General features: G+C 59.9%; 42 protein-coding genes and 2 pseudogenes (2 of these 44 cut by a window edge). 25 read left to right on the top strand and 19 right to left on the bottom strand.

Annotation, left to right across the window (positions count from 1 at the left end; genetic code table 11):
* Positions 1-1,040, bottom strand: partial view of a retention module-containing protein gene (locus KGA81_RS17680; RefSeq protein WP_317850797.1) — the 5' portion only. It extends 8,398 nt beyond the left edge of the window; 1,040 of the gene's 9,438 nt are visible here — the first part of the coding sequence; it begins with the start codon at positions 1,038-1,040; its stop codon lies beyond the left edge, outside the window.
* Positions 1,041-1,628: 588 nt separating this feature from the next.
* Here KGA81_RS17680 and KGA81_RS17690 point away from each other — a divergent pair.
* The 3 genes from KGA81_RS17690 to KGA81_RS17700 all read left to right on the top strand — a co-directional run bounded on the left by KGA81_RS17690 (position 1,629) and on the right by KGA81_RS17700 (position 6,657).
* A complete protein-coding gene (locus KGA81_RS17690; protein WP_223547460.1) occupies positions 1,629-2,993 on the top strand; it encodes a TolC family outer membrane protein in 1,365 nt (454 codons plus the stop codon).
* Positions 2,994-3,132: 139 nt separating this feature from the next.
* Positions 3,133-5,292 (top strand): type I secretion system permease/ATPase, encoded by a 2,160-nt coding sequence (locus tag KGA81_RS17695; RefSeq protein WP_223547461.1) that lies wholly within the window; start codon positions 3,133-3,135, stop codon positions 5,290-5,292.
* A gap of 9 nt (positions 5,293-5,301) precedes the next feature.
* Complete coding sequence (locus KGA81_RS17700; RefSeq protein WP_218432386.1) at positions 5,302-6,657, top strand: HlyD family type I secretion periplasmic adaptor subunit; 1,356 nt, start codon at positions 5,302-5,304, stop codon at positions 6,655-6,657.
* 145 nt (positions 6,658-6,802) lie between these two features.
* Here the strand turns inward: KGA81_RS17700 and KGA81_RS17705 are convergent, their stop codons facing one another.
* Positions 6,803-7,399, bottom strand: a complete 597-nt coding sequence (locus tag KGA81_RS17705) for a tRNA-uridine aminocarboxypropyltransferase (RefSeq protein WP_223547462.1) — start codon at positions 7,397-7,399, stop codon at positions 6,803-6,805.
* Positions 7,400-7,404: 5 nt separating this feature from the next.
* On the bottom strand, positions 7,405-8,298 hold the full coding sequence (locus tag KGA81_RS17710) for a LysR family transcriptional regulator (RefSeq protein WP_007972518.1): 894 nt from the start codon (positions 8,296-8,298) through the stop codon (positions 7,405-7,407).
* 348 nt (positions 8,299-8,646) lie between these two features.
* Between KGA81_RS17710 and speB the strand changes: the two genes are divergently transcribed.
* The 6 genes from speB (at position 8,647) to KGA81_RS17740 (ending at position 14,342) form a co-directional block, all read left to right on the top strand.
* Positions 8,647-9,597 (top strand): agmatinase, encoded by a 951-nt coding sequence (gene speB, locus KGA81_RS17715; RefSeq protein ID WP_223547463.1) that lies wholly within the window; start codon positions 8,647-8,649, stop codon positions 9,595-9,597.
* Positions 9,598-9,606: 9 nt separating this feature from the next.
* Positions 9,607-10,029, top strand: a complete 423-nt coding sequence (locus KGA81_RS17720) for a YybH family protein (RefSeq protein WP_223547464.1) — start codon at positions 9,607-9,609, stop codon at positions 10,027-10,029.
* 55 nt (positions 10,030-10,084) lie between these two features.
* A complete protein-coding gene (locus tag KGA81_RS17725; protein WP_223547465.1) occupies positions 10,085-11,596 on the top strand; it encodes a purine-cytosine permease family protein in 1,512 nt (503 codons plus the stop codon).
* A 231-nt stretch (positions 11,597-11,827) separates the two neighbouring features.
* On the top strand, positions 11,828-13,207 hold the full coding sequence (locus tag KGA81_RS17730) for a sodium:solute symporter (protein WP_223547466.1): 1,380 nt from the start codon (positions 11,828-11,830) through the stop codon (positions 13,205-13,207).
* A gap of 85 nt (positions 13,208-13,292) precedes the next feature.
* Positions 13,293-14,018: an MBL fold metallo-hydrolase gene (locus KGA81_RS17735; RefSeq protein WP_223547467.1), complete on the top strand. Its 726-nt coding sequence runs from the start codon at positions 13,293-13,295 to the stop codon at positions 14,016-14,018.
* A gap of 72 nt (positions 14,019-14,090) precedes the next feature.
* Positions 14,091-14,342, top strand: a complete 252-nt coding sequence (locus KGA81_RS17740) for an acyl carrier protein (RefSeq protein ID WP_223547468.1) — start codon at positions 14,091-14,093, stop codon at positions 14,340-14,342.
* A 185-nt stretch (positions 14,343-14,527) separates the two neighbouring features.
* On the opposite strand, the gene KGA81_RS30015 is transcribed toward KGA81_RS17740, so the two are convergent.
* Both KGA81_RS30015 and ptrR read right to left on the bottom strand, forming a co-directional pair.
* Positions 14,528-14,656, bottom strand: a complete 129-nt coding sequence (locus KGA81_RS30015) for a PA1414 family protein (RefSeq protein WP_007972508.1) — start codon at positions 14,654-14,656, stop codon at positions 14,528-14,530.
* A 135-nt stretch (positions 14,657-14,791) separates the two neighbouring features.
* A complete protein-coding gene (gene ptrR / locus KGA81_RS17745; RefSeq protein ID WP_223547469.1) occupies positions 14,792-15,685 on the bottom strand; it encodes a putrescine utilization regulator PtrR in 894 nt (297 codons plus the stop codon).
* Between the two features lie 104 nt (positions 15,686-15,789).
* Between ptrR and KGA81_RS17750 the strand changes: the two genes are divergently transcribed.
* Positions 15,790-16,971, top strand: a complete 1,182-nt coding sequence (locus tag KGA81_RS17750) for an MFS transporter (RefSeq protein ID WP_223547470.1) — start codon at positions 15,790-15,792, stop codon at positions 16,969-16,971.
* Here KGA81_RS17750 and KGA81_RS17755 read toward each other — a convergent pair.
* Positions 16,916-17,848, bottom strand: coding sequence for a DMT family transporter (locus tag KGA81_RS17755; RefSeq protein ID WP_223547471.1), 933 nt, complete (start codon positions 17,846-17,848; stop codon positions 16,916-16,918). The two genes, KGA81_RS17750 and KGA81_RS17755, sit on opposite strands and share 56 nt — an antisense overlap.
* A gap of 37 nt (positions 17,849-17,885) precedes the next feature.
* Positions 17,886-18,722, bottom strand: coding sequence for a S1 RNA-binding domain-containing protein (locus KGA81_RS17760; protein ID WP_218432361.1), 837 nt, complete (start codon positions 18,720-18,722; stop codon positions 17,886-17,888).
* 351 nt (positions 18,723-19,073) lie between these two features.
* Here KGA81_RS17760 and KGA81_RS17765 point away from each other — a divergent pair, with 351 nt between their 5' ends.
* The 5 genes from KGA81_RS17765 (at position 19,074) to KGA81_RS17785 (ending at position 22,630) form a co-directional block, all read left to right on the top strand.
* On the top strand, positions 19,074-19,262 hold the full coding sequence (locus tag KGA81_RS17765) for a hypothetical protein (protein WP_015096330.1): 189 nt from the start codon (positions 19,074-19,076) through the stop codon (positions 19,260-19,262).
* Between the two features lie 206 nt (positions 19,263-19,468).
* Complete coding sequence (locus tag KGA81_RS17770) at positions 19,469-20,191, top strand: TorF family putative porin (RefSeq protein WP_223547472.1); 723 nt, start codon at positions 19,469-19,471, stop codon at positions 20,189-20,191.
* 73 nt (positions 20,192-20,264) lie between these two features.
* Positions 20,265-21,140 carry a DUF6279 family lipoprotein gene (locus KGA81_RS17775; RefSeq protein ID WP_223547473.1) on the top strand — a complete coding sequence of 292 codons (876 nt, stop codon included), beginning with the start codon at positions 20,265-20,267 and terminating at the stop codon, positions 21,138-21,140.
* A 155-nt stretch (positions 21,141-21,295) separates the two neighbouring features.
* Entirely contained in the window at positions 21,296-22,030 is a 735-nt protein-coding gene (locus KGA81_RS17780; protein WP_223547474.1) for a DUF899 domain-containing protein, read from the top strand.
* Positions 22,031-22,159: 129 nt separating this feature from the next.
* Positions 22,160-22,630, top strand: a complete 471-nt coding sequence (locus tag KGA81_RS17785) for a GyrI-like domain-containing protein (protein WP_223547475.1) — start codon at positions 22,160-22,162, stop codon at positions 22,628-22,630.
* Between the two features lie 128 nt (positions 22,631-22,758).
* Here KGA81_RS17785 and KGA81_RS30235 read toward each other — a convergent pair.
* A pseudogene (locus tag KGA81_RS30235) lies at positions 22,759-23,091 on the bottom strand (hypothetical protein); the annotation flags it as partial.
* Positions 23,092-23,181: 90 nt separating this feature from the next.
* On the opposite strand from KGA81_RS30235, the gene KGA81_RS17795 reads away from it, so the two are divergent.
* On the top strand, positions 23,182-23,529 hold the full coding sequence (locus tag KGA81_RS17795; RefSeq protein ID WP_223547521.1) for a helix-turn-helix domain-containing protein: 348 nt from the start codon (positions 23,182-23,184) through the stop codon (positions 23,527-23,529).
* Positions 23,530-23,845: 316 nt separating this feature from the next.
* Here KGA81_RS17795 and KGA81_RS17800 read toward each other — a convergent pair whose 3' ends face one another.
* From KGA81_RS17800 to KGA81_RS17810, 3 genes are read right to left on the bottom strand one after another with little or no spacing between them, the layout of a single operon-like run.
* The gene (locus tag KGA81_RS17800; protein WP_223547477.1) at positions 23,846-24,073 is read right to left on the bottom strand and encodes a DUF4926 domain-containing protein; all 228 of its coding nucleotides are present in this window, start codon (positions 24,071-24,073) and stop codon (positions 23,846-23,848) included.
* Positions 24,074-24,084: 11 nt separating this feature from the next.
* Entirely contained in the window at positions 24,085-37,101 is a 13,017-nt protein-coding gene (locus tag KGA81_RS17805; protein ID WP_223547478.1) for a DUF6883 domain-containing protein, read from the bottom strand.
* Between the two features lie 24 nt (positions 37,102-37,125).
* Complete coding sequence (locus KGA81_RS17810) at positions 37,126-38,832, bottom strand: ShlB/FhaC/HecB family hemolysin secretion/activation protein (RefSeq protein WP_223547479.1); 1,707 nt, start codon at positions 38,830-38,832, stop codon at positions 37,126-37,128.
* A gap of 293 nt (positions 38,833-39,125) precedes the next feature.
* On the opposite strand from KGA81_RS17810, the pseudogene KGA81_RS17815 reads away from it, so the two are divergent.
* Positions 39,126-39,398 (top strand): annotated as a pseudogene (locus tag KGA81_RS17815) (hypothetical protein).
* A 67-nt stretch (positions 39,399-39,465) separates the two neighbouring features.
* Here KGA81_RS17815 and KGA81_RS17820 read toward each other — a convergent pair.
* Positions 39,466-40,806 carry a DEAD/DEAH box helicase gene (locus KGA81_RS17820; protein WP_007972492.1) on the bottom strand — a complete coding sequence of 447 codons (1,341 nt, stop codon included), beginning with the start codon at positions 40,804-40,806 and terminating at the stop codon, positions 39,466-39,468.
* Between the two features lie 192 nt (positions 40,807-40,998).
* On the opposite strand from KGA81_RS17820, the gene KGA81_RS17825 reads away from it, so the two are divergent.
* Positions 40,999-42,297 carry a mechanosensitive ion channel family protein gene (locus KGA81_RS17825; RefSeq protein WP_223547480.1) on the top strand — a complete coding sequence of 433 codons (1,299 nt, stop codon included), beginning with the start codon at positions 40,999-41,001 and terminating at the stop codon, positions 42,295-42,297.
* Positions 42,298-42,444: 147 nt separating this feature from the next.
* On the opposite strand, the gene KGA81_RS17830 is transcribed toward KGA81_RS17825, so the two are convergent.
* Entirely contained in the window at positions 42,445-43,089 is a 645-nt protein-coding gene (locus KGA81_RS17830; RefSeq protein WP_108218556.1) for a hydrolase, read from the bottom strand.
* A 158-nt stretch (positions 43,090-43,247) separates the two neighbouring features.
* On the opposite strand from KGA81_RS17830, the gene KGA81_RS17835 reads away from it, so the two are divergent.
* Positions 43,248-44,135, top strand: coding sequence for a LysR family transcriptional regulator (locus KGA81_RS17835; protein WP_223547481.1), 888 nt, complete (start codon positions 43,248-43,250; stop codon positions 44,133-44,135).
* A gap of 101 nt (positions 44,136-44,236) precedes the next feature.
* On the opposite strand, the gene KGA81_RS17840 is transcribed toward KGA81_RS17835, so the two are convergent.
* The 3 genes from KGA81_RS17840 to KGA81_RS17850 form a co-directional block, all read right to left on the bottom strand.
* Positions 44,237-45,115, bottom strand: coding sequence for a carboxylate/amino acid/amine transporter (locus tag KGA81_RS17840; protein ID WP_223547482.1), 879 nt, complete (start codon positions 45,113-45,115; stop codon positions 44,237-44,239).
* Between the two features lie 282 nt (positions 45,116-45,397).
* Positions 45,398-45,997, bottom strand: coding sequence for an FMN-dependent NADH-azoreductase (locus KGA81_RS17845; RefSeq protein WP_108218553.1), 600 nt, complete (start codon positions 45,995-45,997; stop codon positions 45,398-45,400).
* 232 nt (positions 45,998-46,229) lie between these two features.
* On the bottom strand, positions 46,230-46,544 hold the full coding sequence (locus tag KGA81_RS17850) for a 3-phosphoglycerate kinase (RefSeq protein WP_223547483.1): 315 nt from the start codon (positions 46,542-46,544) through the stop codon (positions 46,230-46,232).
* 49 nt (positions 46,545-46,593) lie between these two features.
* Here KGA81_RS17850 and KGA81_RS17855 point away from each other — a divergent pair, with 49 nt between their 5' ends.
* The 5 genes from KGA81_RS17855 (at position 46,594) to aqpZ (ending at position 51,831) form a co-directional block, all read left to right on the top strand.
* The gene (locus tag KGA81_RS17855; RefSeq protein ID WP_223547484.1) at positions 46,594-47,517 is read left to right on the top strand and encodes a LysR family transcriptional regulator; all 924 of its coding nucleotides are present in this window, start codon (positions 46,594-46,596) and stop codon (positions 47,515-47,517) included.
* A 14-nt stretch (positions 47,518-47,531) separates the two neighbouring features.
* Positions 47,532-48,335, top strand: coding sequence for an alpha/beta fold hydrolase (locus tag KGA81_RS17860; RefSeq protein ID WP_223547485.1), 804 nt, complete (start codon positions 47,532-47,534; stop codon positions 48,333-48,335).
* 3 nt (positions 48,336-48,338) lie between these two features.
* Complete coding sequence (locus tag KGA81_RS17865) at positions 48,339-48,896, top strand: peptidylprolyl isomerase (protein WP_223547486.1); 558 nt, start codon at positions 48,339-48,341, stop codon at positions 48,894-48,896.
* Positions 48,897-48,989: 93 nt separating this feature from the next.
* Entirely contained in the window at positions 48,990-50,822 is a 1,833-nt protein-coding gene (locus tag KGA81_RS17870) for an ABC transporter ATP-binding protein (RefSeq protein WP_223547487.1), read from the top strand.
* Between the two features lie 310 nt (positions 50,823-51,132).
* Positions 51,133-51,831, top strand: a complete 699-nt coding sequence (aqpZ, locus tag KGA81_RS17875) for an aquaporin Z (RefSeq protein WP_223547488.1) — start codon at positions 51,133-51,135, stop codon at positions 51,829-51,831.
* 11 nt (positions 51,832-51,842) lie between these two features.
* Here aqpZ and KGA81_RS17880 read toward each other — a convergent pair whose 3' ends face one another.
* Positions 51,843-52,967, bottom strand: coding sequence for a GNAT family N-acetyltransferase (locus KGA81_RS17880; protein ID WP_223547489.1), 1,125 nt, complete (start codon positions 52,965-52,967; stop codon positions 51,843-51,845).
* Positions 52,968-53,247: 280 nt separating this feature from the next.
* Here KGA81_RS17880 and KGA81_RS17885 point away from each other — a divergent pair, with 280 nt between their 5' ends.
* The gene (locus KGA81_RS17885; RefSeq protein ID WP_223547490.1) at positions 53,248-54,579 is read left to right on the top strand and encodes a putative porin; all 1,332 of its coding nucleotides are present in this window, start codon (positions 53,248-53,250) and stop codon (positions 54,577-54,579) included.
* Between the two features lie 226 nt (positions 54,580-54,805).
* Here the strand turns inward: KGA81_RS17885 and KGA81_RS17890 are convergent, their stop codons facing one another.
* Positions 54,806-55,927, bottom strand: a complete 1,122-nt coding sequence (locus tag KGA81_RS17890) for a beta-ketoacyl-ACP synthase III (RefSeq protein WP_223547491.1) — start codon at positions 55,925-55,927, stop codon at positions 54,806-54,808.
* Positions 55,928-56,256: 329 nt separating this feature from the next.
* Positions 56,257-57,671: the 3' portion of an ATP-dependent RNA helicase HrpA gene (gene hrpA / locus KGA81_RS17895; protein WP_223547492.1), read on the bottom strand. 2,497 nt of this gene lie beyond the right edge of the window; the window shows 1,415 of its 3,912 coding nt (coding positions 2,498-3,912); its start codon lies off the right edge, out of view; the stop codon is at positions 56,257-56,259.

A 57,671-nucleotide genomic window follows, 5' to 3' on the forward strand; every position in this document is an offset into this window, starting at 1 on the left:
TGGGTTTCCGAAGCGGTGCCATTACTGTCATCGACTGCTTTGGGCACGTCGTCGATGATGCTGATATCCAGCGTACCGGTAATGCTGTCGCCATTGCTGTCGCTGGCCACCACGGTGACGTGTTCGGCAAGACTATTGGCACCCTCGCCGCTTGCGTGGGATTCGGCACGGTTGAGGGTGTAGCTGTAGCTCACCACCCCGGTCGCCGCGTTGAACCCGGTGATGGTCAGCGTGCTGCCCAGCGGGGAGGTGATCGATTGCGGAAAGCCGGCCGCCACACCACCGCTGATCAAGTTGATCGCGCCGATGCTGAGGCTGTTCAACCCGTCTGGCGCATTGATGGTGAAGGTGCCGCTTCGCGTCAGCGAGTCTGCGTTCCTCGCCGAACCGTCGGCCAGGTTGGCTTCATTGACGGTCCGCTCGCCGTTCTGCTCCGACAGGTCGTCGGAGGTGACCGGACTGTTCGGCACTTGCACAACCACCGGCGGCACCACAGGAACATCGTCCGCTACAACGTTATTGTCCGGATTGGCGTTCAGGCGTTCTTCGGGAAGTTCAGGGATGCCATTGAAACCGAAAGTGGGGAAGCCGATGATCGGATCGACGCGCCCGCCCACTTCTTCGAGCAGGACGAAACCATGACCACCGCCCTGGATGCCACCCGGTACACCGGTAGTCGTGGCAGGCCCGACAGCGGTGGCTTCAGCGGTCTGGGTCGGGTCGTCGCCGACCGCAATGGCTTTTTGCAGCTGTTCGACATCCGTCAGTTGCGCTTGGCTCGGCGTTACCGCCTCGGACGAGTCCACATGGGGAATCTGATTGGCGAGCAACTGCGCCGTCATCTGCATGCTGCTGCCGCGCCCGAGGGTCAGTTCCTGGCCATTTTGCAGGTGCACCGCCACCGCGCCTTCGGCGCCGGTGCTCAGTTGGTCGCCGGCGAACAACCGGTCCCCTTCGACCAAAGCACGCCGGGTGCCGTCGCTCGCAACCGCGAACACCTGACCGATGACCTTACTGACGATACCGATGAGCGTAGCCATGTGCACTTCCTCCGCTGCCAACCGCTGTCGGCAGCTTGTTTGTGCGAAGAACGTGCTCACGGCTCAAGCGGGTTGTCTGGCGGATCGTGTTCCAGGTACCGGTTTACGTGAGTAAGCCGTGGCCCCGGCAACGATCTCGCCCAGCCAGTCGCTCACGGCGCTGTTTACGATTTTGGGGAAATCCCTCTGCAATCAATGGCATCGGATCCCTGTGCGCAACAACGTTGCCTGTGAGCAATGCGTAACGATCTTGAATCACTCGAGTGACAAAAAACCGTCGCCACTAGATCGTTCGCTTCCCTCCCCTCCAGCACTTCTCCGCTCTATGTCGATAAGTGGATTGGAACTTTCCTTAAACCCCGTAGAGCGCCCAAGAGCTCATAAAACAAAGGCTTTCGAATTGAACAATGTGCTGGATTTTGCAGGGCGCATAAGTTTTTTTTTGCATAGCCGTTATGAAAAAAATTTCTTAGCTACGCTTCAGAATGTTCTTAGCTCTTTTGTTAAGGATGTGAAACAACTTCAACTATAAATGTCGTCAAATAATTGGCGACTGATAAGCACCATCAGGATTCAGGGAGATGCAACATGCGCCTATTAACCCCCCTCTGCAGCGCGGTTCTCTGGGCCATGGCCTGCTCGTCCCAGGTTCAGGCCATGACGCTGACCGAGGCAATCCAGAGCACCATCGCGACCCACCCGGAGCTGGCGTCACGGGTGGACAGCCGTCTGTCGGCGGATGAGGACGTGAAGGTCGCCAAAGGGGGCTTTTATCCATCGGTTGATTTGAACGCCGCCTACGGGCGCGCATACAGCGATAACACCAATACCCGGGCGCTCACCCCCAGCGGGCACAATACTGAAACCTTGAACTACACCCAGTCGGAACTGCGCCTGCGACAAATGCTCTTCGACGGGTTCAACACTGCCAATGAAGTCCAGCGCACCCAGGGTGTGGTCAACTCGCGAGCCTATTATGCCCAAGGCACGGCTCAGGACCTGGCCCTGCGCACCACCGAGGTTTACCTCGAAGTGCTCAAGCGTCGCGAACTGGTGACACTGGCCAAGAACAACCTGCAAGCGCACTTGCGGGTCAACGACCAGATCGGCCTGCGCACCCAGCGCGGCGTGGGCAGCAACGCCGATGCCGACCAGTCCGCGGCTCGCCGGGCACTGGCAGAAAACAACCTCGACACCGCCGAAGTCGATCTGGCTGACGCCGAGTCGAACTTCTATGCCGTTGTGGGGCGCATGCCCGATGAACTCGAAACCCCGCCGTCGATTCGCGGCGAAGTCCCCACCTCCTTGCCCGAAGCCCAGCAGAGCATGGTGGAAAACAATCCTTACCTGAAATCCGCCCAGGCCGACGTGCAATCGGCCGAAAGCCAGTACGAAGTCGCCAAGTCGCCGTTCTACCCGCGCCTCGACGCCGAGGCTGCCGTGGGCGCGAACAACAATGTGCAGGGTGATGAAGGCCACGACAATGAATGGCGGGTCGGTGTGATCATGAACTACAACCTGTTCCGCGGCGGCAGCGACAAGGCGCGCCTGGCCTCCGACTCGCACAAGATCAACCAGGCCATGGACATCCGTAACAATGCCCTGCGCCAGCTCAACGAGAACATTCACCTGGCCTGGAACGCCATGGTCAATGCCAAGAAACAAACCCCGACCGCCCGTGAATACGCCGACACCAGCAAACGCGTACGCATCGCCTACCAGGATCAGTTCGGCCTGGGTCAACGGACCCTGCTGGACCTGCTCGACAGTGAAAACGAACTCTACAATGCCAACCGTCGTTACACCGAAGTGCGCTACACCGAAGAGTTTTCGATGTACCGGGTCCTGGCGAACATGGGCCAGTTGTTGAGCAAACAACGGGTCGTACTGCCCGCCGACGCGATCGCCCAGACCGAAGTGAAAAACGAAGCTCGTCTGCCTGAAATGAAATAACTGCAGGAGCTGCCGCAGGCTGCGATCTTTTGACTTTGCTGTTGAGCAATCAAGATCAAAAGATCGCAGCCTGCGGCAGCTCCTACAGTGAGATATGCAGATATCTGTCAATTGCCGCAGAGCAACGGGAGCAATCAATGTGACCAGCATGGAACCCGACAACACCGGTGTCGATCCACGCCTGAGCTTCGATGACCCGCTTCTGGACGGTCTGTTGATCCTGTGCAAACTCCACGGCGCGACGGTCAGTCGCGCCAGCCTGAGTGCCGGGCTCCCCATGGCACACCAACGCCTGAGCCTGGACCTGCTGCCCCGTGCAGCGGCCCGGGCCGGTTTACAGGCGCGCTTGCTGCGCCGTGACCTCAACGACATTTCCCCACTCAACTTGCCGGTGCTGTTGTTGCTGAACAACGGCCGCACGGCCGTCCTGCGCCGTTATGGGGATGACGGCAAGGTGCTGATCCTGCCCAGCGAAGCCGACGGCGGCGAACAATGGCTCAGCCTTGAGGAACTGGCCGAACACTACAGTGGCCAGGCATTGTTTGCCCGGCCACGCCACGAACTCGAAGACCTGCGCTCACCGCTGGTGCCTCGGGTGCAGGCCTGGTTTCGCGATACGCTGAAGCTGTCGAAATGGCTGTACAGCGATGCGATCCTGGCGAGTTTCCTGATAAACCTGCTGGGATTGATGGTGCCGCTGTTCGTGATGCAGACCTACGACCGCGTGGTACCGAACCAGGCCACCTCGACCTTGTGGGTGCTGGCGATCGGTCTGCTGATCGGCACCGCATTCGAGCTGGTACTGCGGGTCGTGCGCGCGCACTTGCTGGATTCCGCCGGCAAGAAAACCGATGTGATCCTCTCGGCCACCCTGTTCGAGCGCATCACCGGCATGGCGATGAAAGCGCGGCCGGCGACCATCGGTGGCTTCGCCCAAAGCATTCATGACTTCCAGGGCCTGCGGGAGTTTCTCACCGCTGTGACCCTCACCAGCCTGATCGACCTGCCCTTCTGCCTGCTGATGCTGCTGGTGATCGGCCTGCTCGGTGGCTGGCTGGTGGTGATCCCGATCCTGGCGTTTCCCATCACAATCATTTTCGCCATGGTGATCCAGGTACGCCTGCGCGACACCGTACAGAAAAGCCTCAGCCTCGGCGCCGAACGCCAGGCCCTGTTGATCGAAACCCTCAGCGGCCTGGAAACCCTCAAGGCCTGCAGCGCCGAAAGCGAACGCCAGCACAAATGGGAAAGCACCCACGGCGCCCTCACCCGCCTCGACAGCCACGCGCGCAACCTCTCGGCCCTGGCCACCAACGGCACGCTGTTCATCCAGCAACTGTCCGGCATGGCAACTATCGTCGCCGGGGTCTACAGCATCATCGCCGGCAACCTCAGCGTCGGCGCCCTGGTGGCCAGCTACATGTTGGGCAGTCGGGTACTGGCGCCACTTGGGCAGATCGCCGGCCTGATCACCCGCTACCAGCAAGCGCAATTGACCATGAAAAGCACCGACGCGCTGATGGGCCTGCCCCAGGAACGCGACGCCAGACAACGGCCGCTGGAGCGCACTCAACTGCAAGGCGCGCTGGATGTCGTCGGCGTGACCTTCCACTACAACGGCCAGAGCTCTCCCGCCCTGGCCAATGTCAGCTTCAGTGTGAAACCCGGCGAGCGCATCGGCATCATCGGCCGCAGCGGCTCAGGCAAAAGCACCCTGGCGCGACTGGTGATGGGCTTCTATGAGCCGGATGAAGGCCAGTTACTGCTCGATGGCCTGGACCTGCGACAACTGGACGTCGCCGACCTGCGCCATCAAATCGGTTACGTCGCCCACGACCTGCCGCTGCTGGCCGGCAGCCTGCGCGACAACCTGACCCTCGGCGCGCGCTACATCAGTGACTCACGCATGCTCGAAGTAGCGGAAATGACCGGGGTCACTGAACTGGCCCGGCAACACCCTCAAGGCTTCGACCGGCCCGTGGGCGAACGTGGGCAACTGCTGTCCGGCGGCCAGCGCCAGGCCGTATTGATGGCCAGGGCCATGTTGCTCGACCCGCCGATCATGCTGCTCGACGAACCCACCAGCGCCATGGACAACAGCAGTGAAGACGTCCTGCGGCAAAAACTTCACGACTGGGTCCAGGGCAAAACCGTCCTGCTGGTGACCCACCGCACCTCGATGCTGAGCCTGGTGGACCGGTTGGTGGTGCTGGACAGCGGCCGGATCGTCGCCGACGGTCCGAAAGAAGCGGTCATCGATGCACTGCGCAAGGGCCGTGTCGGCTCTGCGGCCGTCTAGGAGTCGCCCATGTCTGCCGATCAGGGATCCCGTGGCTACTTCGACAGTTTCAACAAAAGTGCCGAAACCGAGTTCATGCCGGAAACCGCCGGCGCGTCGTTGCAGGACTCGCCACGCGGGTCGCGGATCACCGTGTGGCTGGCGGCTGCGCTGGTGATTAGCGCACTGGTCTGGGCCAGATTTGCCGTGTTGCAGGAAGTGACCATGGGCGAAGGCAAGGCGATTCCGTCGAGCAAAGTCCAAGTGATCCAGAATCTGGAGGGCGGCATCGTCACTGAGATTTTCGTCCGTGAAGGACAAATGGTGAACAAGGGCGACACCCTGCTGCGTCTGGATGACACCCGCTACCTGTCGAACAAGGGCGAAAGCGAAGCCGATCGCTATGCCTTGACCGCACAAGTCGAACGGCTTTCGGCCGAAGCCGAAGGCCGGCCGTTCAAACTGTCAGAAGAAGTGATCGCCAAGGCTCCGCAAGTGGCTGAAGACGAACGCTCGCTGTACGAGCAGCGGCAACGCCGACTGGCCAGCGAACAGCGCACCCTGACCGAGCAACTTCGGCAAAAAACCCAGGAACTGGCCGAGTTTCGCTCGAAACAGGGTCAATTCAGTTCAAGCCTGGCGTTGTTGCAGCAAGAGATGAACATGTCCACACCGCTGGTGGGCACGGGTGCGGTGTCACCGGTGGAAATCCTGCGCCTCAAACGTAGCGCGGTGGAGATTCGCGGCTCGCTGAACGCCACCACCCTGGCCATTCCCCGCGCGGAATCGGCGATCAACGAGATCAAAAGCAAGATCGATGAGTCAGAACAAACCTTCCGTTCCGAAGCCGCCAAAGAACTGAACGAGAAACGCACCGACCTGTCGAAAATCACCGCATCGAGCATCGCCATCGACGACCGCGTGACCCGCACCACCGTGGTCTCCCCGGTTCACGGCATCATCAAGGTGTTGAAGGTCAACACCATCGGCGGAGTGGTCCAGCCGGGCAGCGACATGGTGGAAATCGTGCCGCTGGAAGACAACCTGCTGATCGAAGCCAAGGTCCGCCCGCAGGACGTTGCATTCCTGCATCCGGGCCAGAAAGCCATGGTCAAGTTCAGTGCCTACGACTACACCATTTACGGCGGCCTGAGCGCCAAGCTGGAGTTGATCGGTGCCGACACCATCACCGACGACAAGGGCAACAGCTTCTATCTGATTCAGGTGCGCACCGACAAAAACCATCTGGGCGGAGATGTGAAACCGCTGCTGATCATCCCGGGGATGGTGGCGACGGTGGACATCATTACCGGGGAAAAAACGGTGCTGGATTACTTGCTTAAACCTGTGTTGAAAGCGCGGACCGAGGCGATGCGGGAGCGGTAGGCAATCTCCAGAATCTGTGGCGAGTGATCTGCCGCCATCGCGAGCAAGCTCGCTCCCACAGTGTCCGTGTCGAACACAAAATCTGCTAACACCACAAAACCTGTGGGAGCGAGCTTGCTCGCGATGAGGCCAGCAAGACCACCGATCATTTTTCAGAATGATTACGTTGGTAAACCTCCTCCCCCATCGCCGCAATCTGCCCCTCGATCAACGCTTCAAACGGCTTCAACAACGGCGCAAACGAAGTCGGCGCTTCGAGGGTTTCCAGCGCCTGCACAATCGCCTCCACCGTCGACAACGCTCCCGGCCCCGGCGCCTTGCGCAGCCGATAGCGGGACACACCGCCTTCGACCAGCGTCACCCTCGGCAACGCCGCCAACAGTGGATTGAGGTGCAGCAGCTTGCGCGCCTTGCGCCAGGTGCCGTCCGGCACCACCAGCAACAACGGTTCGTCTGTCGCGGCACAGGCCTGCATCGGCTGCGCATCGTCACCGGGAAACAACAACCGCGCCTGATACCCCGGCCGGTTCAACAACGTCGGCAAGTCCTCGAACACTTCCCCCACGATCAACTCGGCATTGTTCAAGCCCAACGCCGCCAACCGCGCCGTATTCAGCGCATGGTTCACTTCGCTCGGATGCTGCAACAACAGCACCCGGGTGCGGCTATCGAGGCTGGGAATCAACGGGCACAGACAATGAGTTTGTGGGCGCTGGCAGCGCGGACATTGAATTCTGGACATCGTCTTTACGCCTGATTCAGTTGTGCTTTGAGCAGATCACGGAATGTCTGGATCAACGGCTCGCGGCTACGCCCCCGCCGCACGATCATCGAGAACGGCGCCTGATAACCGAAGGTCGCCGGCAGCAGCACCCGCAAGTCCCCCTTGTCGGCCCAGGCCTGGGCGTAGTGCTCCGGCAGGTAGCCGATGTAGGCGCCGGACAGCACCAGAATCAACTGGGCTTCCATGCTTTCCACGGTCGCGGCGCTGTGTTTGAAGCCGTGACGCGCCAGTTCGGCCTGGCTCCAGTAGCCACGGCCGACCATGCGCTGCTGGGTAATGACTTGTTCGGGAATGCGCCGCTCGTTGAACAGTGGATGCCGCGTGCTGCAATACAACCAGTGTTGTTCACGGTACAGCGGCATGTACACCAGGCCGCTCATGCGCGTGGAAAACGCACCGATAGCCAGATCGAGACGATTGTCCTGCACGCCGAGCTGCAGCTCATAAGGACTCATGACCGACAGGTGCAAGTGCACGGCCGGATGCTCCTGGCTGTAGGCGCCGATGGCTTCGGCGAACGGCAGGGCCTTGTCGCTGACAGTGGAGTCGATCACCCCGAGGTTCAAGGTACCGCGCAACTCACCCTTGAGGGCGGCGGCGTACTGCTCGAAACCTTCGAGTTCGCCCAATAGGCGCAGGGTTTCCTGGTGGAACAGTTCGCCCTTGCTGGTCAGGCTGAAACCGCCGCGGCCGCGATGGCAAAGCACCAGGCCAAGGGCCGCTTCGAGCTGGCTCATGTAGGTGCTGATGGCCGACGTCGAGAGATTGAGCTCCTGCTGGGCGTTGGCGAAGCCCTGATGGCGCACCACGCTGACGAAGATGCGCAATAGTTTCAGGTCGGGTAAAGCGTTGGCCATGAAAGGCTCCGATAACGGGGTGACACGCAGTGCTCGATTCAATGCAAATCCTTGTGGGACCGAGCTTGCTCGCGATGAGGGAGTGACAGTCAACATCAACATTGACTGACCCGCCGCTATCGCGAGCAAGCTCGCTCCCACAGGTAACGCACAATTCGACCCATCGCAGGATCGTGGGAGAAGTCTATCCCCGCCTCCGCCATTAGTTTAGAAAAATCTGAACTAAGTATTTGCCCGTAGCGATTCTTCCCCGCCACTACATTTCGCAGAATCGGCCCACAAGGTTCGTCCGTACTCCCGTGAACGGCGCAAACCAATAAATAAAACAACGACGATGAGGCCCTACCCGTGGACAAGATTCTTCACCAACCACTGGGCGGCAACGAAATGCCGCGCTTCGGCGGCATCGCCACCATGATGCGACTCCCCCATTTGAATACCGCTGCCGGCCTGGACGCTGCCTTCGTAGGTGTGCCCCTGGACATCGGTACCTCGCTGCGCCCTGGCACCCGTTTCGGGCCTCGCGATATCCGCACCGAATCGGTGATGATCCGTCCTTACAACATGGCCACCGGTGCTGCGCCGTTCGACTCACTGTCAGTTGCCGACATCGGCGATGTGGCGATCAACACCTTCAACCTGCTGGACGCCGTACGCATCATCGAAGAAGCCTACAACGACATCCTCGAACACAACGTGATCCCCCTGACCCTGGGTGGCGACCACACCATCACCCTGCCGATCCTGCGTGCCATCCATAAGAAGCACGGCAAGGTCGGTCTGGTGCACATCGACGCTCACGCCGATGTGAACGACCACATGTTCGGCGAGAAAATCGCCCACGGCACCACCTTCCGTCGCGCCGTTGAAGAAGGCCTGCTGGATCCGGACCGTGTCGTGCAGATTGGCCTGCGCGCCCAGGGCTACACCGCTGACGACTTCAACTGGAGCCGCAACCAGGGCTTCCGTGTGGTTCAGGCCGAAGAGTGCTGGCACAAATCGCTGGAGCCCTTGATGGCTGAAGTCCGCGAGAAAGTCGGCGGCGGTCCTGTTTACCTCAGCTTCGACATCGACGGCATCGACCCGGCCTGGGCACCAGGTACCGGCACTCCGGAAATCGGTGGTCTGACGACCATTCAGGCGATCGAGATCGTTCGTGGCTGCCAAGGCCTCGACCTGGTCGGTTGCGATCTGGTAGAAGTCTCGCCCGCTTATGACACCACCGGTAACACCTCGCTGCTGGCCGCCAACCTGCTGTACGAAATGCTCTGCGTACTGCCTGGCGTAGTCCACCGCTGAGGATCGGTCATGAATGAACGTGATCAGGTTCTGAAAGCCGCCGCCGATCTGGTGTCCGCTTTTGCCCGTAACGATCGCGAAGCCTACTTCGACGCGTTCAGTGCCGATGCCAGCTTCGTCTTCTACACCCTCGAACAGCCCCTGCTGTCGCGCGACGCCTATCAGGCGATGTGGGACAGCTGGCGCGCCGAGGATGGCTTCGAGGTGCTTTCGTGCACCTCAAGCAACGCTTACGTCAGCCTGCAGGGCGACGTGGCGATTTTCATCCATGACGTAGCCACCGAGTTGCGCATGCAAGGGGAGCAACACTTCAGCCAGGAGCGCGAGACGATTGTTTTCAAGAAACAAGCGTCTGGCCAAGAACAACAAGGCCTATGGCTGGCCTGCCACGAACATTTGTCCGCGATGCCGGAAGGGCTGCCACCCCCTTAGCCAACACAGGTGACGCTCACGCACGATGAGCGCGCCTTTATGATCGGAGCTGATCATGAATAACAACAACAACGACCAAAGCCTTACGCAAATTGAAACCCACGGGGTCGAGCAGATCCCGGACAACGAACGCACCGCAGGCCCGACGGACTTGTTCCGGATGATCTTCGGTGGTTCCAACACCTTCGCCACCGCCGTCCTCGGCAGCTTCCCCGTACTGTTCGGCCTGTCTTTCCAGGCGGGCGTCTGGGCGATTGTGCTGGGCGTGTTGCTGGGTTCGCTGATCCTCGCACCAATGGGCCTGTTCGGCCCGATCAACGGCACGAACAACGCCGTCTCCTCCGGTGCGCACTTCGGCGTGCACGGGCGGATCGTCGGTTCGTTCCTGTCGCTGTTGACCGCCATCGCCTTCTTCTCGCTCTCGGTGTGGAGTTCGGGCGATGCGCTGATCGGTGGCGCCAAACGCCTGATCGGCCTGCCGGAAACCGACCTGACCCTGGGCCTGGCCTACGGCCTGTTCGCGATCCTGGTACTGACCGTGTGCATCTATGGCTTCCGCTTCCTGCTGTGGGTCAACAAGATCGCGGTGTGGAGTGCCAGCCTGCTGTTCCTGCTGGGTATCTTCGCCTTCGCCGGTCCCTTCGATGCGAACTACGCCGGCACCGTCAACATGGGCCAGCCCGGTTTCTGGGCTGCCTTCATCGGTGCTGCACTGGTGGCCATGAGCAACCCGATTTCCTTCGGTGCGTTCCTCGGCGACTGGTCGCGCTACATTCCGCGTGACACTTCCAAGCGTCGCATCATGGCGGCGGTGGTGATTTCGCAGATCGCGACGTTCATCCCGTTCCTGTTCGGCCTGACTACCGCCACCATCGTAGCGGTCAAGGCACCGGACTACATCGCGGCCAACAACTATGTCGGCGGCCTGCTGGCGGTGTCGCCGAGCTGGTTCTTCCTGCCTGTGTGCCTGATCGCGGTGATTGGTGGCATGTCCACTGGTACCACCTCGCTCTACGGCACCGGCCTGGACATGTCCAGCGTGTTTCCGCGGGTACTGTCGCGGGTCAAGGCCACGCTGCTGATCGGTGTGATGTCGATTGCCTTCATCTTCATCGGGCGCTTCGCGGCCAACCTGGTGCAGAGCGTGTCGACCTTCGCGGTGCTGATCATCACCTGCACCACCCCGTGGATGGTGATCATGATCATTGGCCTGCTGGTGCGTCGCGGCTTCTACTGCCCGGATGACCTGCAAGTGTTCACCCGCGGCGAGAAAGGTGGCCGCTACTGGTTCACCCACGGCTGGAACTGGCGTGGCCTGGGCGCCTGGATCCCGAGCGCGGCCGTCGGCCTGTGCTTCGTGAACCTGCCGGGGCAGTTTGTCGGGCCGCTGGGCGAAATGGCCGGTGGTATCGACATCAGCCTGCCAGTGACCCTGGGCCTGGCCTCGGTGGTGTACCTGGCGCTGCTGAGCCTGTTCCCGGAGGCGAGCGCAGTGTTCGGTCCGAACGACCCTCGCAGCCAGAGCACGGATTCGCTCGCTAAACCGGCGATGCGTCAAGCCGCCTGATTTTTTGAAGACAGGGCCATGAGGTGACCTCTGTGGCGAGGGAGCTTGCTCCCGCTCGACTGCGAAGCAGTCGCAAAACAGGCTAATGGAATTCTCCTGAAGAAACGCCTTTGCAGGGTTTGGGGCTGCTTCGCAGCCCAGCGGGAGCAAGCTCCCTCGCCACAAAGACCACCCCATAGCCATAACGCAACTTTGTTTCACCATAAAAAAGACAATCGGAGACACGCAACAATGGCTTTGGATTTATTCGTCGTACTCATCTACGCCGCCGCAATGCTGCTTCTCGGCTACTACGGCATGCGCAAGGCCAAGACCCACGAGGACTACCTGGTCGCCGGTCGTAACCTAGGCCCGAGCCTGTACATGGGCACCATGGCTGCCACCGTCCTGGGCGGCGCGTCCACCGTGGGCACCGTGCGTCTGGGCTACGTGCATGGCATCTCCGGTTTCTGGCTCTGCGCCGCACTGGGTTGCGGGATCATCGCGCTGAACCTGTTCCTCGCCAAACCATTGCTCAAACTGAAAGTGTTCACCGTCACCCAGGTGCTGGAAAAACGCTATAACCCAATGGCCCGCACCGCCAGCGCGACTATCATGCTGGCCTACGCACTGATGATCGGCGTGGTTTCAATCCTGGCCATTGGCACTGTGTTGCAAGTACTGTTCGACCTGCCATTCTGGGTCTCTGTACTGGTGGGTGGCGGTATCGTCGTCATCTACTCGACCATCGGCGGCATGTGGTCGCTGACCCTGACCGATATTGTGCAGTTCGGTATCCAGACCGTCGGCCTGATGTTCCTGCTGCTGCCGATCTGCCTGTACCGCGTGGGTGGTTGGGATCAACTGGTTGCCCAACTGCCGGCTGCGAGTTTCAGCTTCACCAGCATTGGCTGGGACACCATCATCACCTACTTCATGATCTACTTCTTCGGCATCCTGATCGGCCAGGACATCTGGCAACGGGTATTCACCGCGCGCAGCGAAAAAGTTGCCAAGTACGCCGGTACTTCGGCCGGTATCTACTGCATCATCTACGGTCTGGTTTGCGCACTGATCGGTATGGCTGCACACGTGCTGATCCCGGACCTGGACAATGTCAACAATGCCTTCGCCGCTATCGTCAAAGTCTCGCTGCCGGACGGCATCCGTGGCCTGGTGATCGCTGCGGCCCTGGCGGCCATGATGTCCACCGCCAGCGCCGGCTTGCTGGCTGCGTCCACCACCTTGACCGAAGACCTGCTGCCAAAGCTGCGCGGTGGCAAAGAGTCGAACATTGCTACCAACCGCTTGTTTACCCTGCTGACCGGCATTGTCGTGCTGGGCATCGCATTGGTGGTCAATGACGTCATCAGCGCGCTGACCCTGGCCTACAACCTGCTCGTAGGCGGCATGCTGATCCCGCTGATGGGTGCGATCTTCTGGAAACGCGCCACCACGGCCGGTGCAATCGCCGCCATGGCATTGGGTTTCATTACCGCCCTGATATTCATGTTCAAGGACGGAATGGATGCCAACTCGCCGATCTACTTCAGCCTCGGCGTCAGCCTGGTGAGCTTCGTGCTGGTCAGCCTGCTGTCCCGTCGCCCGGTGACAGCGGCCAGCGCGACCTAAACTGAAAACAATGGAATGACTTTTTCTTCGACGAGTGTGGCGTCGGTTGCCACACTCGTTTTTTTTCATCTGGAGAAAACATTTTATGAAGATTGTCCCTCGCGACCAGTGGTTCGAAGTGAAACATCTCAGTGACGGCATCCGTCTAATCCACGAGCCGTACATCCGCCCCTTCTACCGCTGCAACCTCTGGCACATCCAGGGTCGTGACAAAGACCTGCTGCTGGACAGCGGCTCGGGCCTGGTCAGCCTGCGCGAGCAATTGCCGTGGATCACCGAGCGGCCGCTGGTGGCGGTGGCCAGCCATTGCCATTTCGATCACATCGCCGGTCATCACGAATTCACCGAGCGCCTGGTGCATCCGGCCGAGGCGGACATTCTGGCCGCGCCGGATGGCGACAACGACCTGAGTAAAGCCTTTGTCGGCGACGACATGTTCGAAGCGCACCCCGATTGCCCGCTGTGCTACGCCGAATACCGGGTCAAAGCGGCACCGGCCACGGGGTTTGTCGAAGATGGAGATGTGCTGGACCTGGGCAATCGAGTGTTGCAGGTCGTGCACACACCGGGGCACTCGCCGGGTGGCATCTGCCTGTACGAAGCCGCCACCGAGACTTTGTTCAGCGGCGACATCATCTACGACGGCCCGCTGGTCGAAGACGCCTACCACTCCAACCTCGATGATTACGCCCGCAGCCTGCAACGCTTGCACACGCTGCCGATCCGTACGGTGCATGGCGGACATTTCGGCAGTTTTTCCGGGGAACATTTGCGCAACATGATTGACCAATGGCAGTGCTCACACGGCTAAAGCCTGCTGTACTCAACGGCAGGAACTGCTCCGGCACAGAGAACAAAACCGCCTCCTCCGCGAAGAACGCTCATGAAAAAAACTGCCGTTCGTGCTGTCGTGCACCGCTACATCAGCCGCCTGCTGGAAGGCCGGGATGACTTCGACGACAACGCCTGCCTGGCGCAGTTGGGATTGGATAAAGAAGATATCGAAGAGCTGATCTTCCATCTGGAAGATGAACTGGGTGTAACGGCGTTTACCGTGGAGGAAGACCAGATGCTCAAGACCGCCAGGACGGCGAATGACTTGAGCCGGTTTTTGCTGGAGATTGGGCGGTATTGAGGCTGATCGCCAGATGCGCCCCTAACAACGACGCTACCTATGTGGCGAGGGAGCTTGCTCCCGCTCGAGTGCGCAGTACTCGTAAAAACCTGCAACCATACACCTTGGGGCCGCTTCGCAGCCCAGCGGGAGCAAGCTCCCTCGCCACAGCAAGCCCCTCATCACTACAACTGCCTGGTCTACTGTTACCGGCGACGCTGCTGGCGTCGGCGCTGTTCGTCGTCAGTACGAACAGGCACAGGTTGCAAAGGCGGTTCGATCAAACCGAGAGCCACGCCCAGATCATGCAGCCAGTTTTGAATTTTCTCTTTCATGGTGCCCCCTTCAGGGTAGTGCTGAGCGGCCAAAATTCTGTAGCCCCTTCGCACAGATAATAGTCCTAAGTCCTACACAATGCTCGCGCAAAGTCGCAACGATCTGTTACTGAATCCATCACAATCAGCCTGTGTTCAGGCAATTTCCTGCGCGTGCACCGGTGCCGGCGGAAAAACCACCTGTTGCTGCTCGATCCAGGCATTCAGGTTGGTCCCGACCATGCCCTTGCGCCACATCAGCCAAGTGGTAGCACTGGCGAACGGCTCGGCCAACGGATGCACCGCCACACTCTCACGGCCCGGCAGGCTGGCGAGCATCGCCTGCGACATCAGCGCCACACCGGAACCGGCAATCACACACGCCAGCATCCCCGGATAGGACTCGATCTCCATCGCCCGGCCCATGGCCGCGTGGTCATGGGCAAACCAGGCCTCCAGGCGCATGCGGTAGGAGCAGCCCTGGCGAAAGGTGAACACCGAACGACCTTGCACATCCAGTGCGCTGCGCACGGGCGGATGATCGGCCTCGCTGATCAGCACCAGGCGCTCGTCGCACAAGGGCACCCCGTCGAGCCCGGCCAGCTCCATGGGGCCATCCACCAGTGCCGCATCGAGTCGGCCGGTGAGCAGGCCTTCGAGCAATTCACCGCTGGGTCCGGATTGCACTTGCAGGTTCACGGCCGGATACAGGCGGTGGTAGCGCGCCAATAGCCGCGGAAGATGAATCGCCGCCGTGCTGTACATGGTGCCGAGCACAAAGTCGCCCGCCGGTTGCCCGCCCTGCACGGCCGCGCTGGCTTCGTCGCGCAAGGCAAACAGCCTGGCGGTGTAGTCCAGCAGTACTTTTCCCGCAGGCGACAACTGCAAGCGCTGACGCTCGCGCAGGAACAGTTCGACACCCAGTTGCTCTTCCAGCTGCTTGAGCCGGGTCGACAGGTTCGACGGCACTCGATGCAGCCGTTCGGCGGCTCGGGTGATGGACCCTTCTTGCGCCACCGCCTGGAAGATGCGCAATTGGCTGAACTCCACGACACTCTCCAAAAAAGAACAAGTTGCTCACTATTATTCATTTTTAAAGAAAGTCAATCAGTCCTAGCCTGACGGTCATCGATCCTCTGAACGGAATCCAGACCATGTCTCCCTTGATTCGCTTATCCGCCAGTTTCGTTGCCCTGATGATGGCCATGGGCATCGGCCGTTTTGCCCTGACCCCGCAACTGCCGCACCTGCTCAGCGAAGGTCAGATCGACCTGACCGCCGCCGGACTGATCGCCGCCGCCAATTACCTCGGTTATTTCATCGGCGCGGTGGACGCCATGTTCTCCCGGCGTCCCGCGCAAGTTCGCCGGCGCTTGCTCGGCGGATTGTGGCTCTGCGTACTGCTGACCCTGGCGTCGTTCTGGGCCAATGGTTTCTGGTCGCACCTGGTGCTGCGCTTCGGCACCGGTGTGGCCAGTGCCTGGGTGCTGGTGATGATCACTGCCCTGAGCCAGCCGCTCGCGGCAGCGGCCGGGCGTCCTCGGCTTGGCGCCCTGGTCTTCGCCGGACCGGGCCTGGGTATTTTCCTGACAGGTTTACTGGCCTTGGGCTCGAATCTGCTGGGCCAGACGTCCGCTACCTTGTGGCTGGTGTACGCCGCCGCAGGGCTGGCGATGTTGCTGGGGATCCTGCCGTTCCTGCCACAACCGGGTATCACCGCGACGACAGCGCCCAGCATCAGCACGCCGGGTAATCAAGGTATCGCTCGCCTGGGCTGGATCTATGGCCTGTACGGATTGGGTTACATCATTCCGGCGACCTTTCTGTCGCAGATGGCCAATGCGCAATTCCATGGCCAATGGCAGGCCGACCTGTTCTGGCCATGCTTTGGTTTGGCGGCGGCAACCGGCGTGGTGCTGGTGAGTCTGCGGCGGCAAAAACCCGGTACCACGGGTCACTGGTTGATGGCGACGTTATGGCTGCAAGCTGCTGGCGTGTTCGCCTGCCTGCTGGGTAACGGGCCCGGCCTGGCGTTGGGTGTGATCCTGTGCGGCACGCCCTTCCTGGCTTGCATGCAACTGGTGATGCAACGCTCCCGGGAATTGGCGCCCCATGCTACCCAGCGCAATGCCGGCCTGCTGACGGCCTGCTTCGCCGTGGGCCAACTGAGCGGGCCATTGCTGGCGGCGCTGAGCAGTCATTTCAGTGGCGGTTTGCAGCCGGCACTGGTGGTCGCCGGCTGCGGTCTGTTGATCGGCGGCGGTCTGTTACTTACGCCGGTCATTGCTGACCGAGGGCTTTGCGCAAACGACGGCGCAGCCACTGCTCGGCGCTGACAAAGGTAATACCCGCCAACACCAGCACTGCACCGATGACGAAGTTCAGGCTCAGCGCCTCGCCCAGCAGCACCACACCGAACGTGACGCCGAACAACGGCGTCATGAACGAAAACACCGCGAGGTTCGCCGCCAGGTACCGGCGTAGCAGCCAGAACCAGATCAGGTAACTGAAGAACGACACGACTACGCCCTGAAACAGCACACTGGATACCGCCACAGTGGTCAGGCTGACATGGGTGATCTGGCCGCTGAGCAGCGCAATCAACAACAAGCCGAAGAAACCGACAATCAACTGATAGAACAGCGTCAGGGTCACCGGCGCTTCCGACAGGCGCGAGGCGCGAACCACCACCGTGGTCGCGCCCCAGGCCGCGCCCGCCAGCACACCCAGGGCATCGCCCATCAACATGCGGTAATCAAGGTTGTCCCAGGACACCCCGCCGGCAAACGCGAAGGCAATCCCGATAAAAGCCAGGACAATCCCCAGCCATTGCAACGGGCGCAAACGCTCACTGGGCAGCAACCAGTGCACACCCAATGCGGTGAAAATCGGCGCGGTGTAGAGGAACACCGACATGTGCGCTGCCGTTGTCAGTTGCAGGCCTTCGGAAATGAAGAAGAACTCCAGGCCGAACAAGGCACCGGCCAGCAGGCCGCCGCGCCATGTCGTTCCCACCTGGTTCCAGCCGCCCTTCCAGCAGATCAGCAACCCGACCAGCAACGCCGACATACCGGAACGTCCGGCCGCCTGCATCACCGGCGCGATATCGGCCGCCGCCCACTTGATCATCACTTGTTGAACGCCCCAGACCAGGCACAACCCGAGCATCACTTGCAGGGCAAACCCGTCGACGCTACGCCGGGTAGCGCTCACCAGAACACCTCGAAGACACAATCCATGACAATTGGAATCAACTGAGCTCGATGCGATCGGCATGAATGACAATCTGGCCATTCTTGTACAACGCACCAATGGCCTTCTTGAAGTTGCCCTTGCTGACCCCAAAAAGACTGCTGATCAACGCTGGATCGCTCTTGTCGCTGACCGCCAGGCTGCCGTTGTTTTCACGCAACCTGGCGAGGATCTTCGAGTTCAGGCTGGTGGCCGCTTCCTGGCCGACCGGCTGCAGGCTCAGGCTGATCTTGCCGTCGGCACGAACTTCCTTGATGAAGCCCTTTTCTTCTTTACCGGCGCGCATGAACTTGAAGATTTCGTTCTTGTGGATCAGGCCCCAATGCTTGTTGTTGATGATGGCCTTGAAACCCATATCCGTCGCTTCGGCCACCAGCAGATCCACTTCCTGACCCGCGGTGTAGTTGGCCGGGGTCTTGTCCAGGTAGCGATCCAGGCGCGCGGTCGCGGTGATGCGACGGGTGTGCTTGTCGAGATAGACGTGCACCACCACATACTCGCCCGCTGTCATCTGACGCTTCTCTTCGGAGAACGGCAGCAACAGGTCTTTGGGCAGCCCCCAGTCCAGGAATACGCCGATGCTGTTGACTTCAACAACTTTCAAACTGGCGAATTCACCGACTTGAACTTTCGGCTTTTCAGTAGTTGCGATGAGTTTGTCATCGCTGTCCAAATAGATAAAAACGTTGAGCCAGTCTTCATCTTCGCTAGGAATATCTTTTGGAATATAACGATTAGGCAGAAGGATTTCGCCATCCGCACCACCGTCCAGATATAAACCGAAGTTAGTGTGTTTAACCACTTGCAAACTGTTGTAACGCCCGACTAAAGCCATGTCCAATACCCTCATTGCGTGGGCGGCATTCTACCCGGTTTTAGCCGCCGCGTTCGGCACCCGGCCCGGTGGTACGAGAAATTCCTCTGAAGGCCTTGATTTTCCGGGGTTTGCATCGAGCACCTGGCCGCTCGTCAGACCGATCCGCGTATTTACACCGCGCTCAGGCCAGTGCATCGCAGTATTTTTCCAGGCAATGTTCTTAGTTAAAACAGCGGCTTAGACGCTTATTTCGAATACTGGCCGATACCTGACTACCCCGACTTCACGATTATGGCGAGGGGATATTTGCCAAGCAATTATCAGGTAATTCCTGTACGATGCCTGGCCAAGTTAATTTTCTACAGGTTAATGGCCGCCATGCGCGTAAAAGCATCCACCAGCAAAGCAAAGCCAGCTCCAGCCGTCGAAACCAGCGAGTCGATCAACAGCCAGATCGCGGCGTTCCTCAAGTCCGGCGGTGAAATCCAGCAAATTGCCAAAGGCGTCAGCGGCCAGACGTTCGGCCCGTCCAAGCAGATCACACTGGGCAAAAAGTAATCCCCTCGCGTCACCTGGTCCCAAAGCGCTTTGAGCTTCGAAGCGCTTGGACTGGAACCCTCGATACTCCCGCGCCACTCCTTCAAAACCGCTGTAAATCGACGAACGGCCTTCATTGCCGATCATTCGCCGGTATCCTTGCACACGTCTGGATCAAGCGTTTCAGCAGGCTCACCCGCCTGTCCTCGCTGTTCATGGAGTGACGCATGTTCAAACCTTTCTACCTATCGGCATTGCTCGGCAGCCTGCTGGCATGCTCCGTAGCACACGCACAAATCTTTCAGCGTGAGCTGGGGGGCTTCGACCTCAAGCTCGGTACCACCCCCACCCGCAGTATGGCCCAGGGCCTGGTCAAGCCTTCGGCCGTCGGCTCGTTCCACGGTGGCCTGGACCTGAGCCACGACAGCGGTTTCTATATGGGCCAATGGTCGCCCAGCATGGGCATCAGCCCGGAAAAAGACCTCGAGGTCGATTCCTACATGGGTTTTAAACAACCCTTCGACCAAACCCTCGGCTACGAAGTGGGCCTGATCCGCTACAGCTACCCCGAAGTCACGACCCCTGACAGCCAGGAACTGTTCGGCGGCCTGACCTTGCTTGGCAGCCGTTTCGGCATCGCCTTCAGCAATGACCCGGACAAACAGAACAACACCCTGTTCGCTGACTTGAGCGGCAATCAACCGTTCGGTATCGGCATCAGCCTGAAATACACCACCCACCAATTCAATACGCCAGTGGCGGTGGATGGCGGTTATGTAGGCAGCTTTACCGATTGGTCGCTGAAATTGTCCCGCCCGTTCATGGGCATCGACCTCGACCTGATCTACAGTGACTCCAACCTGAACGGCAGCGGTTGCTCGGCCTATGCCGGACACAACAACCAGTGCGACGGACTGGTGACGCTCAAGGCCGAACACGCGTTCTATTGATCGAACTGCCGGGCTCCTCCCTGGTTCACATGAGAATCAGCCCCCGAAGACTGGCTTTCGCAAGGATTCGTCCATGTCCCGCTGGTTCAAACACATCGCCGTAGTACTGACCATCGCCATCGCCCTTGCCCTCGGCGCGTGCAGCCGCGTGGGCCTGGCCTACCGCAACCTCGATGTGATCATTCCGTGGACGCTCAGCGACTACCTGGACATGAACGGCGAGCAAAAAAGCTGGCTGAACGAACGCCTGAAGGAACACCTGAGCTGGCACTGCTCCACCCAACTGCCCGGCTACCTCGACTGGCTGGACCGCCTGCAAACCATGATCGCCACCAACCAGGTCACCGATGCCGCCTTGCAGGCTCGCGCCCACGAAGCCGAACAGGCGATCGCCGAGACCGCCCGGGAAATCACCCCGTCGGCCGTCGAGTTGCTGCAAGGGCTGGATGACAAACAAGTCACCGAAATGAACGATGCCTTCGCCAAGGACCAGCGCAAACACCAGGAGGAATACCTCAAGCCCTCCCTCTCCCAGCAGATCGAGGAGCGTGGCGAACGCATGGAAAAGCGCCTGAATGACTGGCTCGGGCCGTTGAGCATTTCACAGCAACAGCGAGTCGCCACCTGGTCCAACGCCTTGGGCGACCAGAACACCCAGTGGATTGCCAACCGCATCCATTGGCAGAAGCAGTTCAGCGCAGCCGTTGCGCAACGCCAGAGTCCACAATTCCCACAACGGATCGAGACACTTCTGGTCAATCGCGAGAGTTTGTGGACACCCGCGTATCGTCAGGCCTTTGCCAACACCGAAGCCCAGGCGCGCTCGCTATTCGTGGATCTGATGGCTGAAAGCACGCCGAACCAGCGTGAGCGCTTGCTGAAGAAAATCGAGCGGGTGAGGAAGGATTTCAGCGACTTGAAGTGCTTAAAAACGCTGAAACAAAGTTAAGCCCCACACAATTCCCCTGTGGGCGATCCTATGGTTGAGGTGAAGCCTTCAGCCGGGCTTCTGCTGACGACTGACCGGCGGTATGTCGAATTCCACGCAAACCAAACGACCAGGTTGTGTAAGTCACCTCTCCGCCCCACACAGGAGAAAACATCATGAACATTCAGAATCATCCCGTCGTGTCGCGGGAAGAATGGCTCGTCGCACGCAAACAGCACCTTGCCCACGAAAAGGCCTTTACCAAGGAAAGGGACAGACTCAGTGCCGAACGCCGCGCCCTGCCCTGGGTGAAAATCGACAAGGACTACCGCTTCCAGGGGCCCAACAACGAACTGAAACTGGCGGACCTGTTTGGCGGACGCAGTCAATTGGTCATCTACCACTTCATGTTTGGCAAAGGCTGGGACGAAGGCTGCTCTGGCTGCTCGTTCCTGTCTGACCACATCGATGGTGCCAACCAACACCTGCCGCACCATGACATCGCCGTCGTGGCGGTTTCCCACGCACCATTCGCTGAATTCCAGGCGTTCAAGCGGCGCATGGGCTGGAAGTTCGACTGGGTGTCGTCAGCAGGTTCTGATTTCAACTACGACTTCGGCGTCAGTGCCCGAGCCGAAGACGTCGCCGCCGGAACCGCTACGTACAACTACGAAAAAAACGACGGATCCGAGGAAGAACTCCCCGGCCTCAGCGTGTTTTATCGCAATGACGCCGGGGAAATTTTCCATACCTACTCCACCTATGCCCGGGGCCTGGACATGCTGGTCGGCGCCTACAACTACCTTGACCTGACGCCAAAGGGCCGCAACGAAGTCGAGATCATGGAGTGGGTGCGGCATCATGACAAATATGAGGAACAGGAGAAGTCGAGCTGCTGTCATGGTGGTTAGCCCCAGACACCGAGACGCGGCCTTCGCGGGCAAGCCACGCTCCCACAAAACCTGTGGGAGCGTGGCTTGCCCGCGAAGAGGCCCGACCATTCAACTCAAAGTCCCCAGATTAGAAACAAGGCCAAGACAATGAACGTCACCCTCAAAACCCTGCCCCCGGCCCGCGTCGCCTACTTGCGCTACACCGGCCCCTACGGCCCGGAAATCGGCACCTTCTGGCGCGAAACCGTTGCCCCGTGGATGATCGAAAACAACCTGCTCAACCGCGCGCGCTACGGCATCGGCCACGACGATCCCAGCACCACCCCTGCGCAGTATTGCCGCTACGACGCCTGCGTCGAGGTGCCCGACGACTTCGAACCCGAATACCCGTTCGCCGTCACCACCCTCCCCGGCGGCCGCTACGCCGTCGCCCACTTCAAAGGACCGGCCAGTGAAATCCCGGCGGCCTGGGGTGCGTTGTGCAGACAGTGGATGCCAGAAAGCGGGTTGGCCTACGACCAGCGTCCGGGTTTCGAGAGGTACCCGGTGGAGGCTTCCTACGATGAAAATACCGGCGTGATGGAAATGGACATGTGCATCGCCATAAAAGACCAATAATCCCCAAAACCCTGTGGGAGTGAGCTTGCTCGCGATGGCGGACTAACATCCGCTGCGTAGGTCGACTGAAACACCGACATCGTCGGTTCGCTGTCCTGTGTCGCCAGCAACTCAAGGTCACCGTTGACCGCAGCAAGGGTGAAGCCCAGCGCCAGGTTGAGCTCCTGTTTACTGGCGATGGCGTTGTTCATCAGGTACTTGAACATGGCCTCGTCCGAGGTCAGGCCGTCGAGAAAACGTTGACCGGTACGGGCGACCACCGCTTGCTGAATCAGGCGTTGTTCATACAGGCCATCGCCGAGGCGTTTGGCGCTGTCGTCAGGATCGTAGCCGAGGTTGCCCAGCAGGTAGTCCGAGCTCATGAACTGCTTGAGGTCGGTGAGCACCGGGTTGGTTTCGATCAGGTATTTGTGAGCGTTGCTCGGCGCCTTGATGTCCGTTAGGCCGGTAACACGGGTGACGGGGCGGTTGTCGGAAATAGCGGATTTATTTATTGGTCATCACACAAACCAAACAAATAAATCCATCCCCTTTCCTCAGAAAAACGTGGTCTGTCCCCGTTTCCCCCCCGCAAAGCCGCCGATCTCACCCAGCAAACTCTGGCTGACACCGCGTCAGTGCACGTTAATCAAATTCGGCGTTATGAAGCGGGGACGGCGCAACCAACCTTAGAAGCCCTAATTAGGCTTGCTCAGGCGCTGCACGTCAGTTTGGATGATTTGGTATTTGCAGAAGGGGAACGCGGACCGTCCGACGATTTGCGCCTGCGTTTCGAGGCCGTCAGCCATATGCCCGAAGCCGAGAAATCGGTTATCAAGGCACTGCTCGATGGCATGATTCTCAAGTACCAGGCATCGCGGATTATGGGAACAAGCAGTAATAACCAAGCGAGCAGCTAAGAAGAAAGGCTAAAGCAGATAAAACAACACCGGCGCGGCGCCGGTGCTGGGGGTGAGTAGTGCTCAAACAAACTCTGTCTTGCAATCTGACAGAGGGATCGAGCAGCCATCAGAATAATGAATTGATCACCTTCGATTCGGGCCAGGAGCAAACCGAGGCCTTCTGCACCGGCTTCGATATCTTTTCTCCAGCCTTCAAGATCGCCGTGATAGGAATACGCGTGAAAAATAGGCCCCGAGGGCGGGAAAACTTTGCACGCTCTTTCATTAGCCCGCCGAGGCGGGGCGGACTCGATACCCAGCACGACCTGGCTTCTTAGCTCTGCGCGGGACGCGCCTGGATTTCTGCGTCAGTAGCAAATCGCAATTGCTCCGGTAGTAGCGCGAGCTGTCCAATAGTTCGCCCCAAGGCATCGCAAAACTCAACCTCATACGCTACAACAGGTTCGGTATAAACATCAACCACGGCCCCAATCATCCCCGCACACAATCCTTCGTCTGGCACGTCTTGCATTAATGCAACCACATCAAAAAGTGAAAACATCATCACACTCCTCACTTCACATATGCAGTTGCAAGTCTAGGTACGGTTGCCCCAGGATCAAGCACCCAACCGGTTCTGACCATAACGGTATTCCCGTTTGGCCCCGTGATCGGCATGTCCACTGTGAACCGTTGCCCGAACTGGTCTACTTTTCCCATTACCGCTGGATTGGTCAACACGCCTTGCTGAATTCCCCCAATTAGCTGATCAGCGTTGGACTGGTTGTAACCTAGTGCTGATTCAAAGACCCTTGCCTTATCTCCACCTACCGGATGCTGTGGATTCAATGCATAGGATGTCAGCTTGTTAGGATCAATTACTGCCTCCCCAGCATTGGGAAGTGCGCCGTCGACAGCTTTTACCATACCCCCTTTTGCACCAACAGCCTTCCCAGCAAGAATAGCACCCGCCATCGCCTCAGCGAGGGTAGCGCCCCATTTGGCTTGCTCCGACGACAGTCCTTGCCCCTCTAGACCGAGTGCCGTATCTGCATGTATCAACTGCCCCATCGCAGCAATATTCTGCATATTGTAGCGGTTCAGATCCGCTTTGAACTCAAACGGAATCGAGTCGTTGGCATACAACGCTTCGATTTTTTTCTGGGTTTCCACACGCTCGGCAGCCAGATACCCGTAGGTTTGCAAGCAATTTGCTGGGCTTGAAGAGCATGCCGCCGCAAGTGCATCGTCGTTAGCAACGCTTAGCTGGCGGTATTTTTCCTGCACTTCATCACAGTTGCCTTTAGCCTTACAGGCACTTGTCTCCCGCTCGAAGTTGTCCAGTTCTTTGTGATTGAGGTAGTTGTACTGCGTGGCATTTTCCGCCACCCATTTCCCGGTGTTAAGGTCGTCGATGTCGGCATCCTTCTGCGTAGCCGCTGCCAACATCCCCACCAACTGCGAACTCATGCTCAGCAGATTTTGGTCGCCGTCAACCCACGTGTTGAGCTGATCGACCATCGCCTCGTTGGCACCCGCGGCCAACGCTCCGGTCCTGAAATCACCGCCACTGACTTGGGCCAACAAACCACCGACCATGGCGTGGATCGCGATTTTTTGCAGGCTGCCGTCGGCATACAGGTCCTTGGTGTAGCCACCCACGGCGTTGAAGCTGGCCGCTGCCAGGGTATTGAACAACGTGCTTTGCAAAGCATCGCCCAAGTCGCCACCTTGGCCCATGATCTTGCTCAGCGCCGTCGACGTGCCATTTTGTAAACCCTGCTTGGCCGCGAACTGCCCGATACCTTTCCATTTACTCAGGTTGGTGGTGATCTTGCCGGTATTGATATCTGTGGTGGTGCCAGTCAAGTCGTCGAAGTAGCCGGCAGTCAAACCTGCTGTGATACCTGCGATGGCATATCCCTTGAGGGCGTCACGGGACGTCACGTCTTGGATGACGGCACCGAGATTGCCCTTGTTATTGATCAGACTGATCGAAGCAGTGGTCGCTGCCCCGGTGGCAATGGCCGCGCCACCAGCTGCCACTGCACCGGTTCCTCCCAATGCCCCCATAGCTGCCGGACCGACAAACGCCGCCATGACGATGGCGATGGCCAATTGAGCACCGACACCCAAGCCTGAGCTGCTGTATTTGAAGGAGTCATGCAGCTCCTTGACCAGTTGCCAGTTGACGTCGCCACGGGCTTCGGCGTCTTTCAACCACGCCAGATTGGGATCGGCCTGCACCATGGCGTCGATGGTCTGACTCACGGACTTCTGGTCGATCTGCTTGAGATCGATCTTCAAGCCATCGGCAGCCTTGATCGCCAATTCGCCCTGGTGTACCAGCGTGCTCTGGCGCAGCGTTTCGTCGGTCTGGCCCTTGCCTGACGCTGAGTTCCAGGCCAGATCGCCTTTGCTCTTCTCGTGGCTCTCCTGGTGCAGGTCCTTGACCGCCTCGAACGTGATGCCGCCACCGCTCTCGAGGGTCAGGTCGTTACCGCTGTTGAGCTTGGCGCCCTGATAACGTTGATCACCGCCGCTGATCAGCGTCAGATCCCCACCGGTCTTGATTTCGCTGCCGATGTTTTTCACATCGGTGACTTCGTCGCGTTTCGTCTGACTGCCGCCGCCGAAGCTGTCCTTTTTCTTCATGTCGTACAGCGAATAATCGCTGTCCTGTGCCGCCAGCAACTCAAGATTGCCGCCGGCCACCAGGTAGGCTTCGTCACCGGCGCTGACCCGGCTGGAGAGCAGGGTCAGGTCCTGGCCGGCGCTCAGGGCGACGTTGCCGCCGGCGCTGAGGCTGGTACCGACCTGGCTGACGTGGTCTTGCTGCGTCGTGACTTTTTTGCTTTTGCTGTAGCTATGCTCCTCGTCCGCTGCCGCGGCCAAGGTGAGGTTGTCCGTGGCGGCCAGGGCGATGTCGCGTTTGGCGGTGATCTGACTGGCGATGACGCTGATGTCACGCCCCGCGTTGACCGAGAGGTCACGACCGGCGCTGACGGAGCCACTCATCTGGGTGATGTTTTGGTTGAGAAAGCTGCTGCCGCTCGCAAGCTTGTTTTCGGCCTGCGCGGACACCAGGTTCACATCCCGACCGGCGTTGATCGTAGTGTCGCGTCCGCTCTGGAGCACCCCGCCGATGTTGTTGACGTCACGACCAGCCTTGATGGTCAGGTCGTTGGCCGCTTCGATGCGGGCGGCGCTGTCGGCGTAGTCTTTGCTGGTGCTGAAATCACCGTTGCGAGCTTGCGCGGTGGTCACGCTGCGCTCGTTGATCAGGTCACCGTTGACGGCAGTCAGGGTGACGTCACGGCCCGCGATGATGCCGCCGGCCTTATTGACGAGGTTGTTTCCCGCCAGCAGGTCCAGGCGATTGCCGGCTTCGACCAAGCCGCTGTTGACCAGGTCGTTGCCGGCCATGGCGGCCAGATTGTTGCCAGCACGCAGAGTACCGGCGTTGTTCAGATCCTGGCCGGCGATCAGGGTCACGTCGCTGCCCTGGATCAGCGCCCCGTTGGGTGCCAGGCGGTTGTTGGCGTGGGCCAGGTACAGCACCGGCACCAGCACGTCCTCGCCGTTGACCTGCATGGTTTCCATCCAGACGATGTCGTGGGTGAGTGCTGCAACCTGTTCGGCGGTGAGGGATACGCCAAGCGACAGATTCAACGCGTCCTTGCTGGCGATGGCGTTGTTCATCAGGTACTTGAACATGGCCTCGTCCGAGGTCAGGCCGTCGAGAAAACGTTGACCGGTACGGGCGACCACCGCTTGCTGAATCAGGCGTTGTTCATACAGACCATCGCCGAGGCGTTTGGCGCTGTCGTCAGGATCGTAGCCGAGGTTGCCCAGCAGGTAGTCCGAGCTCATGAACTGCTTGAGGTCGGTGAGCACCGGGTTGGTTTCGATCAGGTATTTTGGCGGCTTGGACTGACCGCTGCTGCTGGGCAGGCCTTGCACTCGGGTGACGGTTTGGCTGGCTGCCGGAGTGAGTTGCGCAATGGCAGGCGATGTCTGGCCGGGCAGCGGAGCGACGACACTCGGCTGACTGGCGAGGTTCGCGCCGGTTACAACGTTGACCACGGTGGCTGCGGGCGCATCGGCGCTGTGCCCCGGCACGACGACGCTGCCGGCACCGCCATCGCTCGGCGCCGTGACATTGATCGACGATGCGTTGCTGAAAACGCCAGCACCTTGACGGGCATCCGCAACCACCTGACGGCTGGCGGCCGAGGTCTGCGTGATATCGCTCAGCTGGATATCGCGCACCTGAGCATTCGGTACGGTCTGGTCGCGTTGAGCCAAGGCGACACTGGCACCACCAAAGGTCCAGCTTTGTGGCGCAGCGTTAGCCTGAGTTGCCTGGGCAGCGCTGCCGCCCTGCTCGCTCAGGCGGAACAGGCCGTTTTGGCCGGTGGGCAGGTTGAAGCCCGGTAGTGTCAGGGGATTGACCTGCTGTTGGGCCAGGTTGGGTGGTAGTTGGCCGTTGAGATTGACGATGGTTGGGGCGGGCTGCCCATTGAGCTGGGTCGAGCCGACGCGTGATACACCGGAACCGATGACCACCCCTTCGCGGATCACACTGTTGGTGAGATTTTGCGACGCGGTGATACTGACTGCGCCGCCTGCCTGCACTACAGCGTTGGCATAAGTTGACGGACTGTTGTAGGTGACGGTGTTCTCAAAGAAGGTGGCGTTCTGGATTGCAGCCGGTGCAGCAGTCCGGACACCATCGCCGTAATGAGGAAGCGCAAAGTCGTACCATAGGGATCCAGCAGGCACGGTGATATATACCGAACCAAACCTAATGTAGGTTTCCAGGTTTTTGCCGCCAGGGTGAGGTGCCACCTGTATTACGGATTCGGCACCGGAACTGTTCCAGAAATGGAGATTAGGCCTTGAGAAAGTCGGGTTGCTGCCGCCGACGTATCCCAATGATCCCGGATCGTAGGAAGGATCATTGGCAGCGTTGTAAGCCATGATCGAATTCCATAGATTCAAATCGGAAGTCTGTTGCCCTGCAGTAAGAGCAATAGATCGCCGCACGTTATAGTCGCCTACAGAAGCCCCTTGATTCGTAAAGGTCTGCAGGTTGAACGTGAGGTTATTTCCTGCGCTGAGGGTCGACGCCTGATTGAGGAACACCCCGCCGCTTGCCAGAAAGTTACGCCCAGCCGTCATACTGGCCGAGGCCGAATCCTGGACAATTTGCGACTGGTAGTTTTCCACCCAGACCGCGTAACTGTTCAAGCCCAACGGGGCAAGAGGATCGAGCGAAGAACAGGTGTAGCACTGCACGCCTATCTCGCCAGAGACCAACCCGCCTGTGGTCTGGAATACGTCCTTGCGGTTCTCGATGGAGTTGGACGCCAGGCTCAGGTCGCCACCGCTCTCGATGGTCGCCGACACGTTGGAGATCGAAGCACTCAACCCATTGTTGTCGTCCTTGGCGATGCTGACGTTGCCGAGGCCATAGACATCCGCGTAGCGGTTGGTGAAGTTATCAGTGCGCAGCGCCATGTCGCCGCCGCTGAAGATCAGACCATTCTGGTTGAGGATGGTGGGGGCGTTGACGCGCAGGTTGGCGCCACTGCCCAGGGTGCCCTGGTTGTTCAGGTAGGCGGCATTGACGGTCAGTGCCCCGGCTGAAGTGAGGCGTCCGAGGTTGGTCAGGCTGCCACTGCTACCGACGGTCCCACTGGCGCCAGCCGTGATACTCGCCACAGAGGTAAGGTCGATCTGCGCAGCACTCAGACCAAGATTGCCGACACTGCTCACGCTGCCATTACCGCTATAAACACCGCCCAGGTTGAGGGCAAGGCTGCCACCGCTGGCAATCAACCCATCGTTGTACCAGTTGCCACCGCTGCCCGTGAAACTGTCGGAGGCCAGGAGTTGGCCGCCGGCGGTTTGGTTGAAGTTGTTGACGTTGACGTTCAGTCGCCCGGCCTGAATGACGCTGCTGTTAGTCCAGGTGTCCGCGTTTAGAGTCAGGCCGCCACGGGTGATCACACTGCCGCCGGCGTTGACGACGTTGGCCATGGACAGGCCAAAAGTGCCGGTGCCGACATGCAACAGCGTGCCGCCAGTGTTAAGGAAGCTGCCGGCGGCAAGGGTCAGGTCACTATTGGCGCTTTCGACGGTGCCATTACGGTTATCGAACAAGCCACCGATGTTGAATTGGGTAGCGCCCCCGGTGCCGAGGGCACGTAGTTGGCCCGTCTGGTTGTCGATACTCGCGGCGGTGATCGCCAGGGTACTGTCGCTTTCGATGACACCCAGGCGGTTGTTCAGAGCACCGCTCAGGGTCAGGTCGATCTGGCTGCCGGCGATCTGGCCGTCATTGCTGCCGCTGTTGTCGAAGTTATTGCCAGTGACGCTGACTCGACCCGTTGCATAGAGGCCGCCATTGCGGTTGTCGAAGTCAGCGGTATGGATGATTGCATCGCCGGCTTGCGCGGCGATACGCCCACCGTAGTTGTCGATGCCGGCCAGCGCGGTCAGGTCCAGACGCTGGGCCTGGGTGACGCCGCCCTGGTTGTTGTTGCTTGGGTCGTAGCCGTTTTTCAGCACGCCGGTGAGGTGGGCGCTGAACGTGCCTTGCAGGCTGGCCAACACGCCGCCACGGTTGTCGAGATTGCCTGCGATGACGGTCAGGTCGCTGCCTTGGGCAATGATGCGACCGCTATGGTTGTCGATGTCACCGGCGACAGTGAGGCTCAACGCACCCTGGCTTTGCAGCACGCCATGACTGTTGGCCAGACTCGCGGCTTGCAGTTGCACGCCACCATTGTTGCTGTAGATCAAGCCATCGGCGTTGTTCTGCACGGCGCCCGTTGCCGTGAGCAATAGTTGACCGTTGGCGGCCACGGTGCCGCGATCGCTGTTGTCCAGGCCACCGGTGAGCAGGGTCAGCAGAGACTGGCTCGCCAGTTGCCCGCCCCGGTTGTTGATCTGGCTCGCACCTTGAATCAGTAGCGGGCCGGCACTGGCGAGTTTGCCGTTGGTGTTGGTCAAGACGCCGAGCAGATCGAGGCTGACCGTGCCATTGCCGACCAGGCTGCCCGCAGTGTTGTCCAGGGCGGTGCCAGTGAAGCTCAAGCTCTGTTGCGCGTTGATCGCACCCGCCGCGTTACCGAGGGTCATGGCTTGCATGACAAGAGCTGCACCGCTGTCGACCAAACCATCTTGGGCGTTGTTCAGCAGGCCGCTGACCGTCAAAGTCTGGGCACCACCGCTGGAGAGGACGCCGCCGTTGCTGTTGTCCAGGTTCGCTGCATTGACGTTGAGGTTTTTCAGGCTGACGAGTGCACCGGCATCGCTGTTGAGCAAGTCACCACTCAAGGTTACGCCGAGGTTGCCACTGCGGCTGGAAAGTGTGCCGTTGTTGCGGTTATCGAGGCTACCAGCATGGACATCCAGACCCTGCCAACCGGAGATCAGGCCGTTCTGGTTGAGCAGGCCGCCGGTGGCATCGAGGCCCAGCAGGTTACTGCTGATCAGTTTGCCGCTGCTGTTGTCGAAGGTGCGCCCAGCCAGAGTAAAGCTCTGGGTGCTGGAAATTTCGCCACCGCGGTTGTTCAGATCGCGCAGGCGGCTGATGGCCAGCGGCCCTTTGGCAGTGATCAAACCGTTGTTGTTGCTCAGGTCTCCACCGCCCAGGTCAAGCGTGATACCGGCATCGCCCAGCAAGCGACCGCCGTTCTGGGTCAATGCACCAAGATTCAGGCCGATAGCGCCTTTGGCCGACACTTCGCCGCCATTGCTGGAGTCCAGGTTGTTGGCAGTCAGGCTCAATCCGCCCTGGCTGTTGATCAAGCCATAGGCGCTATTGTCCAGGGCCGCCGCGTTGACCGTCAGCGCCGTGCCGCCGAGCAATTGGCCACCCTGGTTGTTGAGGTCGGCGGAAGCGACATTGAGCGTCTGCGCCGCGTTGATCAGACCGTTACTCTGGTTGCTCAGCAAACCATTGACGTTAAGCGCGAGGTTGCCTCGGCTGGTCAGGAGGCCGCCGCGGTTGTCCAGCGTGCCGGCGCGCGCATCAACATTGGCGCCGGCAATCATGCCGTTGACGTTGCTCAGCGCTTGATTGACGCGCAGGGTCAGGCCCAGGTTGCTCAGCAGTTTGCCGCCGCTGTTGTCGAAGGTTTGCGACGCCAGGGTAAAGGCTTGGGCGCTGGAGATTTCTCCGCTCTGGTTAGCGACGCCGTTGAGGTTTTTCAGCAGCAGAAGCGGCGCATTGATCAGACCGTTCTGGTTGTTCAACTGGCCGTTGTTCAAGTCGAGGGTCAAGGCACTGTTGCTGAACAAGGTACCGTTTTGCTGGTCCAGCCCTGTGGCGCTGACGGTCAGTGCATCGCTACTGCCGATGCTGCCGCCTGCCTGGTTGGTCAGTTGTGCGACGCTCAGGTCGAGGCGACCGGCGCTACTGACGCGGCCACTCTGGCTGTTGTCGAAGGCACCGGTTTGAATCGTGAGGGGGCCTTTGCCGCTGATCGTGCCTTGCTGCCGGTTATCGAGGCTGGCGCTGTGCAAGTCGAGGTCGGCATCGCTGACCAACTGCCCGCCCTGATTGCTGATTGCCCCCACACTGCTGACGCTCAGAGTGCCGGCGCTGGACAGGCTGCCCGCTGTGTTGATCAGCGTGCCTGCGCGAACACCGAGTGTGCCTTCGCTGCTGAACAGACCGAGGCTGTTGTCCAGCGTAGCGCCGAGGTCAACGTCGATGCTCTGCTGGCTGAGCAAGGATCCGCTGGTGTTATCCAGCCCGGTGCCGGTCACGCTTAATCCGGTCTTGCCAGAGAGCAGGCCTTTATTGCGGTTGACGATTTGATCGACTGTCAGCAACAGGGTGTTCTGGGCAAGAATTTGTCCATTGTCACTGTTGTCCAGTTGCTGGCCGACCAGGGTCAGGTTGCCCTTGGTGGAGAGTTCGCCACCACGGTTGTCGACATTGCCAACCTTGATATCCAGTGTGCCTGTCGCACCGACGAAACCGTTCAGGCGGTTGTCCAGGCGATCGCCGGTCAGGCTCAGATTACCTTGGGCGATCAACTGCCCGCCCTGTTGCTGCAAGCTGCCAACGGTGGCAGCGACATCTTGTTTGCCAGCGATCTGGCCGAGGCTGTTGTCCACTGTAGTTGCGCTGAGCAGCAGATTGCCGTCGGCGATCAAGGTGCCGTTGTGGTTGGTGAAGCTGTTGTCAACGGCCAGACTCAGGCCATCACGGCTGCTGATCAAACCGCCGTTGTTGTCCAGACTGGCGCTGTGGGCGTTCAGCGCGGCAGCGGAAATGATGCCGTTGATGTTGCTCATCGCCTGCGCCAGTCGCAACGTCAGCGCTTGATTACTGAGCAGCTTGCCGCCGTTGTTGTCGAGTGTTTGAGCGTCAACAGTAAAGGCTTGGGCGCTGGAAATTTCGCCGTTCTGGTTGGCGACAGCGTTGAGATTTTTCAGCAGCAACGCACCGGGGGCATTGATCAAGCCACCCTGGTTGTTCAACTGGCCGTGGTTCAAATCGAGGCTCAATGCGGTGTTGCTGAACAGCTCACCGCCCTGCTGGTCGAGGCCCGTGACTGTTGCAGTCAGCGCCATGGCACTGGCAATCCGGCCATGGTCCTGGTTGATCACTTGAGCAGCGTTCAGGTCCAGGGTGTTGACACTGGTCAGGCGACCACCGTGGCTGTTGTCGAACGCGCCGGTGCTGACGCGGGTTGCGCTTTTGCCGGACAGCACGCCGCTGTTTCGGTTATCGAGGCTGCCACTGTGGAGGGTCAGACCGGCGTCGGTGGTGATCGAACCACCCTGGTTGCTCAATCCCCCGGTGGTGGTGACGCTCAACGCACCGGCGCTGGACAGACTGCCCGCGCCGTTATTCAGGCTGGCGGCATTGACCGTCAAAGCAGCTTCGCTGCTGAGCAGGCCTGCGCTGTTGTCCAGATCGCCTGTAAGGTCGAGGCTAAGGTCGTTCTGGCTGGCCAGCGTGCCGCCGGCGTTGTTCAGGCTAGCGCCGGTGAGGCTGAGCGTGTCGCCGAACAGTAGACCCTTGTTCTGGTTGATCAGTTTGGCGACGCTCAGGCCCAGTGCGGTGCCCGCCAGCACCTTGCCGCCGTCGCTGTTGTTCAGTTGCTGGCCATTGATGCCAACCTCGACCTGGCTGGAGATTTCGCCCGCGCGGTTGTCGATGTCATCGACATTGAGTTTCAGCGCCTTTGTCGCCCCGACCAAACCACCCTGGCGGTTATCCAGTTTGGTGCCCGTCAGCGTCAGCGTGCCTTGGGCGACCAGTTCGCCGCCCTGCTGGGTCAACGCGTCGATGCTGGCGTTCAGGTCGCTCTGACTGGCGATGCGACCGGCGTTGTTGAGCACGACGCCTGCTTGCAACTGCACGAGGCCCACAGCGCTTAGCAAGCCGCCCTGATTATCCAGACGCTGGCCGGTGAAACCTATACCGGCCTTGCTGCTGAGCAGACCTTGCTGGCGGTTATCCAGTTGATCGATGTAGAGCTGCACGCCCTTGTCGGCACGAATGACACCGCCGCGATTGTCCGACGAGCCGTTGCGCAAGGTCAGCAGATCTTTGCCCGAGATGCGACCACCGCGGTTATCCAGGCTCAGGCTTTGCAGGTTCATCAGGCCCTTGGCCTGCACGCTGCCGCCGCTCTGGTTGTTCAGCAAGCCGCCGAGGCCGAGGTCGAGGTTACCGTCAGTCACCAGGCTACCCGCCTGACTGTTATCCAGACTTGCGGCGCTGACGCTTAGCCCTTGCCCGGCCCCCAACGTACCGGCCTGGTTATCCACGGCGCCGCTGATCATCAGGCTCAGGCGCTGATCGGCCAGCACCTGGCCACCTGCGTTGCCCAGGCTCATGGCAACGAGGGTGGTGTTGCCGGCGCTGGACAGTTCACCGCTCTGATTGAGCAGCGCGCCAGCCAGTTGCAGGCTCAGGTCGGCATCGCTGCTGATGCTGCCGTTGCTGTTGTCGAGCCGAGCGGCGCGTGCCTCCACACTCGCGGCCGAAATCAAGCCTCTGACGTTGGTCAACGCCTGATTGAGGCGCACGGTCAAACCCTGGTCGCTGAGCAGCTTGCCGTCCGTGTTGTCGAGGCTTTGCGCCGTCAGGCTGAACGCCTTGGCACTGGAAATTTCACCGCCCTGGTTGGCGACGACATTGAGGTTTTTCAGCAGCAGTTGACCCGGTGCCGTCAGCAACCCACCCTGGTTGTTCAACTGGCCATTGCTCAAGTCCAGGGTGACATCGGTGCTGCTGAACAATTGCCCGCCCGCGTGCTGATCGAGGCCGGTGACGGTGGCGGTCAATGCCATGGCGCTGGCGATGCGGCCAGCCACACTGTTGTCCACTTGGCCGGCCGTGAGGCTGAGCGCACCGGTGCTGGTCAGGCTCCCGCCTTGCTGGTTGGTGAACGCGCCAGTTTGGAGGACCACGCCGTTACCGGCGATGCGACCTTGCTGGCTGTTATCAAGACTGCCGCTGGTCAGGGTCAGACCGGCGTTGGTCAGCAGGGCGCCGCGCTGGTTGGCAATCGCGCCACTGCTAGTCACGGTCAATCCACCCACGCCGGATACACTGCCACCATTGTTATCCAACTGCCCGGCGCTGAGCTGGACATCACGCTGCCCGGCGATCACGCCATTGAGCTGATTGTTCAAGCCGTCGAGGCTCAGGGCGATGTCGCCGTTAGCCAGGATCTGGCCGCTGCGGTTGTCCGCCTGACTGGCACTTAATCTCAGATCGCCGACACTCGACAGTTGGGCGTTGCGGTTGTCCAGCGTATTGGCGGTGAGTTGCAGATTGCCGCCCGCGTTGATCAGCCCGAACTGATTGAGCAGTGCTCCGGCAATTTGAGCAGTCAGCGCGCCGCCACTGAACAGCTTGCCTTGCTGATGGTTGTCCAACGTCCCCGCCACATTCAGGCCCAACGCGCTTTGACTGACCAGCGAACCTTGCTGACTGTTGTCCAGTGCACCCGCGCTGATCTGCAGGTCCTGCTGGGCAAGGACACGCCCCCCCTGATTATTCATCAGGCCACTGGCGGCGATACTCAGGCTCTGCCCGGCGCCGATCAAACCGGCAACGTTATCCAGAGCCCCCACCTGCACGGTACTGACTGCCAGGCTGGACAGTTCACCGCCGCTGTTATCCAGATACCCGGCGTTGGCATTGAGGTTGCCAGTACTGGTGATCAGTCCGCCCTGGCTGTTCAACACCTGATTGGCGGTGACGCCCAGGCTGCCCTGGCTCAGCACTCGACCTTTCTGACGGTTATCCAGGGTCGAGGTGGAGAGTTGCGTGCTGCCTTGACCATTCAGCGTCCCACCCTGGTTGGACAGGGTCTGTGCCACGGTGGCTTGCAGCGAACGGCTGGCGATCACGCTGCCACTGTTGGTGAGGTTCTGCGCCGCGAGGCTGACATCACCGCTGGTGTTGCGGCTGTTGTCGGCGTTGATGCCGGCTTCGATCACCGCCTGATTGCTCAGTTGCCCACCGCTGGACAGGCTGACGCGGTCGCGGGCAGCGAGGTTTTGTTGTGTGTTGAGGTCTCCCGAGGTGGTGACTGCAAGGCTGGTGCCCGCATAAACCGGTCCCTGGGCATCGAGGCTCGCGGTTGTGACGTTGACTGCACCCGCGGCAGCAGTCTGGGCCAGGCTCAAATGACCATTGGCATCGATCTGGATGTCACCGCCACTGGCGGCCAGGTTACCGGCCAGCTTCACCCCGACGCCGGCCTCGGTGCCGACCAGTTTGATCGCCCCGGCGTACATGCCACCCAGCGCCGAACTGTCGATGGCCAATTGTGGTTTGGCGCTGCCGTCATCGGCGCGAGCAGTCGCACTGAGCGTCAGGGCGTTGACGTCGTTGCGACCGGCCACAATCGTCAGGTTGTTCGCTTGAATCTCGGCGTTGATCTTCGCGCTGCGGGTGATGATTTCGAAGCTGTCGACGTTGTTGGCGTTCAGGCCTGCGCCGTCGATGGAGACGCTGCCCTGATCCACCTGATAACGATCCACGCGCCCGTTATCCAGCACCGGTTTACCGGTGGTTAATGTCACGCGCGGGGTATTGATGAAGCCGCAGCCGTTGCAACTGATGCCATACGGGTTGGCGACAATGACCCGTGCCGATTGACCGGCCACTTCGGTGTAACCGTTGAGTTGGCTCGGGCTGCCGCCGTTGACTTCGTTGAGGATGGTCTGCGCGGCGACCCCATTGAAGTTCGGGTTGCCGACGATGATCCCGCCCAGTTGGGTTGCTTGAGTACGCGCGGTGGCGTTGTTGAGAATGACGCCTTGGGTGCCGACGTTGTAATCGTGAAACTGGTTATGCGACAGCCCGCTGGCATTGGGCGCGGCGATGTTGACGATCGGCACGCCGTTGCCCGCCTGCCCGAGGCTGGTGCCCGGCGTGGCCACCACGATGCCGTCGGCCTGCGCCCACAGCGGTTGCCAGAACATCACGTTCGCCAACAGGAACGCCAATCCGCGCTTGGGCATGCCCAGGAAATGCTCGCGCGATTTCACTGCAGCAGAAGGCTGGCGGCTCAGAAAGGCGAATTGGCGGGCGTCCATGTCGAAGGTCTCGGTGAGGCGAAATCAGAGAAAAAAATCCATCCGGAACCAGATCGGCGCTTCGCGCTCGGTCAGGGCGTCCGGACGTTCCAGGGAATGGGCAAAGGTCACGCTGGCGGCGAGGTGCTGGCCGCGAGCAAACACCTCCACCGCGTTGCTGGACAGGCGCCCGTGTTGATCGCCGTTGTAGCGATCGTTGCGAATCACGCCCTGGTCATAGCCGAGGCCGGTGCCGTATTCAGCGAACACCGGGCGCAGCCAATCCAGGGTGACCTGTCGGCTCCAGCGCAGGTCGTTGCGCCAGTAACCGCCGCTGTCACCGGACAGGGATTGGTCCTTGTAACCACGGATCGACGACAACCCGCCAAGACTCAGGCGCTGCGGGCCGAACAGTACGTCTTCACTGCGCTGGCTGGTCATCAGGCTGCTGAAACTGAGCGACTCGCCCCACAGCTTGAACGGCTGCAAGTAGCTCGCCGTGGCGGTGTATTTGCGGTAACGCGCGTTTGGTTCGCCAGGGCCTGGGTGATCGTCGCCCTGCGCATCGAACACACCGATACCCTCTTGCATCCCGAGGTCGAGGTTGACGAAGGCGCTGCCGACTCGCCGACCGTGGTTGATCCCGAACTGTGCTTCGCTGAGGCGGTTACTGCTCAGCTTGAGCTTGCTGTCTTCGATGAAGTTGTTGGTGCGCAGGTACGACAGGCCGGTGCTGAGCGAGGTCTTGCTCACGGCATCGCGATGAATCACCCGTTCAGCGTGTAGCTGATGGTTTTCGCTGTCGCCGGTCTGTTTGAAGTTGAAGCCGTTGGCTTGGGCCAATGAGCGATAGTCACTCTGGCTGTAGGTGTAACTGAAATTCCACCAGCCCCACGGCAGGCTGTAATTGAGCAATGCGTTGCTGGAGGTGTGCTGGTGATCGCTCACCGCATCGTGACCGCCTCGCAGATTCAACTGATCGGCCAGCCCCAGCGGGCTGTCCCAATCAAACGTCGTGCCCCACTGCTGCTCGCCGGTGCTGCGCAGGCCGTCGTTGCTGCGGGACAACCCGGCGCGCCAAGGCTTCTGCGGGGTGTTCTTGACCAACACTTCACTGCCGCCAACGTTCTGGCCCGGTGCCAACTCCATCTGTGCCTGATTCGATGGCAAGCGGTTGAGTTGATCGACCAGTTGCTCGATTTCGCGCAGGTTGACCAGCTCACCGGTTTTTCCGGGGAATGCCATGCCCAGCTCCCGGTCCGACAGCTGGCTGCCCTGCGCGCCTTTCAACCCTTCGAGTTTGCCCTCGACCACCAGCACCTTCAGGTGCCCGCCGGACAAATCCTGCTGCGGCAAATAGGCCCGACTGGTGACCAGGCCTTTTTCGATGTAGTGATCGGTGATGACTTTCAGCAGTTCGTTGAGCTGCGTGACACCCAGGCACTGGCCGATGTAAGGCTTGAGCAAACGGTTTTTTTCGCTATCGGAAAGGCTGTCGGCGCCCTTGAGTTCGATGTCTGTGATGGGGAAACAACGGGTGTCCGCAGGCGCCGCGGGTTGAACGGGTTTGGCTGCCTTACCGGGCAATTCCTTGAGCTCTTCGAGACGCCGACGCTGCTCTTCGAGCAGACGATCCTGACGTTCGCGGATGAGATCAGTGTCACCCGGGGTGGTGGCTGCATTAGCAGAATTCAGCGGAGAAAGGCACAGCAAAGCCAGGCACAAACTCGCCCCTAGGGCGGGTGAGTACATGTTCGATCCCTCGAAGTGGAAGGTGATAGCACAATAGTGGCGAAATATTAAAGAGCCATCATATTGACGTCAAATAGTGGATCCATTCGAAAAGTATGAGGAACGAACGGTAGCGGTTAAATCAGGCGCTTCCGACCGGTATGCAGGACGTTTCTTGACGCAAGGGGGGAAAAGCGACGGCCAAGCGACGGTATTTCCGAGAGCGTATTTACCCTACAGAAGCAGCTGTATGAACGTCCTGAACCCCACAACCCCAACCTATTAACCGCCCAACACGGATCCTGAGGCCTCTCATGAAATCCCTTCTGACGCTCACCCTCGCCACTAACTTCGCCTGCACCCTACCCGATTGGGCCTGCCCCCCAGGGAAGCCACCGCCAAGCGCGAGCAACTGGCCTGGGAGTGGCCAAGCTCACCGAGCAAAATCCGGCCAAAACCAAAGAGACCAACGACGAGTTGCAGAAGATGGACCTAGACACAGCCAGCAAGGATTTGCCGGATAAATACCGTTGATTGATCCGCGTTTGAAGAAGCAGCAGACGGCGGACAAGAAAGCCCAAAGCTGATTGATCGAGGAATTTCGCACATAAAAAAACCGGACATTTGTCCGGTTTTTTTGGTCACGGCATCGGCTTATTCAGCAGCCGGAGCTTCCGGTTTGCGGCGCTTGAGCGGGGCCATGCCGTCCTTGCTGACCAGCGAATCGCTCTTCGGCCGGTTGGCGCTCTTGCGCTTGGTCGGGGTCTTGGCGGCGGTTTTCTTCTTGTCGCCCTTGGCGTCGGTCTTTTTCTTCTTCACGCCGACGGCCTTGCCCGAGGCCTTGACCTTTTTCGGTCCGCCGTAGGTACCTTTGACTTCCTTGATGGTACGGCGCTCGAAGCTCTGCTTGAGGTAGCGCTCGATGCTCGACATCAGGTTCCAGTCGCCATGGCAGATCAGCGAAATGGCCAGGCCATCGTTGCCGGCGCGGCCGGTACGACCGATGCGGTGCACGTATTCGTCGCCGCTGCGAGGCATGTCGAAGTTGATCACCAGGTCCAGACCATCCACGTCCAGGCCGCGGGCGGCGACGTCAGTGGCCACGAGGATTTTCACGCCGCCCTGCTTCAGGCGGTCGATCGCCAGTTTGCGATCCTTCTGGTCTTTCTCGCCGTGCAGCACGAACGCTTTGTATTCCTGCGCCACCAGGCGGCCGTAGATGCGGTCGGCCATGGCGCGGGTGTTGGTGAAGACGATGGCCTTCTGGTAGGTCTCGTTGGCCAGCAGCCAGTTGACGATCTGTTCTTTGTGCTGGTTGTGGTCAGCGGTAATGATTTGCTGGCGGGTGGTGTCGTTCAGCTGGCTGACCGCATTGAGCTGCAAGTGCTCAGGGTTGTTCAGGACCTTGGCGATCATCTCGCGCAGCCCCGAACCACCGGTGGTGGCGGAGAACAGCATGGTCTGCTGACGGTTGGTGCACTCGTCCACCAGACGCTGCACGTCTTCGGCGAAGCCCATGTCGAGCATGCGGTCGGCTTCGTCGAGCACCAGCACTTCAACTTCTTTCAAGTCGAGGTTGCCGGCATTCAACTGCTCGATCATCCGGCCCGGCGTACCGATCAGGATGTCCGGCACCTTGCGCAGCATGGCGGCCTGGACCTTGAAGTCTTCGCCGCCAGTGATCAGGCCGGACTTGATGAAGGTGAACTGCGAGAAGCGTTCAACTTCTTTGAGCGTCTGCTGGGCCAGTTCGCGGGTCGGCAGCAGGATCAGGGTCTTGATGCTGACGCGGATTTTCGCCGGGCCGATCAGACGGTTGAGGATGGGCAAAACGAATGCAGCGGTTTTGCCGCTACCGGTTTGCGCCGTCACCCGCAGGTCACGCCCCTGGAGCGCCAGCGGGATGGCCGCGGCTTGCACAGGCGTTGGCTCGACAAATTTCAGCTCGGCCACGGCTTTGAGCAGGCGTTCGTGCAGGGCGAATTGGGAAAACACGGGTGCTACCTCGAAGAAATGCAAAAAAACAGCTGCATAGGGTAACGGTTTCGAGCGCTCAGGCCGAGTTTCTTTATACAAATGGCGGTAAACAGTTGGTTTTTTGTTGCCTGATTTTTCCCGAAACGTAATACAAAGCCTCTTAAATGCTCTAATCCCCCTCTCGCGCCTTACAGAAGAATCGTTTTGACCATGGATATCAAACAGCTCTGGACCAACGTCCTGGACCTCTGGGGTGCCCTCGACCAGCACCCGCTCGTGCACTCCAGCCTGTCGCTGTTGCTGCTGTTGGCGATTGCGCTGTTCCTCGGACGGGTGGCGCGCTACCTCATTCTGCACTCGACGAAAATGCTCGGCCGCCAGCCGACCTTGCACTGGATCAATGATTTCCTGCAAAACAAGGTGTTCCATCGCCTGGCGCAGATCACGCCTTCGCTGGTGCTCCAGTTTGGTCTCAATCTGGTGCCGGACCTGAGCAAGACCAGTCTGAATTTCCTCGGCAACGTCGCGCTGTCCTTCACCTTGCTGTTTCTGCTGCTGTCGGTCAGCGCCCTGCTCAATGCCCTGCTGGACATCTACGCCCGCACCGAGCATGCCCGCACCCGTTCGATCAAAGGCTATGTGCAATTGGCGAAAATGGTGTTGTACGTGTTTGGCGCGATCATCATCGTCGCCACGCTGATCGACCGCTCGCCGCTGTTGCTGCTCTCGGGTCTGGGTGCCATGTCGGCGGTGATTCTGCTGGTCTACAAGGACACCCTGCTGTCGTTCGTCGCCAGCGTGCAGTTGACCAGCAACGACATGCTGCGGGTCGGCGACTGGATCGAGATGCCCCAGGTGGGCGCCGACGGCGATGTGGTGGATATCACGCTGCACACGGTCAAGGTGCAGAACTTCGACAAGACTATCGTCTCGATCCCGACCTGGCGCCTGATGTCCGAGTCATTCAAGAACTGGCGCGGCATGCAGGCTTCCGGTGGCCGCCGGATCAAACGCAGCCTGTTCATCGACGCCAGCGGCGTACGCTTTCTGCGTGACGACGAAGAGCAGAAGCTGTCCCAGGTGCACTTGCTCACTGACTACATGACCCGCAAACAGGCCGAACTCAAGGCCTGGAACGAAGCCCAGGGCAACGTCGCGGCCATGTCCGCCAACCGCCGGCGGATGACCAATATCGGCACATTGCGCGCCTATGCGCTGGCTTACCTGAAGAGTCACCCGGAGATCCAGCCGAACATGACCTGCATGGTGCGTCAGATGCAGACAACGGCCCAGGGTATTCCGCTGGAAATCTACTGTTTTACCCGCACCACGGCGTGGGCCGATTACGAACGGATCCAGGGGGATATTTTCGACTACCTGCTAGCGGTGCTGCCGGAGTTCGGGTTGAGTCTTTATCAGCAGCCCAGCGGATCGGATTTGCGTGCGGGGATATTACCGGCGGTGTTGGGCGCTAGCTATCTTCCCGAACCCGAAAAACGCAGGGTGTAACACCGTCAAAACCTGTAGGAGCGGGCTTGCTCCGGGCGGCGTTCCGACGAATGCGCCAGGTCATTCAACAGTGATGTCGACTGACACTCCGCCTTCGCGGGCAAGCCCGCTCCTACAAGGGGTTACATTGCGTTCAAAGCTTGCGGGTTACTTGACCTGCCGCTGCGGTGCCTTGTGCACCATGGTGTAGGCGTAATCCACGCCCATGCCGTACGCGCCGCTGTGTTCCAGCACCAGTTCCATCACCGCTTCGTAAGTATCCTTGTGCGCCCAGTCACGCTGGTATTCGAGCAACACTTGCTGCCAGGTCACCGGTACCGCGCCGGCCTGAATCATCCGTTGCACCGACATGTCGTGGGCTTCCTTGCTGGTGCCGCCGGAGGCGTCGGTGACGATGTACACCTCATAGCCTTCGGCCAGGGCTTCCAGCGCCGGGAAAGTCAGGCAGACCTCGGTCCATAGCGCGGCAATGATCAGTTTTTTGCGCCCGGTGGCTTTCACTGCGTCAACCAGTGCCTTGTCTTCCCAGGAGTTCATCGAAGTGCGCTCGATCGGCTTTTGCTCCGGGTGCACGGCCAGCAACTCAGGCCAGATGTAACCGCTGAAGCTTTCGGTTTCAACCGAGGTGTAGATGGTCGGCACATTGAAGATCTTCGCCGCCTTGGCCAGGCCCACGGTGTTGTTCTTCAGGGTCTGACGGTCGATGGACTGCACGCCGAATGCCATTTGCGGCTGGTGGTCGATCAGGATCAGGGCGGAGTTGGTTGGGTTGAGCAGTTCACGGATAGACATGGCGCGTTCCTTTTGATGTCGATACTTCGAATGGGTAAGGGGTTAGTCGACGTTGCCTTCAGCGGCTTTGTTGTCGGCTTGGATGTCACTTTAGGGGCTGGCGATAAAAGGGACAATTACCTAAAATAGAGAATCATTGATTCTAAAACAGGGACAATATGGATCGCATCGAATGCATGCGCGCGTTCGTCGTCACGGTCGGCGAGAACGGCTTCGCCGCAGCCGCCCGGGCCATGGACGTGCCGCGCTCGAAAGTCAGTAAACAGATTCAGGCGCTGGAAGAAGCTATCGGCGTGCAATTGCTGCAACGCACCACCCGCAGCCTGCACCTGACCGAGGCCGGGGCCGAGTATTTCGATGCAGCACGGGAAGTATTGGCGGCACTGGACGAGGCCGAGCAACGCGCCCGTGACGGCATCGGCGAGTTACGCGGCGTATTACGGGTCAATGCGCCGATGTCGTTTGGGCTTCGGCGGTTGGGGCCATTGATTCCGCTGTTTCATGAACAGCACCCGAACATCGAGCTGCAACTGGTGCTCAGTGACCAGCAGGTCGACCCGGTGCGGGGCGGGTTTGACGTGACCATCCGCATCGCGAGCATGCCCGACTCGACCATGATCGCCCGGCAACTGGCACCTGCTCCGCGCATCATGGTGGCATCCCCGGCTTATCTCGAACGCGCGGGCATCCCGCAAACGCCTCAAGATCTGCGCACCCATCAATGTCTGAACTACGGCTATCTGCAGAGTGGTGTCAGCCTGCAACTGTGCAATGGCAAGGAAACCCAGCGGGTGAACGTCACCGGTCCATTGCACGCCAACAACGGCGACTTGCTCGCCCAGGCAGCCGAAGCCGGCATGGGCATCGCCCTGCTGCCCGACTTCATCGTCGAGGATGCGCTGGCGGCCGGGCGACTGGTGCCGGTGCTGTGCGAATGGCAGGCCCCGGCAATCACCATCAACGCGGTGTATTCATCGGCACGGCGGGTGCCGCAGAAGACCCGGGCGTTTATCGAGTTTCTGGTGGGGCAACTGGCGCCGAAGTGATTTTCGCAGATCACGCAATCCCTTGTGGGAGCGAGCTTGCTCCGGGCGGCGTTCCGACGATATCTATTTCACAGTCGACATCTTTACCGACTGTCATGCCGTCATCGCGAGCAAGCTCGCTCCCACAGAGGCTTGCGTATACCCAACCGACTGATCCACACCGCCAGCAAAATCACCGAACCGCCGAGCAACAACCGCCCCAGTTCTTCATGCTGGTTCCAGATCAGCAGGTTGATCAGCAACCCCACCGGCACATGCAGGTTGTTCATCACCGCCAGGGTCCCGCCATTGACCATGCACGCACCCTTGTTCCACCAGTAGAGCCCCAAAGCGGTCGAGACCAGGCCGAGGAACAGCAGCACGCCCCATTGCAGCGGCGCTTCAGGCAGGAAGTTCTGTTTGCCGAATAGTAGAAACGCCGGCAACACCACCGCCAGCGCGCCGAGGTAGAAGTAACCGAAGCGTCGGTAATGCGGCAGATCGCTCGGGTGGCGCGCGACCAGGTGTTTGTACAGCACCTGCCCGGCGGCGTAGGTGAAGTTGGCCAGTTGCAGCAACAGGAAACCCATGAAGAAATCCGGGTTGATCCGGTCAAAGCGAATAACCGCCGCCCCTGCCACTGCCACCAGCGCCGCGACCAGGGCCCAGGGATTGAAGCGACGATTCAGTGCATCTTCAATCAGGGTCACGTGCAGCGGCGTGAGGATGGTGAACAACAACACTTCCGGCACCGTCAATACACGAAAGCTCAGGTACAGGCAGACGTAGGTCACGCCAAACTGCAACGCGCCGATCAGCAGCATGCCGCGCATGAATGCCGGCTCAACCGAGTGCCAGCGGGTCAGTGGAATGAACACCAGCCCCGCCAGCAGCACCCGCACCAGCACTGCGAAATAACTGTCGACATGACCGGCCAGGTATTCGCCGATCAAACTGAAGGAAAACGCCTGGATCAGCGTGACAAAAAGTAGATAGCCCATGTTCGCCTCATTTCGAATGGCGACGACGATAGCGGGTTTTGCTGTTGATCGCGAACACCCAAATAATACAAATTCCTTGTGGGAGCGAGCTTGCTCGCTCCCACAGGGTTTTGTAGGTGTTGGTTAAATCGCAGGCAAAAAAAAGCCCGATCTCGCTAAAGCGTTCAATCGGGCAAGAGCACTCAGGAGCAACAAGTGCGAAGGGAGGTTCGATGCGCGTACAGGCTTGAAGGGTTGCGCCAGGTCACTAGACCATCCAGCGATTATCTGGCGATTAACCGGTCAGGCCACTTGCGAGAGCTTGGCGTTCGCCTGGTTCAGGCCTTTCTCCTGGAAGTCACCGCCCAGGTTCATGCCTTCGGCGTGGATGAACGTCACGTCGTGGATGCCGATGAAGCCCATGACCTGACGCAGGTAGGGTTCCTGGTGATCGGCGGTGCTGCCGGCGTAGATGCCACCGCGAGCTGTCAACACATAGGCACGCTTGCCGCTGAGCAGGCCTTGCGGACCGGTTTCGGTGTACTTGAAGGTCACGCCGGCCCGCAGCACATGGTCAAGCCAGGCTTTCAGAGTGCTGGGGATGGCGAAGTTGTACATCGGTGCGGCCATCACCAGTACATCGGCGGCGAGCAATTCGTCGGTCAACTGGTTGGAGCGCTCCAGAGACGCCTGTTCAATGTCGCTGCGCTGCTCGGCGGGTTTCATCCAGCCACCCAGCAGGTTGATGTCCAGGTGCGGCACCGGCTTGACGGCCAGGTCCCGGATGGTGATCTGGTCATTCGGGTGAGCGGCTTTCCACTGGCTGATGAAGGTCTGGGTCAGTTGACGGGAAACCGAGTCTTGCTGACGGGCACTGCTTTCGATGATCAGAACGCGGGACATGGGATGTAGCCTCCATCTGAGAATGCTGTAGGTCGATGGAGTGAAGGTTAAACAGAGTCATATCGATGAAAAAGCGCAAATAACTGCTATAACCAATCGATAAATTCGTTTATAAGCTCAGCATGCCCTACCTCTGTGGGAGCGAGCTTGCTCGCGAGGGTGTATCAGACACAGTGGTGTCGATTGACCCACCGCATCGCGAGCAAGCTCGCTCCTACAGAAGAGCCTGGCGTCATTTCGGGGTGCAGGTCAGCCCGATGCGCAATTTGATGATGTTGCGGCTGAATTTGGCCGTGGCATTTTTGTGCTTGCCGGCCGGTACGTCGATCTTGCGGGTGCGCGGAGCTTCAGGGCCATTGCTGAAAACCGCCTTGCAGCTCGCATCGACGTCGCCGTAGTTGGCGACCCGGATGGAGCCGATATCGCTATCCGTATCGAAGGTTTCGTAGTCGATCTTCATTCCGTTGAGGTTCTTCTGCACATCAATCGGATAAGCAAACGCCGTCAGCGGCAGTAGCGCCAGCAGCACACAACAGAATTTTTTCATTCAGCAGCCTCCAGTAAGGGCTGCCAGCTTAGGACAAGAGGAGCTCCACATGAAAGCGCCCCGCGTGACCCTTGATCAATGGCGAACATTGCAAGCCGTGGTCGATCACGGTGGTTTCGCTCAGGCCGCCGAGGCGCTGCATCGCTCGCAATCGTCGGTCAGCTACACCGTGGCCCGCATGCAGGATCAGCTCGGCGTACCGTTGCTGCGCATCGACGGGCGCAAAGCCGTGCTGACGGAAGCCGGCGGCGTGCTGTTGCGCCGTTCCCGGCAATTGGTGAAACAGGCCAGTCAGCTGGAAGACCTGGCCCATCACATGGAGCAGGGCTGGGAAGCCGAAGTCCGCCTGGTGGTCGATGCCGCTTACCCAAGCGCCCGCCTCGTCCGCGCCTTGACCGCGTTCATGCCGCAAAGCCGTGGCTGCCGGGTGCGCCTGCGCGAGGAAGTGCTATCGGGCGTGGAGGAAGTCCTGCTCGAAGGCGTGGCCGACCTGGCCATCACCGGGTTCAGCATTCCCGGTTACCTGGGTGCGGAATTGAGCGACGTCGAGTTCGTCGCCGTCGCTCACCCGGAGCATTCCCTGCACCGCCTCAAGCGCGAACTGAGCTTCCAGGACCTGGAAAGCCAGATGCAAGTGGTGATCCGCGACTCGGGGCGCCAGCAACCACGGGACGTCGGCTGGCTCGGTGCCGAACAGCGCTGGACCGTCGGCAGCCTGGCCACCGCCGCAACCTTCGTCAGCAGCGGTCTGGGGTTTGCGTGGCTGCCCCGGCACATGATCGAGCGGGAACTCAAGGAAGGTACGCTCAAGCTGCTACCGTTGGATCAGGGCGGTAGCCGCAACCCGAGCTTTTACCTGTATTCGAACAAGGACAAACCCCTCGGGCCGGCCACGCAGATTCTCATCGAGCTGCTACGCACGTTTGACACCGCACCACTGGACGCACCGTTCGCCGCCCCCGAACAAGCCTGACACGGAGTGTATGCATGGCCTATTTCGAACACGAAGGTTGCAACCTGCACTATGAGGAATATGGCCACGGCACGCCGCTGCTGCTGGTCCACGGCCTGGGCTCAAGCACCCTGGACTGGGAAAAACAGATCCCGGCACTGGCCACCCGCTACCGAGTGATCGTCCCGGATGCGCGCGGTCACGGTCGTTCGGACAAACCCCGGGAGCGCTACAGCATTGCCGGATTCAGCGCTGACCTGATTGCACTGATCGAGCACCTCAATCTCGGCCCGGCACATTATGTCGGCCTGTCGATGGGCGGCATGATCGGCTTCCAGTTGGGCGTGGATCAGCCGCAACTGCTCAAGAGCCTGTGCATCGTCAACAGCGCCCCCGAGGTCAAACTGCGCAGCCGCGATGACTACTGGCAGTGGTTCAAGCGCTGGAGCCTGATGCGCACCCTTGGCATGGGCACCATCGGCAAGGCGCTGGGCAGCAAGTTGTTCCCGAATCCCGAGCAGGCCGACTTGCGACAAAAGATGGCCGAACGCTGGGCAAAAAACGATAAACATGCTTATCTCGCCAGCTTCAATGCCATTGTCGGCTGGGGGGTTCAGGAACGACTTTCGAAGGTTACCTGTCCAACTCTCATCGTCAGTGCCGACCGTGACTACACACCGGTGGCGCTGAAGGAAAACTACGTCAAACTGCTGCCTGACGCGCGGCTGGTGGTGATCGCCGATTCCCGCCACGCCACGCCGCTGGACCAGCCGGAACACTTTAACCAGACACTGCTGGAGTTTCTGACCGCAGTCGACACCACCACTCAGGATCACTGACCCATGCTGAAAAAAATCGCCCTCGCCGCAGGCTCCGTCCTGTTTGCCGCCAACCTGATGGCCGCGACGCCGGAAAAAGCCCCGCACGTGCTGCTGGACACCACCAACGGCCAGATCGAAATCGAACTGGACCCGGTCAAGGCCCCGATCAGTACCAAGAACTTCCTTGCGTACGTCGACAGCGGCTTCTACAACAACACGATTTTCCACCGGGTGATTCCCGGTTTCATGGTCCAGGGCGGTGGCTTCACCCAAACCATGCAGCAAAAGGAAACCAAAGACCCGATCAAGAACGAGCACAAGAACGGCCTGGTCAACGTACGTGGCACCTTGTCCATGGCCCGTACCTCGGTGCCTGACTCGGCCACCAGCCAGTTCTTCATCAACGTCAAGGACAACGACTTCCTTGACCAGGGCGACGGCTACGCGGTGTTCGGCAAAGTGGTCAAAGGCATGGAAGTGGTCGATATCATCGTCAATTCGCCAACCACCGTTCGTGGCGGCATGAAGGATGTGCCGGCCGATCCGGTCTACATCAAGTCGGCCAAGCGCATCGACTGAGACTAAGCTGGACATGGATGTCCGAGCCGTCGCCGGCTTTGCCGGCAACGCTCAAACCGTTTAAAGGAGAGCCCGTTCGCGGGCGAAAAAAACATGCTTTATCGCCGTTTTGAAAAACTGATCGATGTTTTCCGTGAAGCACCGACGGCGTCTCCGCCAGACCGTGTATTCCCGTTTTATACCTATTACCTCAAGCAGGTCTGGCCGAGTTTCGCCGCCCTGCTGATCGTCGGCCTGATTGGTGCTTTGATCGAAGTGGCATTGTTCAGCTACCTGAGCCGCATCATCGACCTGGCCCAAGGCACACCGAACGTAAATCTCTTCAAGGAACACGCCCTCGAACTGACCTGGATGGTGGTGGTTGCGCTGGTGCTGCGCCCGATCTTTGTCGGCCTGCATGACCTGCTGGTGCACCAGACCCTGAGTCCCAGCATGACCAGCATGATCCGCTGGCAGAACCATAGCTACGTGCTCAAGCAGAGCCTGAATTTCTTCCAGAACGACTTCGCCGGGCGCATCGCCCAACGCATCATGCAAACCGGCAACTCACTGCGCGATTCCGCCGTGCAGGCCGTGGATGCCCTGTGGCATGTGCTGATCTACGCCATCAGTTCGCTGGTGCTGTTCGCTGAAGCCGACTGGCGCCTGATGATCCCGTTGCTGACCTGGATCGTCGCCTTCATCAGTGCCCTCTGTTATTTCGTGCCAAGGGTGAAGGATCGCTCGGTGATGGCCTCCGATGCACGCTCCAAACTCATGGGGCGGATTGTCGACGGCTACACCAATATCACCACCCTGAAGCTGTTCGCCCACACCAACTTCGAACAGCAATACGCCCGCGAAGCCATCAAGGAACAGACCGAGAAGGCGCAACTGGCCGGTCGCGTGGTCACCAGCATGGACGTGGTTATCACCAGCATGAACGGCTTGCTGATCGTCTGCACCACCGGACTCGCCCTGTGGTTGTGGACCCAGTCGCTGATCAGCGTGGGTGCCATCGCCCTGGCCACCGGCCTGGTGATCCGCATTGTCAACATGTCCGGCTGGATCATGTGGGTGGTCACCGGCATTTTCGAAAACATCGGCATGGTGCAGGACGGTCTGCAGACCATTTCGCAACCGGTCTCCGTTACCGACCGCGACCAGGCCAAACCCCTGGCGGTGGCCCGTGGCGAAGTGCGCTTCGAACAGGTGGACTTCCACTACGGCAAGCGGAGCGGGATCATCGGCGACCTCAACCTGACCATCAAGGCCGGCGAGAAAATCGGCCTGATCGGCCCGTCCGGTGCCGGCAAATCGACCCTGGTCAACCTGCTGCTGCGCCTGTACGACGTCGAAGGCGGACGCATCCTGATCGACGGCCAGAACATCGCCGACGTCAGCCAGGAAAGCCTGCGCGAACGCATCGGCATGATCACCCAGGACACGTCGCTGCTGCACCGCTCGATCCGCGACAACCTGCTGTATGGCAAGCCCGACGCCACCGACGCGCAACTCTGGGAAGCGGTGCACAAGGCCCGGGCTGACGGCTTCATTCCTTCACTGTCGGACGCCGAAGGCCGCACCGGTTTCGATGCTCATGTCGGTGAGCGCGGGGTGAAACTCTCCGGTGGCCAGCGCCAACGCATCGCCATTGCCCGTGTGCTGCTCAAGGACGCGCCGATCCTGATCATGGACGAGGCCACCTCGGCACTGGATTCGGAAGTCGAAGCGGCGATCCAGGAAAGCCTCGAAACCCTGATGCAGGGCAAAACCGTGATTGCCATCGCTCACCGGCTCTCGACCATCGCCCGGATGGACCGGCTGGTGGTGCTGGAAAACGGCAAGATCGCCGAAACAGGCAGCCACGCCGAACTGCTGGCCCATGGCGGTTTGTATGCGCGGTTGTGGCAACACCAGACCGGTGGGTTTGTCGGGATCGATTGAGTATCAAGATGGCCACATTACCTGTAGGAGCGAGCTTGCTCGCGATGAATTAAAGAACGCCGCGCGGTGTCAGGCTCTCAGCATTATCGTTGACGACCATCGCGAGCAAGCTCGCTCCTACAGGGGTCAAGTGATTCCGATGGACCTTGGATAACCGCCAGGCCCCGCCAACAACGGGGCCTGGCGGTTTTTTTGTGCCTGCTGGAATTCTGAAAAAACCGTGCTGTACTGACTTCAACGTTCTGGAGGTGGTTCTGCAGTCCATCGGCTGGATGCTAAAGGCAGCATAATCTCGAAAGGACACTCTCTTATGACTCTGTTAAAACGTTCGGCGACTGAGTTGGTAGGTACGTTCTGGCTGGTATTGGGTGGTTGCGGCAGCGCGGTGCTGGCGGCGGCTTTTCCGGATGTCGGGATCGGTCTGCTCGGGGTGTCCTTCGCATTTGGCCTGACCGTGCTGACCATGGCTTTCGCCATCGGCCATATTTCCGGCTGTCATCTCAATCCTGCGGTGTCCCTAGGCCTGGTGGTAGGTGGGCGCTTCCCGGCCAATGAATTGCCGGCCTACATCGTTGCCCAGGTCATTGGCGGTGTGATTGCAGCCGCCCTGCTGTACTTCATTGCCAGCGGTAAACCCGGTTTCGAACTGGCGGGAGGCCTGGCGTCCAACGGCTATGGCGAACACTCGCCTGGCGGCTATTCGATGGCGGCAGGGTTTGTCAGTGAACTGGTGATGACCGCGATGTTCATCCTGATCATCCTCGGTGCCACCGACAAACGTGCACCGGCAGGACTGGCACCGATTGCCATCGGCCTGGGGCTGACGCTCATCCACCTGATCTCGATCCCGGTCACCAACACCTCGGTCAACCCGGCACGCAGCACCGGCCCGGCGCTGATCGTTGGTGGCTGGGCGATTCAACAATTGTGGATGTTCTGGGTCGCACCGCTGCTCGGCGCAGTGGTCGGCGGCGTGCTGTATCGCTGGCTGGGCAAAGAAGAAAGCTGAAACGCTGAAAATCAGCCTTGTCGATAAGGCAAGGCTGACTTCGCATCCTCTGCATAAGCCAACACGCCCAGCCGCTCCTGCTCCAGAAAGTCTTTCACCGCTGCTTTCAATCCGGGATGGCGCAAGTAGTGCCAGGAATGGGTAATGACTGGCTCGAATCCACGAATCAGTTTGTGCTCGCCCTGGGCCCCGGCATCGAAACGCTGGAAACCGTTGGCGATGGCATAGTCCATGCCTTGATAGAAACAGGTCTCGAAATGCAGGCGATCGAACTCCGCCAGACATCCCCAGTAACGGCCATAAAAGCTGTCCCCCCCCACCAGACTGAACGCCATCGCCACTGGCCGTGAACCTTGTTTGGCCAGCACCACGCGAATCGACTCCGGCATGCGCTCGGCCAACAGGCTGAAAAACTCCCGCGTCAAATACGGCGCTTGCCGGCGCACCGCGTAGGTATTGGCGTAGCAGGCATAGACGAAATCCCACTGCGCCTGACTCAGCTCCCGCCCTTCAAGCCATTCGAACTCGATGCCCTGCCCGGCCACCTGCTCGCGCTCCTTGCGCATCTGTTTGCGCTTGCGCGAACTGAGCACGTCGAGGAAGTCCTGGAAATCCCGGTAGCCGCGATTCTGCCAGTGGTATTGACAGCCAACGCGCTGCAGCCAGCCGGGCTGCTCGCTCAGTGCCGCGTCGGTGAACGGATCGGTGAAATTGATGTGGGCGCTGGAGAGCCCTTCGAGTTCAAGGTAGCCCGGCAGGCTTTTCAATAACTCGAAGCCGTCCTCGACCGTGGCCGCCAACAGCCGCGGCCCGCTGACGGGACTGAACGGCACAGCGCTCAACAGCTTGGGGTAGTAATCGATGCCGGCGCGCTCGCAGGCATCGGCCCAGGCATGATCGAACACGTACTCGCCATAGGAATGCCACTTGCGATATCCGGGTAGCGCGGCGATCAGTCGATCCCCTTCGACGTGCAATAAATGCTCGGGCTGCCAGCCGGTATGGGGTCCGACGCTGCCGCTGTCTTCCAGTGCGCTCAAAAAGGCGTGACGCAGAAAAGGCTGAGTCTCGGGCACCAGTGCGTCCCACGTTTGCGGGGCGATTTCTGACAGTTTTTGCAGACGTTGCAACGGCATCACCATCCTCACTCTTCATGGCGTGAAAGCCCCGCGAGTATCGCCTATCGCTCTGCATTGCACACGAGCAAACCGACGACAGCGCTCTAACTCAATAGTTCACGACGGCTTTGTATCGTCATCGACATGACATCACAGTGCCACTGCTCTGTCATAAACCATCGCGATACTGGCGCCTGTTTTTAGAGCGCCGGGTTATACCCGGTCACTGTTTTCCGCCCCTAACGGTCGGTTGTGTCCCGGATGGCTCTGTCATCCGCTCTCATCTTCGGAGATTGATATGCGTCTTGCTTCCACGAAAACTGCGGCGGCCTTGTGCGGTGGCCTGCTGCTGGCCATGAGTGTCCCGGCCAGTGCCGCAGTCGACGCCAAACTGCTCGATATGCTCAAGGCTAACGGCTCGATCACCAACGCGCAGTACAGCGAACTGCAAGCCGAGCTGGCCAGGGATCAGAAAGACCAGCAGATCGCCCGTCAGGCTCAGCAAGAGACTAACGAGCAAATCGCGGCCACCGCGAAGAAAACCGACGCACTGAGCACCTTTGACCAGAAGCTGGCGTGGGCCGCCAAGACCCAGTTCAAGGGTGACGTGCGCTTCCGTGAAGAAACCGTGCACAACGATGGCGTGCCAAACAACAAGGACCAGGACCGTCAGCGCATTCGTGCCCGCCTGGGTGCCTACAGCGAAATCAACCCGCAGGTCGACACCGGTATCCGTATCGCCACCGGCAGCAACGACGACGCTCGCTCGACCAACCAGGACCTGAACAACTACTTCGACAAGAAGCAGATCTGGCTGGACCAGGGTTACATCGACTACCACCCGGACGCGATCAAGAACCTGCACCTGGTTGGCGGCAAGATGCCGCAACAATGGGTGAGCATGGGCGACATCATCTGGGATAGCGACATCAACCCGGAAGGCCTGGCCGTCACCTACAAGTACCCGCTGAGCGGCAGTACCGAGCTGTTCGGTAGCGCCGGTCACTACACCCTCAAGGACAACGTCGACGGCGAAGGCGTGCAGTTCAAGCACGACCTGCGTCTGTACGCTGGTCAATTGGGTGGTCGCTTCGCCATCACCGACAGCATGAAAATGACCTTGGGCGGCAGCATCTACTCCTACGACAACGACAGCAGCAGTGCCTGCCCTACCTCCGGCACCGTTACCACGCCATGCGCCCTGGCCGTCAACGGCAACAGCCCGAACGAAACCTTCAAACTGTACGAAGGCTTTGGTCAGCTGGACTTCAGCAACCTGCCAGTTCCGCTGTCGATCTACGGTCAGTACGTCAACAACACCGATGCCAGCAACGACCAGGACACGGGCTGGCTGGCCGGCGTGAAGTCCAGGCTCTACGGCTTCAATGTGGACTACAACTACCGCGACGTGCAGCGTAACGCTGTGGTTGGCGCCTTCACCGACTCCGACTTCGCCAACGGCTTCACCGGTTCGCGCGGCAGCAAGCTGAAAGTGAGCTACGACCTGGACAAGAACTTCGCCCTGGGCGCGACCTACTTCATGGCGACCTCGGACCAGACCAACGCCAACATCAACAAGAAAGATTCGGACATCAACACCCTGCAACTGGATGCCGAAGCCAAGTTCTGATTCACCCCGCTACACGACCCGGGCAAGGAAGCCCGGGCCGCTTTTACAGCCTGGCGTTGGTGCATCGGTCCCCATCATCCTCCGATGCATCAACTCCGGGCTGTTCGTTTTTGCCAACCCCCCTTGTAGGAGCGAGCTTGCTCGCGAAGGTCGTCAACGATAACGCGTGCAATCTGGATGAACGCAGCGTCTCTGAGTTCTTCGCGAGCAAGCTCGCTCCTACATCCTACAACTTGCGCAGCAACACGCTACCAATCGAATAACCGGCGCCGAACGAGCTGAGCACGGCCAGCGAACCGGCGGCCAGATCGTCCTGGTTCTTGTGGAACGCAATCACGGAACCGGCGGAACTGGTGTTGGCGTAGGTGTCGAGAATCACCGGCGCTTCCTGTTCGGTGGCGTCGCGGCCCAGCAGTTTCTTGACGATCAGGTGGTTCATGCTGAGGTTGGCCTGGTGCAGCCAGAAGCGCTTCACGTCGCTGACGTTGAGCTGGTTCTCTTCCAGATGCGTTGCGACCAGTTCGGCCACCATCGGGCAAACGTCACGGAACACCTTGCGGCCTTCCTGCACGAACAGTTTGTCCCTGGCACCGACGCCCTCTTCCGCTGCGCGGTTGAGGAAGCCGAAGTTGTTGCGGATGTTGTTGGAGAACTTGGTCAGCAGCTTGGTGCTGACGATGTCGAACTGGTACCTGGACGTCGCAAGGTCAGCACGTTCGATGATCACCGCGGTGGCGGCATCGCCGAAGATGAAGTGGCTGTCACGGTCGCGGAAGTTCAGGTGGCCGGTGCAGACTTCCGGGTTGACCATCAGGACTGCCCGGGCCTGCCCCAGTTGCACGCTGTTGGCGGCGGTCTGGATACCGAAGGTCGCCGAGGAACACGCCACGTTCATGTCGAAACCGAAACCCTGGATGCCCAGCGCTTCCTGGACTTCGATGGCAATGGCCGGGTAAGCGCGTTGCAGGTTGGAGCAGGCGACGATCACGCCGTCGATGTCCGCTGCGGTCTTGCCGGCACGCTGCAAGGCTTGTTCGGCCGCGCCGATGGCCATCTGGCAGAGCACCGACCACTCGTCGTTGGAACGCTCCGGCAGGCGTGGCGCCATGCGCTGCGGGTCGAGGATGCCTTCCTTGTCCATGACAAAGCGGCTCTTGATGCCGGAGGCTTTTTCGATGAACGCTACGCTGGATTCGGTCAATGCCTGCACTTCACCGCGCGCAATGGCATCGGCGTTGTCGGCGTTGAATTGCGCGACGTAAGTATTGAAAGACTGCACCAGCTCTTCGTTGGAAATGCTGTTGGCCGGGGTGTACAGGCCGGTGCCGCTGATGACGACGTTATGCATGGTCGTGTCTCTAATCTGTTCAGGCAGAAAGCATTGGCACCGACGTGCCAATACACAAAGGGTCTATTCCGATCCGGGGGACGCAAACCTGGCATCGCTTTATTCCGACCTGCCCGAGACCGTGAAGGCTCAAAACCGCGGGGCCGGCGTTTATAGGCGCGAAGTTTGCCATAAACCGCAGGTTTTGGCCCCTTTTTGCTGGATAACGCACCCATCAAAAGAACACACAATACCCGTAGGAGCCGGCTTGCCGGCGAAGGGGTCATCACTGACGATGCAAGGCTCAAGGCCGACTTCGCTGGCAAGCCAGCTCCTACAAAGTATTTGTGTCAGGGTTCGACCTGGCTCCACTGCTTGCTCAGGCGCTTGTCGGAAATCGGCACCTTGGTCCCCAATTGCTGGGCAAACAGCGAAACCCGGTATTCCTCCAGCCACCAGCGATACAACTCCAGCTGCGGATCGCGCTTGCCTTCCTGGGCATGTTTGTTGGCGCGGGTCTGGTATTGCGTCCACAGGCCGCTCAATTCGCCACTCCAGACCCGGTCGCGCTGCACCTGGGCGCCGATTTTTTCGAAACGCTGTTCGATCGCCTTGAGGTAACGCGGCAACTCCTTGAGCCACTGCATCGGCGTTTCCCGGACAAAACCCGGATAGACCAAGTGGCTGAGCTGTTGCTTGATATCGTTCAGGGCCACGGCTTGCGCCAGATCGATCTTGCCCTTGAAGCGCTTTTGCAGACCGTGCCAGAGCTTGAGGATTTCCAGAGTCAACCTGGCCACACGCTCGGCGTGCTCGGTCCAGGCGCCACGTTTGCGCTCGGCCAGGGACGCCAATCCAGCGCCATCGCGTGGCAGCGGGTCTTCGCCTTCAAGAATGCAGCTGTCGAGGCTGGCCAGCAGGATATCTTCCACCAGCGCATCGACGCGCCCCATGTCGCGGTACAGCAGGCCCAGTTCGGTCAGCCCCGGCAATTTGCCGCGCAGGAATTTGGCCGACTCGGCCAGTTGCTGCATCAGCAGACGTTGCAGGGCACGGCGATGCTGGAACTCGGCCTCGGCCGGCGTCGAAAAACGCCCTTCCTTGACCGTACCGCTCTCCTCCACCAGCGCCGGATACACCGTCATCGACAGCCCGGCGATCTTCTGTTGGGTTTTCTCGGCCACGGCGGCGAATACTTTCGGCTCCACCGGCTGCTGGTTCTTTGCGGTTTGCGGCACCGCCAATGCCGCCTGGCTAGCCTCGGCGAAACGCGCCGTCAGTTCGGCCAGATCGCGACCTTCACCGAGGAACTTGCCCTGGGCGTCGACGATTTCCAGGTTCATCCGCAGATGGCTTTCGACCTGTTGCGCCGCCTCACTCCAGGCTTCGTCGCTGACCCGCGCGCCGGTCATGCGCAGCAGCTCGCGACCCAGGGCCTGAGGCAGTGAACCCTCGGCAAAAGTCATGCGCTGCAACGCCGCTTTGACGAAGTCCGGCACGGGTACGAAGTTCTTGCGCAGGGCCTTGGGCAGGTTGCGCACCAGAGCAATGCACTTGGCTTCGATGACACCGGGCACCAGCCATTCCAGGCGTTCCGGTGGCAGCATCGGCAACAACGGCGCCGGCACGCGCAGGGTCACACCGTCCCGTGGATGGTTGGGTTCGAAGTGGTAACTGAGGGCCAACTCCAGATCGCCGATATGCAGCGTATCCGGGTAATGCTGGGCGGTGACTTCACTGGCTTCGCGGGCCAGCACGTCTTCTT

This window comes from Pseudomonas sp. A-B-19, from assembly GCF_019947515.1.
In the GTDB taxonomy this organism is placed as follows: Bacteria; Pseudomonadota; Gammaproteobacteria; order Pseudomonadales; family Pseudomonadaceae; genus Aquipseudomonas.

Bases quoted from the DNA above. Each gene is read 5' to 3' on its own strand.
- KGA81_RS17690 (WP_223547460.1), top strand. From the start codon at position 1,629: ATGCGCCTATTAACCCCCCTCTGCAGCGCGGTTCTCTGGGCCATGGCC.
- KGA81_RS17700 (WP_218432386.1), top strand. From the start codon at position 5,302: ATGTCTGCCGATCAGGGATCCCGTGGCTACTTCGACAGTTTCAACAAA.
- KGA81_RS17705 (WP_223547462.1), bottom strand. From the start codon at position 7,399: ATGTCCAGAATTCAATGTCCGCGCTGCCAGCGCCCACAAACTCATTGT.
- KGA81_RS17710 (WP_007972518.1), bottom strand. From the start codon at position 8,298: ATGGCCAACGCTTTACCCGACCTGAAACTATTGCGCATCTTCGTCAGC.
- KGA81_RS17720 (WP_223547464.1), top strand. From the start codon at position 9,607: ATGAATGAACGTGATCAGGTTCTGAAAGCCGCCGCCGATCTGGTGTCC.
- KGA81_RS17725 (WP_223547465.1), top strand. From the start codon at position 10,085: ATGAATAACAACAACAACGACCAAAGCCTTACGCAAATTGAAACCCAC.
- KGA81_RS17730 (WP_223547466.1), top strand. From the start codon at position 11,828: ATGGCTTTGGATTTATTCGTCGTACTCATCTACGCCGCCGCAATGCTG.
- KGA81_RS17735 (WP_223547467.1), top strand. From the start codon at position 13,293: ATGAAGATTGTCCCTCGCGACCAGTGGTTCGAAGTGAAACATCTCAGT.
- KGA81_RS17740 (WP_223547468.1), top strand. From the start codon at position 14,091: ATGAAAAAAACTGCCGTTCGTGCTGTCGTGCACCGCTACATCAGCCGC.
- KGA81_RS30015 (WP_007972508.1), bottom strand. From the start codon at position 14,656: ATGAAAGAGAAAATTCAAAACTGGCTGCATGATCTGGGCGTGGCTCTC.
- KGA81_RS17750 (WP_223547470.1), top strand. From the start codon at position 15,790: ATGTCTCCCTTGATTCGCTTATCCGCCAGTTTCGTTGCCCTGATGATG.
- KGA81_RS17760 (WP_218432361.1), bottom strand. From the start codon at position 18,722: ATGGCTTTAGTCGGGCGTTACAACAGTTTGCAAGTGGTTAAACACACT.
- KGA81_RS17765 (WP_015096330.1), top strand. From the start codon at position 19,074: ATGGCCGCCATGCGCGTAAAAGCATCCACCAGCAAAGCAAAGCCAGCT.
- KGA81_RS17770 (WP_223547472.1), top strand. From the start codon at position 19,469: ATGTTCAAACCTTTCTACCTATCGGCATTGCTCGGCAGCCTGCTGGCA.
- KGA81_RS17775 (WP_223547473.1), top strand. From the start codon at position 20,265: ATGTCCCGCTGGTTCAAACACATCGCCGTAGTACTGACCATCGCCATC.
- KGA81_RS17780 (WP_223547474.1), top strand. From the start codon at position 21,296: ATGAACATTCAGAATCATCCCGTCGTGTCGCGGGAAGAATGGCTCGTC.
- KGA81_RS17785 (WP_223547475.1), top strand. From the start codon at position 22,160: ATGAACGTCACCCTCAAAACCCTGCCCCCGGCCCGCGTCGCCTACTTG.
- KGA81_RS17800 (WP_223547477.1), bottom strand. From the start codon at position 24,073: ATGTTTTCACTTTTTGATGTGGTTGCATTAATGCAAGACGTGCCAGAC.
- KGA81_RS17805 (WP_223547478.1), bottom strand. From the start codon at position 37,101: ATGGACGCCCGCCAATTCGCCTTTCTGAGCCGCCAGCCTTCTGCTGCA.
- KGA81_RS17810 (WP_223547479.1), bottom strand. From the start codon at position 38,832: ATGTACTCACCCGCCCTAGGGGCGAGTTTGTGCCTGGCTTTGCTGTGC.
- KGA81_RS17825 (WP_223547480.1), top strand. From the start codon at position 40,999: ATGGATATCAAACAGCTCTGGACCAACGTCCTGGACCTCTGGGGTGCC.
- KGA81_RS17830 (WP_108218556.1), bottom strand. From the start codon at position 43,089: ATGTCTATCCGTGAACTGCTCAACCCAACCAACTCCGCCCTGATCCTG.
- KGA81_RS17835 (WP_223547481.1), top strand. From the start codon at position 43,248: ATGGATCGCATCGAATGCATGCGCGCGTTCGTCGTCACGGTCGGCGAG.
- KGA81_RS17840 (WP_223547482.1), bottom strand. From the start codon at position 45,115: ATGGGCTATCTACTTTTTGTCACGCTGATCCAGGCGTTTTCCTTCAGT.
- KGA81_RS17845 (WP_108218553.1), bottom strand. From the start codon at position 45,997: ATGTCCCGCGTTCTGATCATCGAAAGCAGTGCCCGTCAGCAAGACTCG.
- KGA81_RS17850 (WP_223547483.1), bottom strand. From the start codon at position 46,544: ATGAAAAAATTCTGTTGTGTGCTGCTGGCGCTACTGCCGCTGACGGCG.
- KGA81_RS17855 (WP_223547484.1), top strand. From the start codon at position 46,594: ATGAAAGCGCCCCGCGTGACCCTTGATCAATGGCGAACATTGCAAGCC.
- KGA81_RS17860 (WP_223547485.1), top strand. From the start codon at position 47,532: ATGGCCTATTTCGAACACGAAGGTTGCAACCTGCACTATGAGGAATAT.
- KGA81_RS17865 (WP_223547486.1), top strand. From the start codon at position 48,339: ATGCTGAAAAAAATCGCCCTCGCCGCAGGCTCCGTCCTGTTTGCCGCC.
- KGA81_RS17870 (WP_223547487.1), top strand. From the start codon at position 48,990: ATGCTTTATCGCCGTTTTGAAAAACTGATCGATGTTTTCCGTGAAGCA.
- aqpZ (WP_223547488.1), top strand. From the start codon at position 51,133: ATGACTCTGTTAAAACGTTCGGCGACTGAGTTGGTAGGTACGTTCTGG.
- KGA81_RS17880 (WP_223547489.1), bottom strand. From the start codon at position 52,967: ATGCCGTTGCAACGTCTGCAAAAACTGTCAGAAATCGCCCCGCAAACG.
- KGA81_RS17885 (WP_223547490.1), top strand. From the start codon at position 53,248: ATGCGTCTTGCTTCCACGAAAACTGCGGCGGCCTTGTGCGGTGGCCTG.
- KGA81_RS17890 (WP_223547491.1), bottom strand. From the start codon at position 55,927: ATGCATAACGTCGTCATCAGCGGCACCGGCCTGTACACCCCGGCCAAC.